Origin of the sequence: Microbacterium paulum (genome assembly GCF_015707995.1) — a bacterium.
Taxonomy (GTDB): Bacteria; Actinomycetota; Actinomycetes; order Actinomycetales; family Microbacteriaceae; genus Microbacterium; species Microbacterium paulum.
In genome coordinates, this window is sequence record NZ_JAAGRY010000002.1 from 1 (window position 1) to 57671 (window position 57671).

At 70.2% G+C, this 57671-nt stretch carries 48 protein-coding genes, 1 tRNA gene and 3 pseudogenes; 29 read left to right on the plus strand and 23 right to left on the minus strand.

The window, feature by feature from the left end; translation table 11 throughout:
* Both G3N18_RS00640 and G3N18_RS16405 read left to right on the plus strand, forming a co-directional pair.
* Window positions 1–754, plus strand: a 754-nt coding sequence (locus G3N18_RS00640) for a hypothetical protein (protein WP_196382404.1), incomplete at its 5' end; no start/stop codon positions are given.
* 641 nt (window positions 755–1395) lie between these two features.
* Window positions 1396–1590 carry a hypothetical protein gene (locus tag G3N18_RS16405; protein WP_338038090.1) on the plus strand — a complete coding sequence of 65 codons (195 nt, stop codon included), beginning with the start codon at window positions 1396–1398 and terminating at the stop codon, window positions 1588–1590.
* Between the two features lie 5 nt (window positions 1591–1595).
* Here G3N18_RS16405 and G3N18_RS00650 read toward each other — a convergent pair whose 3' ends face one another.
* Together G3N18_RS00650 and G3N18_RS00655 are read right to left on the minus strand one after the other, a co-directional pair.
* On the minus strand, window positions 1596–1895 hold the full coding sequence (locus tag G3N18_RS00650; RefSeq protein ID WP_196382496.1) for a chorismate mutase: 300 nt from the start codon (window positions 1893–1895) through the stop codon (window positions 1596–1598).
* A gap of 239 nt (window positions 1896–2134) precedes the next feature.
* Window positions 2135–2896 (minus strand): annotated as a pseudogene (locus G3N18_RS00655) (CBS domain-containing protein); the annotation flags it as partial.
* 320 nt (window positions 2897–3216) lie between these two features.
* Between G3N18_RS00655 and G3N18_RS00660 the strand changes: the two are divergent.
* The 4 genes from G3N18_RS00660 to G3N18_RS00675 all read left to right on the plus strand — a co-directional run bounded on the left by G3N18_RS00660 (window position 3217) and on the right by G3N18_RS00675 (window position 6409).
* Window positions 3217–3600 (plus strand): GntR family transcriptional regulator, encoded by a 384-nt coding sequence (locus G3N18_RS00660; RefSeq protein WP_141380790.1) that lies wholly within the window; start codon window positions 3217–3219, stop codon window positions 3598–3600.
* The gene (locus G3N18_RS00665; protein ID WP_196382405.1) at window positions 3597–4493 is read left to right on the plus strand and encodes an ABC transporter ATP-binding protein; all 897 of its coding nucleotides are present in this window, start codon (window positions 3597–3599) and stop codon (window positions 4491–4493) included. Before G3N18_RS00660 ends, G3N18_RS00665 begins: the two co-directional genes overlap by 4 nt.
* Window positions 4490–5185: a hypothetical protein gene (locus G3N18_RS00670; RefSeq protein WP_196382406.1), complete on the plus strand. Its 696-nt coding sequence runs from the start codon at window positions 4490–4492 to the stop codon at window positions 5183–5185. The genes G3N18_RS00665 and G3N18_RS00670 overlap by 4 nt, the downstream gene beginning before the upstream one ends.
* 75 nt (window positions 5186–5260) lie before the next feature.
* Window positions 5261–6409 carry an AI-2E family transporter gene (locus G3N18_RS00675; RefSeq protein ID WP_196382407.1) on the plus strand — a complete coding sequence of 383 codons (1149 nt, stop codon included), beginning with the start codon at window positions 5261–5263 and terminating at the stop codon, window positions 6407–6409.
* A 107-nt stretch (window positions 6410–6516) separates the two neighbouring features.
* Here G3N18_RS00675 and G3N18_RS00680 read toward each other — a convergent pair whose 3' ends face one another.
* Together G3N18_RS00680 and G3N18_RS00685 are read right to left on the minus strand one after the other, a co-directional pair.
* Window positions 6517–7749, minus strand: coding sequence for a lactonase family protein (locus tag G3N18_RS00680; protein WP_196382408.1), 1233 nt, complete (start codon window positions 7747–7749; stop codon window positions 6517–6519).
* Between the two features lie 8 nt (window positions 7750–7757).
* Window positions 7758–9044, minus strand: coding sequence for an adenylosuccinate synthase (locus G3N18_RS00685; RefSeq protein ID WP_196382409.1), 1287 nt, complete (start codon window positions 9042–9044; stop codon window positions 7758–7760).
* A gap of 155 nt (window positions 9045–9199) precedes the next feature.
* Between G3N18_RS00685 and G3N18_RS00690 the strand changes: the two genes are divergently transcribed.
* On the plus strand, window positions 9200–9655 hold the full coding sequence (locus G3N18_RS00690) for a DIP1984 family protein (protein ID WP_196323580.1): 456 nt from the start codon (window positions 9200–9202) through the stop codon (window positions 9653–9655).
* A gap of 377 nt (window positions 9656–10032) precedes the next feature.
* On the opposite strand, the pseudogene G3N18_RS00695 reads toward G3N18_RS00690, so the two are convergent.
* Window positions 10033–10302, minus strand: a pseudogene (locus tag G3N18_RS00695) (adenylosuccinate synthetase); the annotation flags it as partial.
* Between the two features lie 149 nt (window positions 10303–10451).
* On the minus strand, window positions 10452–17657 hold the full coding sequence (locus tag G3N18_RS00700; RefSeq protein ID WP_196382410.1) for a DUF5979 domain-containing protein: 7206 nt from the start codon (window positions 17655–17657) through the stop codon (window positions 10452–10454).
* A 213-nt stretch (window positions 17658–17870) separates the two neighbouring features.
* Here G3N18_RS00700 and argG point away from each other — a divergent pair, with 213 nt between their 5' ends.
* The 7 genes from argG to G3N18_RS00735 all read left to right on the plus strand — a co-directional run bounded on the left by argG (window position 17871) and on the right by G3N18_RS00735 (window position 30190).
* A complete protein-coding gene (gene argG / locus G3N18_RS00705; RefSeq protein ID WP_196382411.1) occupies window positions 17871–19313 on the plus strand; it encodes an argininosuccinate synthase in 1443 nt (480 codons plus the stop codon).
* 100 nt (window positions 19314–19413) lie between these two features.
* The gene (locus G3N18_RS00710; RefSeq protein ID WP_196382412.1) at window positions 19414–22308 is read left to right on the plus strand and encodes a YhgE/Pip family protein; all 2895 of its coding nucleotides are present in this window, start codon (window positions 19414–19416) and stop codon (window positions 22306–22308) included.
* On the plus strand, window positions 22305–24491 hold the full coding sequence (locus tag G3N18_RS00715) for a YhgE/Pip family protein (protein ID WP_196382413.1): 2187 nt from the start codon (window positions 22305–22307) through the stop codon (window positions 24489–24491). The genes G3N18_RS00710 and G3N18_RS00715 overlap by 4 nt, the downstream gene beginning before the upstream one ends.
* Window positions 24492–24523: 32 nt before the next feature.
* The gene (locus tag G3N18_RS00720; protein WP_196382414.1) at window positions 24524–25174 is read left to right on the plus strand and encodes a TetR family transcriptional regulator; all 651 of its coding nucleotides are present in this window, start codon (window positions 24524–24526) and stop codon (window positions 25172–25174) included.
* Between the two features lie 162 nt (window positions 25175–25336).
* Window positions 25337–28027, plus strand: coding sequence for a penicillin acylase family protein (locus tag G3N18_RS00725; protein ID WP_196382415.1), 2691 nt, complete (start codon window positions 25337–25339; stop codon window positions 28025–28027).
* A gap of 136 nt (window positions 28028–28163) precedes the next feature.
* On the plus strand, window positions 28164–28748 hold the full coding sequence (locus G3N18_RS00730; protein WP_196382416.1) for an SRPBCC family protein: 585 nt from the start codon (window positions 28164–28166) through the stop codon (window positions 28746–28748).
* Window positions 28745–30190: a phytoene desaturase family protein gene (locus G3N18_RS00735; RefSeq protein WP_196382417.1), complete on the plus strand. Its 1446-nt coding sequence runs from the start codon at window positions 28745–28747 to the stop codon at window positions 30188–30190. The genes G3N18_RS00730 and G3N18_RS00735 overlap by 4 nt, the downstream gene beginning before the upstream one ends.
* Window positions 30191–30362: 172 nt before the next feature.
* On the opposite strand, the gene mnhG is transcribed toward G3N18_RS00735, so the two are convergent.
* Genes mnhG through G3N18_RS00770 form a run of 7 tightly spaced genes read right to left on the minus strand, consistent with a single transcriptional unit; the run spans window position 30363 to window position 37842 of the window.
* Window positions 30363–30719: a monovalent cation/H(+) antiporter subunit G gene (gene mnhG, locus G3N18_RS00740; protein ID WP_196382418.1), complete on the minus strand. Its 357-nt coding sequence runs from the start codon at window positions 30717–30719 to the stop codon at window positions 30363–30365.
* The gene (locus G3N18_RS00745; protein ID WP_196382419.1) at window positions 30716–30985 is read right to left on the minus strand and encodes an MrpF/PhaF family protein; all 270 of its coding nucleotides are present in this window, start codon (window positions 30983–30985) and stop codon (window positions 30716–30718) included. The genes mnhG and G3N18_RS00745 overlap by 4 nt, the downstream gene beginning before the upstream one ends.
* Window positions 30982–31593, minus strand: coding sequence for a Na+/H+ antiporter subunit E (locus G3N18_RS00750; RefSeq protein WP_196382420.1), 612 nt, complete (start codon window positions 31591–31593; stop codon window positions 30982–30984). Before G3N18_RS00750 ends, G3N18_RS00745 begins: the two co-directional genes overlap by 4 nt.
* Entirely contained in the window at window positions 31590–33155 is a 1566-nt protein-coding gene (locus G3N18_RS00755; protein WP_196382421.1) for a Na+/H+ antiporter subunit D, read from the minus strand. The genes G3N18_RS00750 and G3N18_RS00755 overlap by 4 nt, the downstream gene beginning before the upstream one ends.
* Window positions 33152–33712 carry a Na(+)/H(+) antiporter subunit C gene (locus tag G3N18_RS00760; protein WP_196382422.1) on the minus strand — a complete coding sequence of 187 codons (561 nt, stop codon included), beginning with the start codon at window positions 33710–33712 and terminating at the stop codon, window positions 33152–33154. The genes G3N18_RS00755 and G3N18_RS00760 overlap by 4 nt, the downstream gene beginning before the upstream one ends.
* Window positions 33709–36750, minus strand: a complete 3042-nt coding sequence (locus G3N18_RS00765; RefSeq protein WP_196382423.1) for a Na+/H+ antiporter subunit A — start codon at window positions 36748–36750, stop codon at window positions 33709–33711. Before G3N18_RS00765 ends, G3N18_RS00760 begins: the two co-directional genes overlap by 4 nt.
* 39 nt (window positions 36751–36789) lie before the next feature.
* Window positions 36790–37842, minus strand: coding sequence for a substrate-binding domain-containing protein (locus G3N18_RS00770; RefSeq protein WP_196382424.1), 1053 nt, complete (start codon window positions 37840–37842; stop codon window positions 36790–36792).
* Between the two features lie 59 nt (window positions 37843–37901).
* Between G3N18_RS00770 and G3N18_RS00775 the strand changes: the two genes are divergently transcribed.
* Window positions 37902–39134 carry an MFS transporter gene (locus tag G3N18_RS00775; protein WP_196382425.1) on the plus strand — a complete coding sequence of 411 codons (1233 nt, stop codon included), beginning with the start codon at window positions 37902–37904 and terminating at the stop codon, window positions 39132–39134.
* Window positions 39135–39258: 124 nt separating this feature from the next.
* A pseudogene (locus G3N18_RS00780) lies at window positions 39259–39408 on the plus strand (endonuclease NucS); the annotation flags it as partial.
* A 27-nt stretch (window positions 39409–39435) separates the two neighbouring features.
* Here G3N18_RS00780 and G3N18_RS00785 read toward each other — a convergent pair.
* Window positions 39436–39708 (minus strand): hypothetical protein, encoded by a 273-nt coding sequence (locus G3N18_RS00785; protein WP_196382426.1) that lies wholly within the window; start codon window positions 39706–39708, stop codon window positions 39436–39438.
* 79 nt (window positions 39709–39787) lie between these two features.
* Between G3N18_RS00785 and nucS the strand changes: the two genes are divergently transcribed.
* Window positions 39788–40480, plus strand: a complete 693-nt coding sequence (gene nucS / locus G3N18_RS00790) for an endonuclease NucS (protein WP_196382427.1) — start codon at window positions 39788–39790, stop codon at window positions 40478–40480.
* Between the two features lie 34 nt (window positions 40481–40514).
* On the plus strand, window positions 40515–41189 hold the full coding sequence (locus tag G3N18_RS00795; RefSeq protein WP_196382428.1) for an HAD hydrolase-like protein: 675 nt from the start codon (window positions 40515–40517) through the stop codon (window positions 41187–41189).
* A gap of 98 nt (window positions 41190–41287) precedes the next feature.
* On the opposite strand, the gene G3N18_RS00800 is transcribed toward G3N18_RS00795, so the two are convergent.
* On the minus strand, window positions 41288–41494 hold the full coding sequence (locus G3N18_RS00800) for a cold-shock protein (protein ID WP_018173742.1): 207 nt from the start codon (window positions 41492–41494) through the stop codon (window positions 41288–41290).
* 352 nt (window positions 41495–41846) lie between these two features.
* Here G3N18_RS00800 and G3N18_RS00805 point away from each other — a divergent pair, with 352 nt between their 5' ends.
* The gene (locus G3N18_RS00805; RefSeq protein ID WP_196382429.1) at window positions 41847–42488 is read left to right on the plus strand and encodes a GntR family transcriptional regulator; all 642 of its coding nucleotides are present in this window, start codon (window positions 41847–41849) and stop codon (window positions 42486–42488) included.
* 512 nt (window positions 42489–43000) lie between these two features.
* Here G3N18_RS00805 and G3N18_RS00810 read toward each other — a convergent pair.
* A tRNA-Leu gene (locus tag G3N18_RS00810) sits at window positions 43001–43084 on the minus strand.
* Window positions 43085–43225: 141 nt separating this feature from the next.
* Between G3N18_RS00810 and G3N18_RS00815 the strand changes: the two genes are divergently transcribed.
* The 7 genes from G3N18_RS00815 (at window position 43226) to pknB (ending at window position 52103) form a co-directional block, all read left to right on the plus strand.
* Window positions 43226–43957: an FhaA domain-containing protein gene (locus G3N18_RS00815; RefSeq protein WP_196382430.1), complete on the plus strand. Its 732-nt coding sequence runs from the start codon at window positions 43226–43228 to the stop codon at window positions 43955–43957.
* Window positions 43954–44529, plus strand: a complete 576-nt coding sequence (locus G3N18_RS00820; RefSeq protein WP_196382431.1) for an FHA domain-containing protein FhaB/FipA — start codon at window positions 43954–43956, stop codon at window positions 44527–44529. The genes G3N18_RS00815 and G3N18_RS00820 overlap by 4 nt, the downstream gene beginning before the upstream one ends.
* Before the next feature lie 12 nt (window positions 44530–44541).
* A complete protein-coding gene (locus G3N18_RS00825; RefSeq protein WP_196382432.1) occupies window positions 44542–45780 on the plus strand; it encodes a PP2C family protein-serine/threonine phosphatase in 1239 nt (412 codons plus the stop codon).
* 62 nt (window positions 45781–45842) lie between these two features.
* Window positions 45843–47162, plus strand: coding sequence for an FtsW/RodA/SpoVE family cell cycle protein (locus G3N18_RS00830; protein ID WP_196382497.1), 1320 nt, complete (start codon window positions 45843–45845; stop codon window positions 47160–47162).
* A 12-nt stretch (window positions 47163–47174) separates the two neighbouring features.
* Window positions 47175–48632, plus strand: coding sequence for a peptidoglycan D,D-transpeptidase FtsI family protein (locus tag G3N18_RS00835; protein WP_196382433.1), 1458 nt, complete (start codon window positions 47175–47177; stop codon window positions 48630–48632).
* Complete coding sequence (locus G3N18_RS00840) at window positions 48629–50353, plus strand: serine/threonine-protein kinase (protein WP_196382434.1); 1725 nt, start codon at window positions 48629–48631, stop codon at window positions 50351–50353. The genes G3N18_RS00835 and G3N18_RS00840 overlap by 4 nt, the downstream gene beginning before the upstream one ends.
* A gap of 46 nt (window positions 50354–50399) precedes the next feature.
* Window positions 50400–52103, plus strand: coding sequence for a Stk1 family PASTA domain-containing Ser/Thr kinase (pknB, locus tag G3N18_RS00845; RefSeq protein WP_196382435.1), 1704 nt, complete (start codon window positions 50400–50402; stop codon window positions 52101–52103).
* 13 nt (window positions 52104–52116) lie between these two features.
* On the opposite strand, the gene G3N18_RS00850 is transcribed toward pknB, so the two are convergent.
* From G3N18_RS00850 to G3N18_RS00860, 3 genes are read right to left on the minus strand one after another with little or no spacing between them, the layout of a single operon-like run.
* Complete coding sequence (locus G3N18_RS00850) at window positions 52117–52758, minus strand: glutamine amidotransferase-related protein (RefSeq protein WP_196382436.1); 642 nt, start codon at window positions 52756–52758, stop codon at window positions 52117–52119.
* The gene (locus G3N18_RS00855) at window positions 52751–52909 is read right to left on the minus strand and encodes a hypothetical protein (RefSeq protein WP_196382437.1); all 159 of its coding nucleotides are present in this window, start codon (window positions 52907–52909) and stop codon (window positions 52751–52753) included. The genes G3N18_RS00850 and G3N18_RS00855 overlap by 8 nt, the downstream gene beginning before the upstream one ends.
* Window positions 52909–53730, minus strand: coding sequence for a class E sortase (locus G3N18_RS00860; RefSeq protein WP_196382438.1), 822 nt, complete (start codon window positions 53728–53730; stop codon window positions 52909–52911). The genes G3N18_RS00855 and G3N18_RS00860 overlap by 1 nt, the downstream gene beginning before the upstream one ends.
* A gap of 54 nt (window positions 53731–53784) precedes the next feature.
* Here G3N18_RS00860 and G3N18_RS00865 point away from each other — a divergent pair, with 54 nt between their 5' ends.
* A complete protein-coding gene (locus G3N18_RS00865; protein ID WP_196382439.1) occupies window positions 53785–54024 on the plus strand; it encodes a cell division protein CrgA in 240 nt (79 codons plus the stop codon).
* 80 nt (window positions 54025–54104) lie between these two features.
* On the opposite strand, the gene G3N18_RS16410 is transcribed toward G3N18_RS00865, so the two are convergent.
* The gene (locus G3N18_RS16410; RefSeq protein ID WP_196382440.1) at window positions 54105–54971 is read right to left on the minus strand and encodes a rhomboid family intramembrane serine protease; all 867 of its coding nucleotides are present in this window, start codon (window positions 54969–54971) and stop codon (window positions 54105–54107) included.
* Between the two features lie 18 nt (window positions 54972–54989).
* The gene (locus tag G3N18_RS00875; RefSeq protein ID WP_196382441.1) at window positions 54990–55547 is read right to left on the minus strand and encodes a peptidylprolyl isomerase; all 558 of its coding nucleotides are present in this window, start codon (window positions 55545–55547) and stop codon (window positions 54990–54992) included.
* An 88-nt stretch (window positions 55548–55635) separates the two neighbouring features.
* Between G3N18_RS00875 and G3N18_RS00880 the strand changes: the two genes are divergently transcribed.
* Both G3N18_RS00880 and G3N18_RS00885 read left to right on the plus strand, forming a co-directional pair.
* Window positions 55636–56211: a DNA helicase gene (locus tag G3N18_RS00880; RefSeq protein ID WP_196382442.1), complete on the plus strand. Its 576-nt coding sequence runs from the start codon at window positions 55636–55638 to the stop codon at window positions 56209–56211.
* A complete protein-coding gene (locus G3N18_RS00885) occupies window positions 56204–56683 on the plus strand; it encodes an aminoacyl-tRNA deacylase (protein ID WP_196382443.1) in 480 nt (159 codons plus the stop codon). Before G3N18_RS00880 ends, G3N18_RS00885 begins: the two co-directional genes overlap by 8 nt.
* 17 nt (window positions 56684–56700) lie before the next feature.
* Here G3N18_RS00885 and G3N18_RS00890 read toward each other — a convergent pair whose 3' ends face one another.
* Together G3N18_RS00890 and G3N18_RS00895 are read right to left on the minus strand one after the other, a co-directional pair.
* Entirely contained in the window at window positions 56701–57123 is a 423-nt protein-coding gene (locus tag G3N18_RS00890) for an NUDIX hydrolase (protein WP_196382444.1), read from the minus strand.
* Between the two features lie 158 nt (window positions 57124–57281).
* Entirely contained in the window at window positions 57282–57641 is a 360-nt protein-coding gene (locus G3N18_RS00895) for a hypothetical protein (protein ID WP_196382445.1), read from the minus strand.
* Window positions 57642–57671: the final 30 nt, after the last annotated feature.

Genomic DNA, 57671 nt, shown 5'->3' on the forward strand with positions numbered 1-57671 from the left:
CGCGCAGCGCAACACGCGGGCGGCGTCGGCGGGAGTCCGCGCACGACGGGCGAACCTGTCGGCCGACCGCGTCGCGCTGAGCGCGCAGAGCAGCCGCGGCGCCGACCCGGCCCAGCTGCCGCTCGCCCGGCTGATGGCCACCGACGACGCGATCACCGCGCGCTGGATGCAGTACGAGACGGATGCGGCACGCCAGCTCGCCTTCCCCGCCCTCGGCGATGCACGCGTACCGACCACGGCCGCCTTCCTCGCCGAGCTGAAGACGACCCGTGCCCTCCGACCGGCCGCCCCCGACGTGCGGATCACGCCCGCCCAGTTCACCGCCTACCGCGACGGCGTGGCCCGCCTCGGCCGCGCGTTCGACGCCGCCGAAGCCGAGGCCTGGCGCCTCGCGCGCAAGGACCGCTCGGCGCCCGCCGGCCCCGGCCCGGATGCCGCAGCACCCGCGGCGTGGGTCGTCTCGGCTCAGGAGATCGCACAGAACCTCACGCAGAGCGTGCTGGCGCGGGGTGCCGAGGCGCTCGCCCGCGCCACCGCCCCGCGCACGCAGCCCGCGCCGCCCGAGCACCCGGCAAAGTCCGAGCAACCCGCACGGCAGCGGCCGGATGCCACGACGCGCCCGACCCCGCCGAACGCCTCCCCGGGGGGCGACCAGACCACCGGCACGCCTCGCGCCGACCAGGCATCCGATGCCCCACCGGCTCCGCCGGTCTGGCCGATTCCGTCGCGGAGTGCCCGCCCGCCGCGCCCGTGAGGGCGCACGCACGTAAGGTGTGACGGTGGACTTCTGGCAGTTTCTGGCCGGCTATTGGTGGCTCGCGTTCCCGGTCCTCGGCGTGCTCGGCGGCCTCGGCCAGCGGTGGGAGCGCGGCGCGCGCTCGCGGCACAGGCGGCGTCTCGAGATCCTGCAGGCCAAGGCGGCGCTGAAGGCCGCCGAGCCGCCCAAGCAGGTCGCGCACGCGACCGAGCCGAAGCCCCTCACGAAGGCGTCGCCCACCCAGCCGCAGCTCGAGAAGCTCTTCGCCGAGCACGACGCGGTCACCGCGCGCTGGCTGGAGTACGAGCTGGACGTCGCGAAGCTCATCGCCTACCCGACGATCAGTGACGGGCGACAGCCGCTCACCGCCGCGTTCCTCCGCGCCAAGAAGACCGCCGACCGCCTGCGGCCGGGCTCACCCAAGGCCCACCTGACCGACGGGGAGCTCGCCGCCTACGCGAGCGCGGTCACCGACTACGAGGTCGCCTTCGACGTCGCCGAGCGCGAAGCGCGGGCGGCTCAAGGACTCGGACTTCTCCGAGACCGAGCGCAAGCGCCTGCAGACGGCGCAGCAGCTGCTGTCGGTCGCCGTCGACGGCGGCGCCACCGCGGCGGAGCGCCAGATCGCCTACAAGCGCGTGCGCGAAGAGCTGGAGGGGCTCATCGTCGTCTCCGACGAGGCGATCACCGTGCTCGAGGAGAAGGTCGCGCTACCCCTCGCCGCGCGGGCCCCGCAGATGCCCGCGCCGCCGCCGGCGGCCTCGCAGCCACCCGCGAACCCACAGCCCCGGCAGACCCCGCCCGCCGCGGCGTCCTCCGACGACGCGGTCTGATCCCGTCAGGCGCCTTTGGCGGCGGTGGTGTGGTGGCGGATGACCTCGGCGACCACGAAGTTGAACCACTTCTCGGCGAACTCGGGGTCGAGGTCGGCCTCGGCGGCGAGGCGGCGCAGGCGCGCGATCTGCTGCTCTTCGCGGGCGGGGTCGGAGGGAGGCATCCCGTGCTCGGCCTTCAGCACGCCGACCTGCTGCGTCGCCTTGAAGCGTTCGGCCAGCATGTGGATGAGCGCCGCGTCGATGTTGTCGATGCTCCCGCGCAGACGCACGAGAGTCGCGGACGGGTCGGGCTGCTCGCTCATGCCCTCGACTTTATCGCGAAGCGGGGGCGAGACCGGCCGAAGACCGGGCTCGCCCCCGCGGAGCGCCGCGAAGACGAGCACGATCACCCAGAACGGCGGCGTGCTCAGCACCGAGTCGAGGCCCTCGTAGACAGCGGCGAGGATCGTCGCGATCGCGTCGAAGAGGCCCCCCGGGGCGTCGCCGAGGAAGTCGACGACCGTCTCGGCCCACTCGCCGAGGGGAATGCGGAATCCGTCCATCATCGTGCTCCTTCCGTCGCGGGCTCGCCCGGGGTGGGGGCGCCTCCGGCGGCGGCGTCGACGAGCGGGGTGAACTCGGCGACCATGTCGATCGGGCTCTGGATGATCGCCATTTCGCGGGTCGTCGCCGGCACATTGCCGAGCGCGGCGAGCAGGGTGACGCGCGGGATGACGCCGTGCAGGCGTCGGTTCTCGTCGACGACCGCGAGGGGCACGGTCGCCTCGACGGCGGTCTCGACGATGTCGGTGAGCAGGTCGTCGGGTCCGACCGTCGGGAGTGCCCGCGGCGAGGCATCCACCACGCGGCGGAGGTCCGTCTCGCCCGCCTTCACGGCGCGGATGACGGCGCGATCGGTGACGACGCCCACGAGGCGCCGGTTCTCGACGGCGAACAGCGCCCCGGTCTGCTGCGCGCGCATGGTGCGCAGGGCGCCGCGCACGCCCGCGCTCAGCGGCATGGTGGCGTGCGGGGGCTCCATGACGGATGCCGCGGTGAGCACGCGTGCGCGGTCGACGTCTTGCACGAACTGGGCGACGTAGTCGTTGGCGGGATCGGCGAGGATCTCCTCGGGCGTGCCGTTCTGCACAATGCGGCCGTCGCGCATGACGGCGATGCGGTCGCCGAGGAACATCGCCTCGTTGAGGTCGTGCGTGATGAACACGATCGTGCGGCCGAGCTTGCGCTGGAGTTCGACGAGCTGCTCCTGCATCTCGCGGCGGATGAGCGGGTCGAGCGCCGAGAACGCCTCGTCCATCAGCAGGTTCCGCGCCTCGAGAAGCGGCGCGGTCTCGCCAGTCACCTCGCGAGGGGTGGTCTCAGGAGCAAGAGTCACAGAACACCTCGGCAGCCCGGTGCGCAGGCTGCATCGGTCACGCCCGGGTGCCGGCCACGGGCGCTCTGCAGGGCCGGCGTCGGGCCACCTCCCCAACGTTTCAGGCATCGACATGGGCCTGCAAATTGGACACTCGGCGCCTCAGTCGCTACGCGCGGGCGCGTGGCGATCGATCGGGGCTTGCGTCGCGCAAGGTTCTGTGGTTACTTAGTCAAGTAACTAACCCATCAACCAGGAACGGCGGCGGAGTGATCGAAGAAGGAAAGGCGCTGTTCCTGCAGATCGCCGAGAACGTCGAAGACTCCATCCTCGACGGCAGCCTCGCCGACGACGCGCGGGCGCCCTCGACGAACGAACTCGCCGCCTTTTACCGCATCAACCCCGCCACCGCCGCGAAAGGAGTGAACGTGCTCGTCGAAAGAGGCATCCTCGTCAAACGCCGCGGCATCGGCATGTTCGTCGCTCCCGGCGCCCGCGCGCAGCTGATCGCAGAGCGTCGCGGGGCCTTCGCCGACCGCTACATCGACCCGCTCCTGGCCGAGGCCTCCGCTCTCGGCCTCGACGCCGACGACCTGGCCCAGCTTCTGCGGGAGCGGGCCGCCGCACACCGTACCGAAGGGAACCGCCCATGACCGTCATCGAGGTGCAGCACCTCACCAAGCGCTACAAGGAGACCCTCGCCCTCGACGACGTGTCTCTCGCCTTCGAGGAGAACACGATCTACGGCCTTCTCGGCCGCAACGGCGCCGGCAAGACGACACTCATGTCGATCCTCACCGCGCAGAACTTCGCCACGTCGGGCACGGCGCGCGTGTTCGGCGCGGACCCGTATGAGAACGCCGGCGTGCTCCAGCGCATCTGCTTCGTGCGGGAGAGCCAGAAGTACCCCGAGGACGCCCTCCCGACGCACGCGTTCCGCATGGCGAGCCTGTTCTTCCCGAACTGGGATCAGGGCTTCGCCGACGAACTCGTCGCGGCGTTCGAGCTGCCGCTGAAGACCCGCGTCAAGAAGCTCTCCCGCGGGCAGCTCTCGGCGGTGGGCGTCATCATCGGGCTCGCCTCGCGGGCCGAGATCACGTTCTTCGACGAGCCGTACCTCGGGCTTGACGCCGTCGCGCGCCAGCTCTTCTACGACCGGCTGATCGAGGACTACGCGGAGCACCCGCGCACCGTCATCCTCTCCAGTCACCTGATCGACGAGGTGTCGAACCTCATCGAGCGGGTCGTCGTCATCGACGGCGGTCGCATCCTCCTCGACGAGGAGACCGACGCGGTGCGCTCGCGCGCCGCCACGATCGTCGGCGACGCGGCGGCCGTCGAGGCGTTCGCCGCCGGCCGCGAGGTCATCCACCGCGAGAGCCTCGGACACGTCACGAGCGTCACGGTGCTCGGCGAGCTCACCGCCGCGGATCGGGCCGCCCTCCAGGCATCCGGGCTCGACCTCGCGCCCGTGTCACTGCAACAGCTGATCGTCCGCCTCACCCAGCATGCCGCGCGGGGCGCGGCGGAAGGAGCACTCCGATGAGCCGCACCCTGAACGTCGTGCGCATGCAGCTGGCGAACCGCGAGACCTACCTGTGGGTGCCGCTGCTGATCCTCGGCAGCTCGTTCGTGATCTCGCTGATCATCTGGGCGACCCTGGCCGCCGGCGGTGTCACGACAAACATGTACGGCGGGGGCGCGCAGGCGCCGCTGTGGTACTTCGTCGCTGTCGGGGTGCAGGCGCTGACCCTGACCTTCCCGTTCTCTCAGGCGCTGAGCGTCACCCGCCGCGAGTTCTTCGTCGGCACCATGCTGACGGCGGCGCTGACGTCGGGTGTTCTCGCGCTGATCTTCGTCATCGGGGGTCTGATCGAACTCGCCACCGGCGGCTGGGGCATGGGCGGCTACTTCTTCGCGCTCGATTGGCTGTGGGCCGGCGGCGCGTTCATGGCGGGCGTGTTCTTCTTCACGCTGACGATGATGGTGTTCACCCTCGGCTTCTGGGCGGCGACGATCTACAAGCGGTGGGGTTCGTTCCGGCTCACGCTCGCCCTCGTTGCGATCGCGCTCGTGCTGCTCGGCGTGATCTGGACGATCACCGTGACGCGCTCGTGGGGTCCGGTGATGGGTGCCATCGTGCAGGCAGGGGTGTGGGGGCTGACCGGAGCCCTCGCCATCCTCGTGGTGGTCTTCGCCAGCACGGCGGGCCTGGTGCTGCGGCGCACGACCGTCTGAGACGCCCGGGCGCGGCCGACTCGAGCGGTCCGTGGTGCTCCAGCGCCGCGGGCCGCCTCCCCTAGAGTGTGAGCCATGAGCGAACCGCGTGACTCGACGTCTCCCGAGGCCTCCGCCGAACCGGCGCCCGACGCGACGACCGTCGCGCTCGAGAACGCCACACCGGGGCGCACGATTTGGGCGAACCTCAACCACCCGTTCGTGATCGGCTTCTTCTTGACCTTCGGCGGGCTGGTCGCGTTCGCGCTCGGCATGGCGATCACGAGCCTCGTCACCATCTGGATCTACATCGCGTTCGCGATGTTCGCCGCCCTCGGCCTCGACCCGCTCGTGCGGCGCCTGCAAGCGCGCGGCATGCAGCGGGCGTGGGCGATCACGATCGTCTACTTCGTGTTCGCCCTCGTGCTCATCGCCGTCGTCTGGCTGATCGTGCCGACGGTGATCTCGCAGATCGCCCAGTTCATCCGCGATGTGCCCGGGATGATCACCGCCTTCCAGCACTCCGACCTCTTTGCGTGGCTCGTCGTGCAGTTCGGCGACCAGATGCCCGACCTTCTGGCCGAGCTGCAGAAGTTCCTCACCAACCCGAACAACGTCGCCGCGATCGGCGGCGGGGTGCTCTCGATCGGCTTGAGCATCGGCACGACCATCTCGGGCATCATCATCATCATCGTGCTGAGCCTGTACTTCCTCGCGTCGCTGCCCGAGATCAAGCAGGCGTTCTACCGGCTGTGGCCCGCGCGTCTGCGGGCGACGACCACCGAGATCACCGAGCAGATCACGGCATCGGTCGGCGGATACCTGGGCGGCATGGTGATCCTGGCGTTCTTCAACGCGCTCGTCGCGTTCCTGCTGTATCTGTTCCTGGGCCTGCCGTTCCCCGCTCTGATGGCGGTTGTGGCGTTCTCGGTCACCCTCATCCCGCTCGTCGGTAGCGTGCTGTTCTGGGCGGTCGGCACGGTCGTCGCCCTCATCGCCAGCCCGATCGGCGGCCTGACCTTCGCCATCGCGTACCTCGTCTACATGCAGATCGAGGCATACGTTCTGACTCCGAAGGTCATGAACAAGGCGATCTCGGTTCCCGGATCGCTCGTGGTCATCGGAGCGCTCGTCGGCGGCACGCTGATGGGGCTGCTCGGTGCGCTCGTCGCGATTCCCGTGACGGCGTCGATCCTGCTCATCATCAAGAAGGTCTACATCCCGAAGCAGGATGCCCAGGTCTGAGCCCCACCCGGGCGCGGGGGCTCCCTCCCGCCCGTGAAACGCCATGCAGCGCGTCATACGGTCGCCCGTGTGACGCGCTGCATGCCGTTTCGGCGAGCGGCGGGGGGCTACGGCGCGGCGACGAGGCAGGTCGGGCTCGGCACCTCGACGCGGCGGCGCACGCGACCGACGGCGCCGGTGCGCTCGTCGAGGCTGAGCGCCGCGACCTCGTTCGACAGCTGCCCGGCGACGAGCACGGTGTCGCGCTCGACGACGTGGTGACGCGGCCAGTCGACGCCCGAGTCGGCGAGCGCGACGGGCACGACGGCGGCCCCACCGTCACGCACCCGCAGGCTCGCGATCGTGTTGCTGCCGCGGATGCCGACCAGCGCATACTCGGCATCGCGTGTGAGCGCGATCTCGGCGGCGAAGTCGGAACCGGGCGACGCCTCGTCCGCGAGCGGCGAGGCCGAGATCACCCGCCAGCCTTCACCCGGGCGTGATCCGGGTTCGGGAGCGAGCACGAACACCTCGAGCGAGAGCTCGGTGACGACGTAGAGGTGTCCGCTCGGATGCCACACGGTGTGGCGGGGCCCGCAGCCGGGCGGCAGGGTGACCCGCTGCGTCTCGTGCAGGTCGCCGCCGCGCACCGTCCAGAACCGCACGAGGTCGAACCCGAGGTCGGTGGTGGCGATGACCCCACCGGGCAGAAAGCACGACTGGTGCGACCGAGACACGCGGGTCGGCTCCTCGGTCGCAATCTCGGTGGCGGCCTCGGATGCCTGGGCGCCTGCCGCGGCCTGCGCGTCGGCCCCGAACAGCGGAAGGTTTCCGATCGCCGCCGCGCCGACCATGCCCGCCAACGACGACAGGTCGGCCAGCGACGACAGGTCGGCCAGCGACGCAACGTCCGCCGCCCGCGCCTGCCGCGCCGCGTCGCTGTAGGGATCTTCGGCCCCGTCCGCGATTCGGGGTGCACCGAGCGCCCCGCGCGCGTCGAGTGCGAAGCGCACGACGCGTCCGTCGCCGTAGCACGAGGCGATCACCGCGTCGCCGCTCGGGGCGACCGCGACGTGGCAGACGGAGTCACCGGCATCCACCGCACCCCCGAGCGGCGCGAAGGTCTCCTCACCCGTGCGGGTGAACGCCTGCACGGTGCCGGCGGCCTCTTGCGCGACGTACAGCACGTCGAGGGTCGGGTGCGCGGCGACCCACGAGGGCGAGTCGGTGCGGGCGGCGACGCCCGTGAAGGCGAGGTCGCCGCCGGCGAGCGCGCTGTCGGGCGCGCCCGCGTGCAGCACACCGATGCCCTCGGCCGACCCCCCGCCGTCGGCGGTGTAGCCGCCGACCCAGAAGCGCATGCCGGGCCTCAGTCGACGAGGTCGTGGCGCACGATCACGGCGTCGCGGGCGGGGCCCACGCCGATGACCGAGATGCGGGTGCCGCTCATCGCCTCGAGCGCGAGCACGTAGTCCTGCGCCTCGACGGGCAGGTCTTCGAACGTGCGGGCGGTCGAGATGTCGGCCGTCCAGCCCGGGAAGTACTCGAGAATCGGGGTCGCGTGGTGGAAGTCGCTCTGGTTGACCGGCACCTCGTCGAAGCGCTCCCCGTCGACGTCGTAGGCGACGCACACCGGAATCTGCTCGAGCCCGGTCAGGATGTCGAGCTTGGTCAGCACGAGGTCGGTGATGCCGTTCACGCGCGTGGCGTAGCGGGTGACCGGCGCGTCGTACCAGCCGACGCGGCGCGGGCGCCCCGTGGTCGTGCCGAACTCGAAGCCGCGCTTGCGCAGCCACTCGCCCTGCTCGTCGAACAGCTCGGTCGGGAAGGGGCCCGACCCGACGCGGGTCGTGTAGGCCTTCACGATGCCGACGATGCGGTCGAGCCGGTTCGGCCCCACACCCGAACCGGTCGAGGCGCCGCCCGCGGTCGCCGACGACGACGTGACGAACGGGTAGGTGCCGTGGTCGACATCGAGCATCGTGGCCTGGCCGCCCTCGAAGACGACCACGTCCCCGGCATCCAGCGCCTCGTTCAGCAGCAGTCCCGTGTCGCACACCATCGGGCGCAGCCGCTCGACGTACGACAGCAGGTCTTCCACGACCTCGTCGACGCTGATCGCGCGGCGGTTGAACACCTTCACCAGCAGGTGGTTCTTCTGGTCGAGCGAGCCCTCGACCTTCTGGCGCAGGATGTTCTCGTCGAACAGGTCCTGCACGCGGATGCCGAGCCGGTTGATCTTGTCCGCATAGGTCGGGCCGATGCCGCGGCCCGTGGTGCCGATCATGCGCTTGCCGAGGAAGCGCTCGGTCACCTTGTCGAGGGTGCGGTGGTACTGGGTGATGACGTGCGCGTTGGCGCTGACCTTCAGGCGCGACGTGTCGACACCGCGTGCCGCAAGCGCCTCGAGCTCGCCGAAGAGGACCTCGAGGTCGATGACGACGCCGTTGCCGATGACGGCGTTGACGCCGTCGGAGAGGATGCCGGAGGGCAGCAGGTGCAGGGCGTACTTCTCGTCGCCGATGACGACGGTGTGGCCGGCGTTGTTGCCGCCGTTGAACTTGACGACCCAGTCGGTGCGCTCCCCGAGGAGGTCGGTGGCCTTGCCCTTGCCCTCGTCTCCCCACTGGACGCCGACGATCACAATGCCTGGCATGGGCCTTCTCCCCCGCTTGTCGGACGGTTACACCCCATCCTACCGACCTGGGCTCCGCGACCCGCGAGCGGATAGTGTTCCGACGTGCGCACTCGGACATGGACGACGGCGTGGTCGGTTTGGATCGGTCGCCGCCGCCGTGCGAAGCTGGGGCGATGAAGCTCGCCGAAGCACTCGCGGAGCGCGCCGCCCTCGCCACCCGGCTCTCCCAGCTCGCCCAGCGCGCAGCGCAGCACGCGCGCGTGCAGGAGGGGGAGCCGCCCGTCGAAGACCCCACCGCGCTGCTGTCCGAGCACGACCGTGTCGCCGAACGCCTCGCCGACCTCATCACGCGGATCAACCGCACGAACCTCGAGGCGACCCTCGCCGACGGCGCGACGCTCACCGATGCATTGGCCCGCCGCGACGTTCTCCGCCTGCGGGTGCAGGCCTACACGCAGGCGGCGGATGCCGGGGCCGCCCGCGGCGACCGCTACAGCCAGTCCGAGATCCGCTACGTCGCGGCGATCGACGTCGCCGCCGTCCGCGCGCGCGCCGACGCCCTCGCGAAGGAATGGCGAGAGCTCGACATCCGCATCCAGGAGGCCAACTGGCAGAGCGAACTGATCTGACGCCGGCGTGCAGTCGGTAGTCCGAGAGTGCGAGCGCACACCCCACGCCGCCGGGGGCAATCGGCGGCTCTGCAGGACCGACGAGCCGGTCCACCGGAAGATCCCGGTCACGGCGCATGCTCGGCACGGCGCACACACGCACGCGGCATCCTGCACATCTCATCACCACGCGCTGGCTCACGGACGAGGGTGGGACAGGGGACCCGCCGGCGTCGGATCCGTCTCGCAGGCGGACCGTAGGCTGTCGGCATGCGCTCACGATTGCTCTCCGTCGCGGCTGCGGTCGGTCTTCTGCTCACCCTGACCGCCTGCGCGGGACAGCCGGCGTCCGAGGAGTCGGCGCCCGGAGCCCGAGGGTGCGAGTACACCGAAGCCCCACCGCGTGCCGCGAGCGCCTCGAGCTCGCCGAAGAGGACCTCGAGGTCGATGACGACGCCGTTGCCGATGACGGCGTTGACGCCGTCGGAGAGGATGCCGGAGGGCAGCAGGTGCAGGGCGTACTTCTCGTCGCCGATGACGACGGTGTGGCCGGCGTTGTTGCCGCCGTTGAACTTGACGACCCAGTCGGTGCGCTCCCCGAGGAGGTCGGTGGCCTTGCCCTTGCCCTCGTCTCCCCACTGGACGCCGACGATCACAATGCCTGGCATGGACTGCTCCGCCGTTTTCGGCCCTCTGGCGCATATCGGACGGTTGCACCGGAAATGCCGGTACACCCCATCCTATCGAGCGGTCCGTGCCGCGATCCGACGCGGTGGAGCGGACGGGCGCCGTGACGCCCGCCCGCTCCGACGCGTCATCAGACCTCGCGGCGGCGACGACGGGTCAGCAGCACGATGCCGACGATCAGGCCCGCGATTCCGAAGCCGGACACCGCCAGCACGAGGGCCGAGCTGCCACCGGTGGCCGGCAACGGCTTGTCGAAGCGGTTGTCGACGCCGATCGCGATCGTCGTGTCGGTGCCGATGACGACACTCGCCGGGTTGGCGGAGTGGCCGCCGTCGACGGTCATGGTGACCTGCTTCGCATCGCCGGTGCGCGTCTCGGTGAGCACGCACGCGGCGTCCGTCGGCAGGTCGGTGTAGACGACCGGCGTTCCCACGGTGAGATCACGCACGGCGCCGCCGGGGATCGGCAGATCCTCGCCGTACCAGGTGCACACGAGCGTCACGCCGAAGGTGTCGCCGGTGTGAGCGGATGCCGCGGTGCCGCTGACCGTCTTCGTCACCGAGATCTGACCGGCGGTGAAGGTGTTGGCGATGGTCATGAGCTGCGGCTCGTCGCCCCCCTGAAGGTCGATCGTGGCCGTGGTGCCCACGACCGGATCGGACGTGTCCACGGTGATGGTCGTGGAGGCCGCGTGTCCGGTGACCGTCTCCGTGACCTCGCACGTTGCGCCGACCGGAAGGTCGGTGTAGGCCGCCCGGTAGTCGTTCGCAGCGGTGAGCTGGCGCTCCGCGCCGCCGGGCACGGCGATGTCGGTGACGGTGCCGTCGACGACGTAGGTGCAGACCGCGCTGACGGTGAACGGTCCCGCCGCACCGGGGTTGAGCATGTTGCCCTCGCGCTCCTTGACGACGTCGAACGAGGCGAGGTCGAAGCGGTTGGTCGCCGTGACCTTCACGTCGCCGATGCCCGCCGGGTCGGTCGGCGCGACGATCGTGACGTTGCCGTCTGCGGGATCGAGAGTCGCGTCGGTGGCGCCTCCGGTCGTGAGCTCCTTCACGGCACACAGCGTGCCGGTGGGGTAGACGCCGAAGGTCTCGGTGTCGCCGTTGCGCAGCGAGAAGCGCTGGTCGAGCAGATTCTGGCCCTGGTAGGTGCAGACCGCGGAGAAGTCGAACGATCCGCCGCCGTACAGATCGGCGCCCGAACCGGTGACGACCTTGCCGACGGTCAGCCGGCCCGCGTCGTAGCCGTTGGTCACGGTGACCGCCGCGGCATCCACCCCGGGCGTGACCGTCGCCGAGCCGTCTCCGGCGTCCACGACGTTCGTGCCGGTGAAGACGATGTGGTTCGCGAAGAACGAGTCCGTCTCGGTCACCGTGCAGCTGGCTCGGGCGGGGATGCGGTCGGCCGGAGCGGTCCAGGTCTGGCCCGCCTCGAGCGTGAAGGTGAGCTCCTTGGTGCCCTGATCGTCGAACACCACCGGCGTTCCCGTCGCACTCGTGCAGGTCAGCGAGAACGTGAACGGACCGAACTGACCCGCCGTCGCATCCGTCTGCACCTGCTTGGTGACCGAGAGACCGGTGAACTGGTAGTCGTTCGTCAGCGTCGCGATCTGGGACGCCGGCACGTCGCCCGCGCCGCCTTCCTGCGGCGCGGCCTCGGTGACGGCGATCGTCGTCGGCGATCCGCTACGGGACGTCTCGCCGAACGTGCCGACGGCGCCCTGCTCGGTGACGGTGCAGACGGTGCCCGCCGAGCTCAGCGGGATGCCGTCGATACGCGCCGTGTAGTCGTTCGCCGCACTCAGGGTGACGGTGGACGCCGCCCCGAGGTCGAGCGCGGACCCGCCGGCGGTGCAGACCACGTCGGCGAGGAAGCTCGCCGGCGCGTACGTCGCCGCCGGACCGGTGATCTTCTTGGTCACCGCGATCGAGCCGAACCGCAGGTGGCTGCCGACCGCGGCCGGTGCGATCTTGCGGAAGGTGCTCTCGGTGGTGAGCTCGTACTTGACGCCGTACTGGTTCCAGGCGAACTGCTCGGCGGCCGGAACGGTGGCCGACGCGCCGTCGGGGCGGTCGGCGCCCGCCAGCCGGTTCACGGTGGAGAACGTCACGTCGGCGGCCTGACCCGGGGTGAGGGCCTTCGCCGGAGTCGTGCGGAAGTCGAGGTGCACGCGGATGCCGGTGACCTTCGACCAGTCGGTACTGTCGGACACGGCGGCCCAGCTCTCACCGTTCTGCTCGCAGACCGGTGCAGTCGTCAGCGTCGACCACGTGTTCACGCACACGCCGGTACTGGTCGTGACCTCCACGGTCTGGGTCGTGCCCGCCGGCGCCGCGACCTTGAGCGAGTCGGCGACGAGCTCGGGACGCAGGGTCGAACCGCGGCCCGAGCCGGAGATCAGCAGCGTGTCGCCCGACGTCGGCAGCTGGTCGAACACCGTCATCTCGGCGACCGGGACGGTGCCCGCGTTGACGTTGCGCAGCACCCAGTCGTCGGTGCCGTCGACCTCGGAGTTGGCGACGCACGGCGCGCGGAAGTAGCCCTTGCTGCCGACGACGAGGTTCTGCTGGCAGATGGCGTCGGACGAGCCCGGCTGGTAGGCGCCGGGCAACGAGCCCGCGACGCCCTTCACCGTGTACAGGTTCGAGCCCGCGACGACGCCGACGTAGTCGGTGGTGCCACAGGTCGTGGGGTCGTTCGCGAACGCGCTGGTCGTCGAGCCGCCCTGCACGGTGTTGCGGCAGTCGGTGAGCTGCTCCGCCGTCTTCACCGTCATCGTGTTGGTGGCACGGTCACCCTGCGACAGCCCGGGCTGAAGCTCGAGATACAGGCGCACCTTGAACACTTCGCCGGGCTTCATGCGGTTGCCGTCCGACGGCCACGTGAACGTGACGGTCCGGCCATCGGGGCTGAGACCGACGGTGATCTTGTCGGAGAGCAGCCCGTCGGCCTGCTTGGTGAACACGGGAGCCGGCGTCGCCAGGTAGTTCAGCTGGGCCGGGAGCGTGTCGGTCAGCTCCGAGACGGTGAGGAAGCCCGTGCCGGTGTTCTGGAACGTGAGGTCGAACGGCACGGGAGAGCCGACCGAGACGAGACGGTCGCCGTTGTTGCTCAGCTTGTTCACCGCGATCTGGTGCGTGCCCTGCGTGAGCACGATCTGCGCGGACGCCTGCTTCGGCGCGGAGTCGTTGCCGTCGACGCGCGTCGACTGCGACGACTGGGTGTTGGTCACCGTGTGGTCGAAGGTCACGGGACCGCTCGCGTCGCGGTAGGTGTCGCGCACCTTCACGGTGAACGCGGCCGAGGCCGACCAGTTGGCGGCGGGAAGCGTGTTCGAGAACAGCCCGTCGTCGGCGCGCGAGAAGGTGAAGCGGATGCCGTCGACGGCGCCGACGTCGGTTCCCGCCGGCAGGGCGGCCGTGGCCGCGGCCGTGCCGAGCGTCCAGCTCCCGCTCGCGCCGCCGGTGTGCACGTCGACGCGCACCCGGTCGGCACCCGCGGGAAGCGTGACCGCGCCGAGGCCGGTGAGATCGAACGTGTTCCAGAACGCGGTGGCGTCGGCCTGGTCCTCGATCACGACGACGTTCGGCGAGAGCGTGCTCCGCGGGTTGGAGCCCTGGTTGGCCCCGAGCGTCACCGTGACGGGCGTCGTCTTGGCAGGCTCCGCGATCGACGCGGGGTTCACCGACTTCGTCGGGGTGATGTTGACGACACCGCCCGTGAGCACGACCTTGGCGTCGGCGACGTCACCGGTCTTCGTGGTCGGCGAGAGCACCGGGTCGTACGACTGTGCGAAGACCCGGTTGGAGACGTCGGCCGTCTTGCCCGCCGGCAGCACCTGGGTCTTGCCGGTGGAGCGCAGCGTCGGGCGCAGTCGGCTGTCGATGGTGACCGTGAACACGTTGCTCTGATCGATCGTGCCGGTGTTCGCCGCGCTCACTCCGCGGAAGGTGACGCTCACGCCGACGACGTCGGCGAGCTCACCCGCGGTGAGCGCATTGACCTGCGCGATCGTGTGCGAGGTGGTCGCGTACGCGCCACCCGCGTAGTGCAGGAGCCAGACCACCGAGCCGGTGGCATCGATCTGCGCGGGGATGCTCGCGGCGATCGTGATCTTGGTGGCGTCGAAGCGATCGAAGGGCGTCGGAGTACCGGCATCCGTGAGGTAGTTCTTCGTCGTGTCGAAGGGGTCGCTGTACGCGGCCGAGACGTCGGACTGGCAGCCGGCGAGCGCCGTCTGGCTGCAGGTGGCCGGGTCGGTCATACGCAGCGCGCTCGCCTTGGCGGTCGCGTCGTTGTGCGCCGTCATCGTCCACTGCGCCGTCGGGTAGTTCTGCGCGGACGTACCGGCGACGGGCGTGAAGATCTGCGTGGTCGGCGTGGCCGACTTGGTGACCTTCACCCCCGGGGGCTGGTTGAGGATCTGGATGGTGTCGTGGTCGCCGTCGACGACGTCGGCACCGCCCGCGAGGGGACGCGAGCTGATCTGCACGGCGTTGTCGACGATGCCCTTGGTGGACGTGTTCAGCAACGAGTCGGCCGTGATCGGCGTTCCCGTGGAGCGCGTCATGTCGCGCAGCTGCCACGTGAGGTCGAACTCGCGCTGCACGCTGCCCGAGCCGACACCCGAGCCGGGCGCCGGAGCGAACGGATCGAAGGCGGGACCGGTCTGGCGGGCGGCCTGACGGGCGGCGGTGTCGGTCCCGGTCTCGTCGAGGACGAGACGGATGCCGGTGGTCTTCGCCGACTCGTCGGCCGTGAGCGTGTATCCGGCGAAGCCGCGGTTCGCCGTCATCCAGCTGCCGCCGGGCGCGGCGACAGTGTGCCAGGTGCCGTCGAAGAAGAGCTCGACCGCGGTCACGGTCTCGTACTTGAGGTACCAGCCGTTGCTGTACGGCTCGGAGCTGGGGGCGATCGGGGCGACCGAGACGAGATCGAACGCGTCGTAGGCCGTCGACTTCGGGGTGCCGGCGTCGGTGGCGGGGTCGGTGATGGTCACCGGCGCGAAGCCCGAGGAGACGTTCCAGCGCAGCGTCGTGTCCGCACGCTGTCCGGACTGGGCGTCGAGGAAGTCACGTGTCCAGCGCTTCTGGATGTCGGGGCCCGGTCCGGGCGGGTTCTGTTCGGACTGGATCGTGCCCGGCGCCGTGTCGGTCGCGTCGTCGACGAGGGTCTTGCCGCCGTCGCTCTTGCCCGTGACGCTCGACACGGCGGTGTTCGTGTAGGTCGTCGGCACGTCAAGTCCCGGCGTGGTCGCGCCGCCGGTGCGGCGGTCGGCCCGCGCGTCGAAGACGACGTTCGGGGTGACGTTCGTGGTGTCGGCGAAACCGGCGTCGCTGTGGAAGGTGAAACGGATGCCTTCCACGTCGGCGGGAGACAGCGGCGCGAGGGCGGCCGCGGTGGCCGCGGCATCCATCTGGAAGACGAATGCCTGCGACTGGGCGGGCGCGGTCGCCAGCGTCACCCACGTGCCGTCGTGCGTGCGGACCTGCGCGGTCAGCGTGGCGTTGGCCGGTACCTGCGTGGGCGCGACGGAGGTGAAGGTGAAGGCGTTCCAGAAGGCGCCTTGCGCGCCGTTCCACGCGTCCTCGACGACGATGTCGTTGATGCGGGCGCCGTCGCCGGTGGCCGACGCGACGGTCTGCAGCGATGCGATCACGCTGTCGCCGGGCGCCACCGGGGCGCCGGGCCGCACGGTCTTGTCGATCGTGACGGAGACGGACGGGTCGATGATCGCCAGCGTGGCGTCGTCCGTCGCCTTCGCGGTGAGCCCGTTGGGGGCGGTGACCGTGGAGACGACGGTGTTCGTGAGGGTGACGCTCGGCGTGCCGCCGGTCGCGTTCTCGGTGGTGTCGATGGAGAAGACGGCGTTCGCGGTGGCGTTGGCCTGGATCAGCGAGCCGGTGAAGACGAGCTCGAATCCGGTGACGGGTGCGCCGGGCGCCGCGGGCACGTCGCCATCCGCGAAGGGCACCTCGTGCGTCCCGCCGGCGGCGAGGTGGTAGACGACCTTCGCCGCGCCGGCGCCGGCCGGCCAGAGGGGAGCGCTGGTGAAGCCGCCGAAGGCGACGTCGGTCGTGAAGAAGTCCAGATCGGCGAGTCGCAGCTCGCTCACGGGAACCGCGCCGTTGGTGGCGGAGAGCGACGACGAGGCCTTCTGCCCGGCCGTGATCTGGCCGGGCTCGATGTTCTTGGCGGTCTGCACCGTCGGCATCGACGGCGCCACGGTGTAGCTGGCTGCGGCATCCTTCGTGGCCGTGCGGGAGCCCGCGGTCGCGGTGCCGTTGGCGACGTTGTCGACGCGGTGCTCGGCGGTGGAGAGGTCGGCGCCGGTGTCGCGCTGCGTGGAGCGCTGGGCGAGCCCGAGGCCGAAGCTCACGGTGTCGCCCGGCGTGATGGTGCCGACGCAGGTGAGCCGGATGCCGCCGACCTGCGCGTTCGTGACGCCGTTCGGCAGCGTCGGGGTCGCGGCGGGGGGTCCGGTCTTCCACGCCCACGAACCGCCCTCGAACACGTACGCGTCGACCTGCACGGAGGTGCAGCTCGACGGAAGCGAGACGTTCTGGAACCCGGTGAAGTCCGTGATGGTGAAGGGGTTGCTCGCGTCCAGCGCGGAGGAGCCGTCGACGGCGGTCTTCGGCTCCTGGATGACGAGCTTGTCGACGTTGACGTTGGAGGCGTTGGAGACGCCGAGCGCGATGGAGGACGCGGTGCCCGGCGCGTACGACTGACGGTTGGGCGACCACGCCTTCGTCACGCCGACGCCGATGTTCTCGGGGACGGTGATGTTGATCTTCGCGGAGCTGTCGACGGGGTTCGCGTTGGTCGCGGTGACCTTCGCCGTGTTGACGATGTCGCCGCTCTGACCGGGCGGGTAGTTGTCGGGCACCCGCAGGCTGACCAGCATCGAGAACGTGGTTCCGGCCGACATGCCGACGCCGACGGGGGTGTCGGTGGTCTCCTTGATGTCGACCGCCACCGCGGTGCCGGCGGCGATCTTCGCCGGCGGCGTGCTCGATCCTCCCGTCCACGTCACGGCGTAGGGCGTCGTGTCGGGGGTGAACCGCACGGACTCGACGTCGAAGCCGACCAGGCCCGCCGGGAACGCGTCGGTGAGCTGCGCGTCGAGACAGTCCTGCTCCGAGCAGGTGACCTTGACCTGGTAGGTGAAGGTCTCGCCCGGCTGCGGCGTCGGCTTGTCAACGCTCTTGTCGATCTGCAGATAGTCGCCCGGTCCTCCGGCGGCGAGGGCCGCGGGGGCCACCCCGACGACGCCTCCCAGCGCGAGAAGCACGACGAGAAGGCCCGCGACGATCGGACGCTTCGCGGACACGACGGAAAGGCGCGTAGCGCGCATGCCAGCTACCCCCAAGGTAGAGCACCCCTACAGCCGACCCTACGCCGGCGGCCCCGATCCACATCGGAGGGCGCACGTTGGCTCGACCTTAGGGCATACATGGGCATCTATACGAATCCTTCGACCTCCTGACGGACCGGACCCCGCCGCCGGCGGCCGCACCGCCGCCCCTCAGTAGACTGAGGTCCCATGTCGAAGGTCCTCCAGTCCCTGCCCGTCGGCGAGCGCGTCGGCATCGCCTTCTCCGGAGGTCTTGACACCTCGGTCGCCGTCGCGTGGATGCGCGAGAAGGGCGCGGTGCCCTTCACCTATACGGGCGACCTGGGACAGTACGACGAGGACGACATCGCCTCGATCCCGGGCCGTGCGCTGCAGTACGGCGCCGAGGGCTCGCGCCTGATCGACTGCAAGCCGCTCATGGTCGAAGAGGGACTGTCGGCGCTCGCGTGCGGCGCGTTCCACATCCGTTCGGCGGGGCGCACCTACTTCAACACGACACCGATCGGCCGCGCCGTCACGGGCACGCTGCTCGTGCGGGCGATGAAAGAAGACGGCGTCGACATCTGGGGCGACGGCTCGACCTACAAGGGCAACGACATCGAGCGGTTCTACCGCTACGGGCTGCTCGCGAATCCCGCGCTGCGCATCTATAAGCCGTGGCTCGACGCCGACTTCGTCACCGAGCTCGGTGGACGTAAAGAGATGAGCGAGTGGCTCGCCGCCCGCGACTTCCCGTACCGCGACTCGGTCGAGAAGGCGTATTCGACGGATGCCAACATCTGGGGCGCGACCCACGAGGCGAAGACGCTCGAGCACCTCGACGTGTCGCTCGAGACCGTCGAGCCGATCATGGGCGTGCGGTTCTGGGACCCGTCGGTGGAGATCGAGACCGAAGACGTCACGATCGCCTTCGAGCAGGGCCGCCCGGTCGCGATCAACGGGCGCGAGTTCGCCGATACCGTGGCGCTCGTGCACGAGGCGAACGCGATCGGCGGGCGCCACGGCCTGGGCATGAGCGACCAGATCGAGAACCGCATCATCGAGGCGAAGAGCCGCGGCATCTACGAGGCGCCGGGCATGGCCCTGCTGTTCATCGCGTACGAGCGGCTCGTGAACGCGATCCTCAACGAAGACACCCTGGCGACCTACCACGAGCAGGGCCGCCGGCTCGGCCGCCTGATGTACGAGGGCCGCTGGCTGGAGCCGCAGTCGCTCATGCTGCGCGAGTCGATCCAGAAGTGGGTGGGCTCCACGATCACCGGCACCGTCACGGTGCGCCTGCGCCGCGGCGAGGACTACACGATCCTCGACACCGTCGCCGCCCGGTCGTCGTACGCCCCAGAGAAGCTCTCGATGGAGCGGGTCGGCGACGCCGCCTTCGGACCCATCGACCGCATCGGCCAGCTCACCATGCGCAACCTCGACATCGCCGACTCGCGTTCGCGGCTCGAGCAGTACGCCGAGCTCGGGCTCATCGGCGGCGCGACCGCCGAGCTCGTCGGCGAGCTGCGCCAGGGCGAGGCGGCCGCGATCATCGGCAGCGCCCAGCCGTTGGATGCCGAGGGGGAAGAGCTCGCCGAGGCCGTCGACGAGGCATCCGAGTCGGCATCGTTCGACTTCGGCGCCGACTGACACCGCTCCGCGCCGCGCGACCTCGCCTCGCGCCGCCCGTGTCGCCCCGCCCAGACGCTAAGTTGCACACCGATGTGCAAACTAGATGTACGATGTACTGGTGCGAAAGAGTGTGCAGGTCTTCCGGCGAGACGTCACGCGGATCCTCCGCGCCCGCCGCACGTGGGTCATCGTCCTCGGCGTGCTGCTGACCCCGGCGCTCTACGCGTGGTTCAACATCACCGCGTTCTGGGACCCCTACGCGAACACCGGCAACATCCGCGTCGCCGTCGTCAACCTCGACGAGGGGGCGACGTCGGAGCTCACCGGCCCGATCGACGTCGGCTCCCAGGTCGTGGATCAACTGCACGACGACCATCAGCTCGGCTGGCAGTTCATGGGCGCCGACGAGGCGCAGGCTGCGGTGCGCTCCGGCGAGGTCTATGCCGCGATCGTCATCCCGAAGGACTTCAGCTCCGACCTCCTGAGCATCACGACCGGGACCTTCACCCAGCCCGCGCTGACCTACGACGTCAACGAGAAGGCGAGCGCGATCGCGCCGAAGATCACCGATGTGGGCGCCGCGGGCATCGACAGCAAGATCAGCAGCGCGTTCATCGAGCAGGTCGCCGAAGCCGCGACAGCCGAGCTGAAGGATGCCGGCGACTCGGTCGAGCTGAAGCTCCTGAACGCCAAGAACGACGGCCTGAACGCGTTCGACGAAGCATCCACCTCGGTCGCCTCGGCTCGGCAGGGCGTCGCCGACATGAAGGCCGGCATCGAACGCTCGCGCGGCTCGCTGAACGGGGCGCAGACGACCCTCGGCGACGTCGACCGCACCCTCGGCGACGTGCAGACGGCGCTCGGGCAGGCGCAGCAGATCGTCGCGCAGGCGCAGACCGACGTGCTGTCGTTCACCGACGCCGCGACGAACGCCTACGTGCAGGGCGCGACCCTGCTGGCGGATGCCTCGGCGCAGGCCCACGTGTCGATCACCCAGGTGACCCAGACGCTCGGCCAGGCCGGCACCCGCATCGACACCGCAATCGCCGACATCACCGCCGTCGCCGAGGCGAACGCCGCCGCCATCGCGCAGCTGCAGGCCCTGCTCGACCAGGGCGGGCTCGACCCCGCCGTCGCCGCGCAGCTGCAGCAGGTGCTCACCGCCCTCGAGCAGCAGAACCAGGCCGACCAGCAGCTGCTCGCCGATCTCGCGACCCTGAACACCGACACGACCGGTGCGGTGCAGGCCGTCCAAGCGACCGCCGACGCGCTCAACAACGCCGTGCAGGGCGCGCAGGCCTCGGCCGGAACCCTGCGCGACGCGCTCACCGGCTCGCTCCCCGCGCTCACGAGCGCCATGGCGACCCTGTCGACGAGCGCCGGCGGCTTCTCGGCGGCGATCGACGCGCAGCGCGCGCAGCTCACCCAGGCCGGCACGCTGCTCACGGGGCTCGACGCCCAGCTCGTGAGCACGTCGGCGGCGCTCGACAGCCTCGACGGCAACCTCGCCGGCATCGAGACCGGGCTCGGCAACGCGCGCACCGACGTGCTGGCCCTCGGTTCGGCCTCGTCGTGGAAGACGCTCGGCACCGTCACCGGGCTCGACCCGCAGCAGATCGCGCAGTTCATCGCGACGCCGGTCGACGTCGCCGAGCACGCCGTGTTCCCCGTCGACTCGTACGGCTCCGCGATGGCGGCGCTGTTCACGAACCTGTCGCTGTGGATCGGCGCGTTCGTCATGATGGTGATCTTCAAGGTCGAGGTCGACACCGAGGGGGTCGCGCCGATCCGCGTGCGCGAGGCGTACGTGGGCCGCTTCCTGCTGTTCGGCACGCTCGGCGTGCTGCAGGCGATCGTCGTCACGGTCGGCGACCTCATCATCGGGGTGCAGACGGCGAACGCCGTGGCGTTCGTGGGCACCGGCATCCTCATCTCGCTCGCCTACGTCAGCATCATCTACGCGCTCTGCGTCTCGTTCGGGCACGTCGGCCGGGGCTTGTGCGTGCTGCTCGTGATCATGCAGATCCCGGGAGCCTCGGGCCTGTACCCGATCGAGCTCATGCCGCAGTTCTTCCGCAACATCTACCCCTTCCTGCCGTTCACCTACGGCATCGACGCGATGCGCGAGACGATCGCCGGCTTCTACGGCGCGCACTGGTGGCGCTTCATGGGCGTGCTCGGCATCTTCGTCGTGCTCGCCTGGGTGCTCGGCCTCGTGCTGCGCCGGCGCCTCGCGAACCTCAACCGCCTCTTCAACCGCGAGATCGTCGCCACCGACCTGCTCATCGGCGAAGACGTGCAGGTCATCGGGCGCGGCTATCGCCTGAGCGACGTCATCCACGCGCTCTCCGATCGCAGCGACTTTCGCAGCCGTCTCGACCGGCGCTCGCGCCACTTCACCGAGCGCTACCCGACGCTGCTGCGGGTCGCCCTGCTCACGGGCCTCGGCGGCATGGTCGTGCTGGGTCTCATCGCCTGGCTCGTGCACGAGCAGAGCGCGACGCTGCTCTTCCTCTGGATGCTCTGGTGCCTCGTCGTCATCGCGTTCCTCGTCGTGCTCGAGTACGTCAACCACAGCTTCGAGGCGGCCGCCGAGCTCGCCGGCATGGGCGACGCCGACCTCCGCCGCGCGATGCACGGCGTCGACACGGTCTCCTCCGGCGGAGCCGCGGAGGCATCAGGCGGAGCCCAGCGCCTCGTCGGCGACGACCTGACCACCCCCGACCCCACCGAGTCGGGGCCCGGTGCCGCGACGGCGGCGGGTGAGCCGGATGCCGGGGCGGCGAGCGCACCGGATGCCTCCGACGCGGGCGCCGACCCGGACACCGTCGACAGCGACACCGACGAGCTCACGCGCCTGTTCGCCGACGACCCCGCGCCCGCTCCCGCTGCGGGATCCGCGGTTCCCCCCGAACCGGAACCCGAACCCGCCGGTGCGACCGAGGGTGAGCCCGACGCCGAGGCATCCGACGACGATCCCGACGCGCCCCGCGAAGGAGGTGAACGAGCGTGAGAGGCATCCTGCACCTCATCCGCCGCGACCTGCGGCACTCGGTCATGAACGTCATGGCGATCATCGTGATGTTCGGCCTCGTCGTCATCCCGTCGCTGTTCACCTGGTTCAACGTGCTCGCCAGCTGGAACCCGTTCGACAACACGAAGAACCTCACCGTCGCCGTCGCCTCAACCGACGAGGGCTACCAGAGCGACCTCGTTCCGATCCGGGTGAACGTGGGCGAGCAGGTGCTGTCGCAGTTGCGCGCGAACGACCAGCTCAACTGGGTGATCACCTCGGAAGACGACGCGATCGACGGCACGAAGGCCGGCCGCTACTATGCAGCGATCGTGTTGCCGAAGAGCTTCAGCGCCGACATGCTCACGTTCTACGCCGACGGGGCCGAGCGCACCGAGCTCGCCTATTACACGAACGAGAAGAAGAACGCCCTCGCCCCGAAGATCACCGGTCAGGGCGCCGAGGGTGTGTCGGCGCAGATCAGCGAGGTGTTCACCGAGACGCTGAGCGACGTCGCGCTGAGCCTCATCTCGTCGCTGTCCGACTATCTCACCGACGCCGATACGCAGGCCGCACTCGCGCGTGTCGAGAGCCGGGTCGGCTCGCTCGCCGCACAGCTACGCTCGGGCGCGCAGACCGCGGACATGTTCGGCGCCCTGGTGCAGGGCACGATCCCGCTCGCGCAGAGCGCGTCGGCTCTCGTCTCGGGAGCGGGCTCGGCGTTCGGCGACGCCGCGGACGCCGCCGGCGGCGGCGCCGGTGCGGTGCAGCAGCTCGCCGGCACGCTGCAGCAGGCGACCGGCGCGATCGCCGACGCGATCGCCCAGACGGCGGCCGGGTACGAGGCGGTCGGCACGAGCATCGACGACCAGTACGCGCAGGTCGGCACGGTGTCGGGCGACCAGTCCGCCGCGCTCACCACCCTCGCGGCACGCGTGCAGCAGCAGATCGACGGGGCGACGACTCTCCGCACCACCCTCGTCGACGACGTGCGCCCGCAGCTGCCGCCCGCCGGTCAGCAGGCGCTCGATGACGTCGTCGCGCAGCTCGACCGCGCGATCCTGCGCCAGCAGGCCGTCCACGATTCGCTCGTACAGGCAGGGCAGGACATCACCGCGGGAAACGCCGCCGCCGAGGCTACCCATCAGCAAGTGAAGGACCTCATCGCTCAGGCGAAGGACGCGATCGCGCAGGCGCAGAGCTCGTACTCCGGCACCCTGAAGCCGCAGTTGGATGCCCTGGGCTCGACCCTCGCCACGATCGACGACGACGTCTCGGCGGTGCGCGGCGACCTGTCGCAGGCGGCCGCGGGGCTGTCGGGGGCGTCCGACTCGGTCGTCGCAACCCTGCAGGGTGCGCAGGGCGTCACCGCCCGCCTCAGCACGGCGCTCACCGACGCGGCCGGCCGGTTCGACGGCGTGCAGCAGGCGATCGCCCGGGCTGTGCAGACCGGCGACCTCGCCGGACTGAGCGAGGTGATCGGATCCGACCCGAGCGTGCTCGCCACCTCGCTCGCCGAGCCCGTGCGGGTCGACCGTGTGGCGGTGTTCCCCGTCGTCAGCTTCGGTGCGGGCATGGCACCGCTGTACATCGTGCTCGCCCTGTGGGTCGGGGCGCTCCTCATGACCGTCGCGATCCGCGTCGACGTCGGCCGGGACACCCTGCCCGGCGACCCCGACCTGACGCCGACGCAGAAGTACCTCGGCCGCTACGGCATCTTCGCCCTGACGGGGCTCGCGCAGAGCACCCTCCTCATCGGCGGTCTCATCCTGTTCGTGCGCATCGCTCCGGCGCACCCCTTCCTGCTGCTCCTGGCCGGGTGGGTCACCTCGCTCGTCTTCACCCTGATCATCTACACGTTCGTCGTCGCGTTCGGCAACGCGGGCAAGGCGCTCGCTGTGCTCCTGCTCGTGATCCAGATCTCCGGGTCGGGCGGTGCCTACCCGCTGCAGCTGCTGCCCGCGTGGTTCCAGAACATCAGCCCGTTCCTCCCCGCCACGCACGCGATCTCAGCGATCCGCTCGGCGATCGCGGGCACCTACGGGGCGGACTTCTGGGTGTCGCTGGGGCTCCTGCTCGCCTTCACGCTGCCGACGCTGCTGCTGGGTCTCGTGCTGCGCCGCCCGCTGATCTCGTTCAACCGAGGGCTCGTCGACGCCATGGCCTCGACGAAGCTCATGTGACCGGTATCCCACTCGCCCGAACGACCACTCCCGTGACCCGCACCGCCGCCTCCCCCGCCTCAGCCGCCCCCGCGCGCGCGGCCGGTCGTCGCCGCGACGCCACGGCGAACCGCGCGGCTCTTCTCGCGGCGGCGCAACGCGTGCTCGCGCGCGACCCGCACGCCTCTCTCGACGCGATCGCCCAGTCCGCGGGCCTATCGCGCCGCGCGCTGTACGGTCACTTCTCCGACCGCGAAGAGCTGCTGCGCGAGGTCATCGCCATCGGGGCCGGCCGGTTCAACGCCATCGCCGAAGAGACGTCCGACCCCGACCCGCGCGTCGCGCTCGCCCATATGGCGGCGCGGCTGTGGCGCGAGGCATCCGCCGTGCGCGCGTCGGCGAACATCGCCCTCGACGACGCGCACGTCGCGGGTACCGTGCGCTCGCTCGCGCCGCTGCGCCGCCGCGTGCGCGAACTGACCCGGCAGGGCGTCGAGTCGGGGGCCTTCCGCGGCGACGTCGCCCCCGACCTGCTCGCGTTCCTGATCGAAGAGACGGCGCGGGCGACGCTTCGCGAACTGCGGCTGTCGACGAGAGACGCCGACGCGGCGGTCGTGCGGGTCGTGCTCAGCATCGCGGGACTGTCGTGGCGCGAGCAGGTCGAACTGCTCGACGAGCACCCCGAAATCCTCGCCGCCGGCTGAGCGGCGCGGCATCGGCACTCGCCCCGTGTCGCGGGCGGCGCATAGGATGCCAGGACGGCTCGCTCCTCTGGGGGCGCGGGCCGAGACGCCGCGGGCCCCGAAACCTGCGCGGCGCGACGCCCTGCCGCCCCCGGATCCCAGCTGGAAAGCGCTCTGACGACGATGTCCGACCTCCCCTCCCTGACCGGTGCGAACCGCACGGTCGCCCACTCCGCAGACCCCGAGCCCGCCCGCACGCGGAGCATCGGCCGACGCATCGGCATCATCGCCTATTCGGTGGTCGCCGGGCTCACGGTCATCGCCCTGATCGCGGCGGGGTTCGTCGTCTGGACGATCCAGCGCTCGTTCCCGCAGCTCGACGGCACCGTTTCGGCCGCGGGCCTCGAGGCCGACGTCTCGGTGTACCGCGACGACCTCGGCATCCCCACGATCGTCGCCGACTCGACGCACGACCTCTTCTACGCGCAGGGGTACGTGCAGGCGCAAGACCGGTTCTGGGAGATGGACTTCCGCCGGCACGTCACGAGCGGGCGCCTCGCCGAGCTCTTCGGCGCGTCGCAGCTGCCGACCGACGAGTTCTTGCGCACGCTCGGCTGGCGGCGCGTCGCCGAGCAAGAGGTGCAGGCGCTGGATGCCACGACCCGCGGCTACTACGAGGCCTACGCCGACGGGGTCAACGCCTACCTCGCCGACCATCAGGGCGCCGATGCGTCGCTCGAATACGCGGTGCTCGGTCTGCAGAACGCCGACTACGAGATCGAACCGTGGACCCCGGCCGACTCGGTCGCGTGGCTCAAGGCGATGGCGTGGGACCTGCGCAGCAACATCGAAGAAGAGACCGATCGCGCGCTGCTCGCCGCGGACTTCACCCCCGCCCAGATCGCCGACCTCTACCCCGCGTACCCCTACGCCGACCACCCCGTGATCGTGCCGACGATCACGACCGACGCGCCGGCGGCGGCGGGGTCGGATGCCTCGGCGAGCGCCGCGGCGGCGGGCACCCGCGTCGGCAGCGGCGTCAGCACCGGGAGCGCCGGCGCGGCGACGGGCGTGTCGTGGCGTGAGGTCGGCTCGGTCGTCGAGGCGGCGTCGGCTCTGCTCGGCGGCGCCGGCGAGGGCGTCGGGTCGAACTCGTGGGTCGTGTCGGGTGCGCTCACCGCGAGCGGCATGCCGCTGCTCAGCAACGACCCGCACCTGGGCGCGTCGCTGCCGAGCGTGTGGCACCAGATCGGCCTGCGCTGCCGCACGGTCAGCGACGCGTGCGCGTTCGACGTGGCCGGCTTCGGGTTCTCGGGCGTTCCGGGCGTCGTCATCGGACACAACGCCGACATCGCGTGGGGCTTCACGAACCTGACCGCCGACGTCACCGACCTCTACCTCGAACGCGTCGAGGGCGACTCGTACTGGCGCGACGGCGCGCTCGTGCCGCTCGAGACCCGCACCGAGACCTTCCGGGTGGCGGGCGGCGACGACGTCACGATCGACGTGCGCTCGACGGTGCACGGGCCGATCGTGTCGGGCCTGACCGACGACTTCACCGCGATCGCCGATGATCCGGCGACCGGGTCGACCGACGCCGTCGTGCCGCTCGGCACGGGCGACGGCGCGAGCATTCCGCGCGGGGAATATGCCGTCTCGCTGCGCTGGACCGCGCTCGATGTCGGCACGACCGCGAGCGCGATCTTCGCGCTGAACACGGCGACCGACTTCGCGGGGTTCCGAGCCGCGGCATCCCTCTTCGATGTTCCCGCGCAGAACCTCATCTACGCCGACCGCGCGGGCAACATCGGCTACCAGTCGCCGGGCAAGCTGCCGATCCGCGGCGCCGGCGACGGCACCATGCCCCAACCCGGCTGGGACTCGGCGTACGACTGGCAGGGCTTCATCCCGTTCGCCGAACTGCCCGTCGTCTACAACCCCGAGTCGGGCTACATCGTCACCGCCAACAACCCCGTGATCCCCGAGAGCTACCCCTACTTCCTCGGCTCGGACTGGAATTACGGCTGGCGGGCGGCCCGCATCGTCGACCTGATCGAGCGCGCCGCGGCGCGCGGCCCACTGACGGCCGACGACATGAGCGCCATTCAGGCCGACCAGCAGTTCGCGATGGGCAAACGCCTGATCGGCGCCTACGCCGACATCACGCTCGACGATGCGAAGGCGCAGCGCGGCCTCGACCTGCTCGCCGGGTGGGATGCCCAGAACGCCCCCGACTCGTCGGCCGCCGCCTTCGCGAACGTGCTGTGGGACGAACTCGCGCAAGACCTCTTCTCGCGCCGCGCGCACCCCGCGAGCCTGTCGGGTCAGGGTCGCCTGTTCGTCGTGGTCGACCGGCTGCTCGACGACCCCGACTCGGCGTGGTGGACCAACGACACCCTCGGCGTCGACGGGCAGCGCGCCCTGCTCGAACGCGCCGCGACCGACGCGTATGCGCGGCTCGTGTCCCTGCAGGGCGACGACCCGGATGCCTGGAACTGGGGCTCGCTGCACGCGATCACGCTGACGAGCGGCACGTTCGGCGAGAGCGGCATCGCGCCGATCGAGGCCCTCTTCAACCGAGGCCCGTTCCCCGTCGGCGGCGGATCGTCGGTCGTCGATGCGACCGGCTGGACGCTCGGCAGCGGTTCGTTCGCGACCACGACGGTGCCCTCGATGCGCATGACGATCGACCTGGCCGATCTCGACGCCTCGCGGTGGAACCACCTCACCGGCACGAGCGGGCACGCCTTCCACCCGAATTACTACGACCAGTTCGACGCGTGGCAGCACCAGCGCCAGACGCCGTGGCTGTTCACGCGCGAGCGCCTCGAGGCATCCGCCTCCGACACCCTCGTGCTCACCCCCGCCGGGTGAGGGTTCCGGGCTGAGGCAGTGGGTGCGGACCCGCCCGCGCCCGCCGGTCGAGGCCGCGCGCACGCCGCGTCAAGCCCCCGCGGGGGTGCTGCGGCGGCCCGTAGCATCGAGAAGGACCCCGCCCGAGGAGGCCCCGATGGCGACCGCCAGTGTGAGAGTGTTCGACTGCACCCCCGATGACGTGTTCGCCGTGCTCGGCGACGGCTGGCTGTACCCGGTGTGGGTCGTGGGGGCCGCGCGCATGCGCGATGTCGATCCCGAGTGGCCCGCCGAGGGCGCGCACTTGCACCACTCGCTCGGGGCGTGGCCGATCCTGCTCGACGACGACACCCAGATCGTCGAGTGGTCGCCGCCGCACCGCCTGAAACTGCGGGCCAAGGCGGGCCCGCTCGGCAGGGCCGTCGTGGTGATCGAGGTCAAGCCGCGCGGCGCCGGGTGCGTCGTGCGCATCGGTGAAGAGCCCGTGTCGGGCCTCGCCGCGCGGCTCCCCCGCCTCACGTGGGCGCCGCTGCTGCATCTGCGCAATGAAGAGGCGATCCGCCGCCTCGCCTTTCTCAGCGAGGGCCGCCGGCGCGAGCGCGAGGCCGGTGTGGACACGGCTCGCACGGCGGTGCCCGATCCTGCGTCGTCGTCGGCGCCTCGGAGTGGCCCCGACCCGCAAGCCGAGGCCGACGTCGCCGAGGCGACGGATGCCGCGGCTGCCGCAGCGGGAGAGCGATGACCGACATCGAGATCGTCGGGTCGGGGCCGAACGGCCTCGCCGCCGCGGTGACCCTGGCGCGCGCCGGACTCTCGGTGCGCGTGTACGAGCGCATGGCGGGGATCGGCGGCGGTGCGAGCACGCGCGAGAGCGTGGCATCCGGCTACTGGCACGACTCGTGCTCGGCGGTGCATCCCCTCGCGGTGGCCTCACCGTTCTTCCGCGCGTTCGGGCTCGCCGCACGCGTCTCGTTCGTCACGCCCGAGATCTCGTTCGCCCACCCGCTGCCCGCCGCCGACGGCGGATCGGGCATCGCCTACCGCGACCTCGAGCGCACGGTCGACGCGCTCGGCGCCGACGGCCCCGCATACCGCCGGCTGCTGCAACCCCTCGCCGCCCACGCGCGCGAGGTCGCGCGGTTCACCGGGTCTTCGCTGCTGCGCGTGCCGCCGCACCCCATCGTCGAGGCGCGGTTCGGCGCTCGCGCGCTGGCGCAGGGCAGCGCCCTCTGGAACGCCGGATTCTCGGGCCGCGTGGCCCCCGCCATGATCACGGGCGTGGCGGCGCACGCGATCGTGCCGCAGCCGAGCCTGGTCGCCGCCGCTGCGGGGCTCGCCCTGCAGACCCACGCGCACGCGGGCGGGTGGCCGATCCCCGTCGGCGGATCGCAGGCGATCTCGAACGCCCTCGCCGACGACCTGCGCGCGCACGGTGGCGAGATCGTCACGGACCACGAGATCGGTTCGCTCGACGAGCTCACCGCGCGGGCCGTCGTGCTCGACGTGACCCCGCGGGCGCTCGTCAGGCTGGCGGGCGAACGGATGCCGGGGCGCTATCGGCAGCGCCTCGCACGCTTTCACTACGGCAGCGGTGCGGCCACGGTGCAGTTCGCCCTGTCGGGACCGGTGCCGTGGAGCGACGAGCGCATCGCGCGCGCCGGCACGGTGCACATCGGCGGCAGGCGTGAGCAGATCGCCGCCGGCGAGCGCGACGTGCTCGCCGGCCGGCACGCGTCGTCGCCCTACGTGCTCGTCTCGCAGCCCTCGATGTTCGACCCGAGCCGCGCCCCGGCCGGGGGCCACGCACTGTGGACCTACACGCACGTGCCGACGGGGTCGACCCTCGACCAGACCGAGGCCGTGATCGCGGCGATCGAGCAGCACGCGCCCGGATTCCGCGACCTGATCGTGGCGAGCAGCGCGCGCACCGCCGCCCAGCTCGCCGAGCACAACCCGAACTACATCGGCGGCGACATCGCCGCCGGGGCCGCAACCCTGCCGCAACTGCTCGCACGGCCCGTGCTGAGCCTCGACCCCTGGCGCACTCCGATGCCGGGGGTGTACCTCACGGGCGCCTCGACCGTGCCCGGCCCCGGCGTGCACGGCCAGTCGGGCTGGTTCGCCGCGCGCAGCGTGCTGCGGCACGAGTTCGGCGTGCGCCGCATGCCCTCCCTCGCTCCCTGACCCTCGCCCGCCCCGAGTCCCCGCGCCGCCCCCGTCCTTATCGAGACGGCATGCAGCGCGGGAGACGGCGGCGCGTATGCCGCGCTGCATGCCGTCTCGCGGGATAGGACGGGCGTAGCCGGGCCAGCCGAAACCGGGCCGGGCGTGCGCGCGACCGGACGCGCGCGGGCGCTCAGCCGCCGGCGGCGGGCGGGGTGGCGCGCGCTTCGGCGAGCTCGTCGGCGTAGAGCGAGCGCTCGTCGATCGTGCCGTTGCGATACGCCTGGCGGCCGACCATGTGCGCCGACAGGGGGGCGGATGCCAGTTGGATCAGCACGATCGGCACGAGAAAGGCCACCACGGGCCACGACCGCAGCGCGAGGGCGATCGCGACGCAGATGAGGATCAGCCCGAGCACCTGCGGCTTGGTCGCCGCGTGCAGGCGGGTGGGCACGTCGTGAAAGCGCAGCAGCCCGATCGCGGCCGTGACGCACAGCAGCCCGCCGATCAGCACGAGAACCAGTGCGACGGTGTCGAGAATCTCGTTCATCGGTCGGTGTTGTCCCTTCTCGCGACGAAGCGCGCGATCGCGATCGAACCGAAGACGCCCACGGCGGCGATGATCAGCAGCGCGGGCAGTGACCTCGTGTGATGGTTCATCACCATGTCGGCGCCGAGCGTGCACATGACGAGGGTCAGCAGCACGTCGGACGCGACCGCCCGGTCGAGGATCGACGGGCCGACGATGATGCGCCACAGGGTCAGCAGCGCAGCGACGGCGAAGGCGACGTAGATGACGACGACCAGCGGGTTCATCGGCCCTCTCCCCTCCGCCGCGAGCCGGCGCTGCGCCCCGCAGCCACAGCCGCACGCTCCGCCTCGTCGGCGCGGATCGCCCGCAGTTGCGCACGCGAGCCGACGGCCCGCACGATCCGCGCTTCCCACAGCTGCACCGCGCGGCGTTGCTTCTCGACGTCGGCGTCGGACGACACCCCCAGCACGTGCAGGTACAGGATGCGCCGGTCCCGATCGATGTCGATGATGAGCGACCCGGGGATGAGCGACGCGGTCACGCCCACGTGCGCGAGGATCAGGTCGTCGTCGGTGCGCAGGGGAACGGCGACGATCGCAGTGCCCGGGTATCGGCGCGGGTCGAGGGTCTGCCACGCCACGATCAGCGAGCCGCGCACGAGCGCGAAGACGAACGTCACCACGAACACGAGGCTGTACCAGAGGTTCACGCGGCCCGAGAGCTCCACCGGGGGCAGCCGGAAGATGCGCGTGACGAACACGGCGACGATGAGCCCCGTAAGGGCGGCGAGCACCGTGAACTGGCCCCACAGCAGCATCCACAGCGCGATCAACCACACGAAGAACGGCAGCTGGCGCCAGACGGCGACGGCGAAAGAGGTGGCGGGGCTCATTGCTGGGCCTCCTGCTCGAGCTGCACGAGGGTGACGGGGGTCAGCAGCGCGTCGCCGATCGATGCGCACAGTTGGTAGAGCGGGCCGGCGAACACCGTCAGGGCGATCGTGACGGCGACCATGCCGGCGGTCGTTGCCGTCATGATGCGCGGGATGACCCGGCGGTCGCCCTGCTCGTCGGCGGCGGGGGCGTCGCCGAGGTACTCGATCCGCTCGACGACGGCCGGCTCGTCGGCGTGGTCGTCGTCTTCGCGCCAGAACGCCAGGTTCCACGCGCGCATGAGCGTGTAAAGGGTGAGGAGCGAGGTGACCACGCCGCCCACGATCAGCACGTACATGAGCGGGGTGCCCACGGTCGCCGCGGCGTTGAAGAGCGCGAACTTGCCGATGAAGCCCGAGAACGGCGGGATGCCTCCCAGGTTGATCGCCGGGATGAAGTAGAGCACCGCGATCACCGGCGCCGCGCGCATGAGCCCCTTGACCTTGAGGATCGACGTCGATCCGGCGCGGCGCTCGATGAGCCCCACCGCGAGGAAGAGGGTCGTCTGCACGATGATGTGGTGCACCATGTAGTAGATCGTGGCGCCGAGGGCGAGCGGGGTCGCGATCGCGAGACCGAACACCAGGTAGCCGACATGGCTGACGAGCGTGAACGACAGGATGCGTTTGAGCTCGGCCTGTGCGAGCGCGCCGAGCACGCCGACGATCATCGTCGCGAGCGCCACGATCAGCAGCAGCGTGTTGACGTCGTTGTCGCGGAAGATCTGCGTCTCGGTGCGGATCATCGCGTACACGCCGACCTTTGTCAGCAGGCCCGCGAAGACCGCCGTGACCGGGGCGGGAGCGGTCGGGTACGAGTCGGGCAGCCAGAACGACAGCGGGAAGACGGCGGCCTTGATGCTGAAGGCGAGCAGCAGCATGAGGTGCAGCACCAGCTGGATGGACTGCGGCAGCTCGGTCATCCGCTCGGCCAACTGCGCGATGTTCACGGTGCCGAGCGCGCCGTAGATCGCGGCGATCGCGGCGAGGAAGAGGATCGACGACACGAGCGACACGACGATGTAGACGACGCCCGTGCGGATGCGCGACTCGGTCGAGCCGAGCGTGATGAGCACGTACGAGGCGACCAGCAGGATCTCGAACCCGACGTACAGGTTGAACAGGTCGCCCGCGATGAACGCGTTGAAGATGCCCGCCGCGAGGATCAGGTAGGTCGGGTGGAAGATCGTCACCGGGGTGTCGTCGTCGCCGTCGGCGGCGCCCTGGCCGACCGAGAAGAGCAGCACCGCGAGAAGCACGATCGCCGAGATCACGACGAGCAGCGCCGCCAGCCGGTCGACGTAGAGCACGATGCCGAACGGCACCGGCCACCCACCCACCGACACGGCGAGCGCCTGCCCCGACGAGTCGACGGCATAGAGCAGCACCGCCGCGATCACCATCACAAGGGTGAGGGTCACGATCGAGACGCCCACCTGCACCCGGCGGCGGCGCCCGAAGATCAGGGCGACGCCCGCGCCGAGCAGCGGGAGCGTGACGAGCAGGGGAACGAGCGCGCTCATCGGGCCTCACCCCCGTCGCGGTCGCGTGACTCGCCGGCGCTCGCGCCCGGGCGGTCGGTGGGGGCGTCGTCGCGGATGCCCTCGAGGTCGCGGTGGTGCAGCACGGTGATGGGGGCGGTGTCCGTTCCGATGAAGTCGGTCGTGGCGTCGTCGTCTTCGTCTTCGATCGACGTCTCGTCATCCATCTGCTCTTCGTCGACCTCGGTGCGCGCGCGCACGGCGAGGTCGGCCTCGTCGTCGTGCACCGTATCGGCCTGGCCGAGCTGCCAGGAGCGGTAGATGAGGGCGAGCAGGAACGCCGAGACGGCGAACGTGATGACAATCGCCGTGAGGGTGAGCGCCTGCGGCAGCGGGTCGCTCATCTCGGAGGGATCGGCGGCGCCGTAGAACGGCGCGACGCCCGGGCGGCCCATCACGATCAGGAGGAACAGGTTGGCCGCGTTGCCAAGCAGCAAGAATCCGATGAGCACGCGGGTGAGGCTGCGCTCGAGCATGGCGTAGACGCCTGCGGCGAAGAGCACGCCCATGATGATGACGAGCACGAGAGAGACCGTCACGATGCGCTCACCCCCGGCATGCCGTGGGCGCCCTGCACCGCTTCGGGTGCCTGACCGGCGGCCGGCGGCTGGGCCTGGCGGAGCGCCTGCGTCTGCCGGTCGACCTCGCCGCCGAGCGAGCGCAGCACGTCGAGCACGAGCCCGATGACCACGAGGTACACACCGATGTCGAACAGGGTCGACGTGACGAACTCGACGTGCCCGATGACGGGCAGGTCGGCCTCCCAGAACCAGCTCGTGAGCGGCGCCGCACCGAACAGCAGCGGCACGACGGCGCACGCGATGGCGAGCGTCATTCCGGCGCCGAGCAAGCGCCCGGCATCCGTCGGCGCCGCGGCGCCCAGCTCGTAGCGCCCGCCGGCGATGTAACGCATGACGAGGGCCATGCCGGCGACGAGGCCGCCCGCGAAACCGCCGCCGGGCAGGTTGTGGCCCGCGAAGAGCAGGTAGATCGACACGACGATGATCGTGTGGAAGAGCACGCGCACGATCACCTCGAGCATGATCGAGCGGTTCTCGGGTCGCATGCGCTGACCGCCGACGAGCCATGCCTGCCTCGTGCTGCTCGACCCGGCGGTGCGTGCGCGCAGGCCTTCGGAGGTCTCGACGAGGGGGCGGCGGGTGCGGGTCGCCCCGGTGGGGAGCGCCGAGATCGACTGCGAGATCAGATCGGAGCGGTGCGTCACGAACACGAGTGAGGCGACACCAGTGGCGGCGAGGATGAGCACCGACAGCTCGCCCATCGTGTCCCACCCGCGCAGGTCGACGAGGGCGACATTCACGACGTTCTTGCCGTGGCCGAGGTTATAGGCGAGGTCGGGGAAGGCGGTCGAGATGGGTTCGGCCACGCGTGCGCCGGTCGCCACGAGCGCCACCATCGCCATCGTCGCGCCGACCGCGACGGCGAGCACCATGCGGGCCACCGGCCACACCGACGCGTTGTGCTCGCCCATACGCGCCGGAATGCGCCGCAGCACGAGCGCGAACGTCACGAGCGTCACCGTCTCGACGAGAATCTGCGTGAGCGCCAGGTCGGGCGCGCCGCTCGTCGCGAACAGGGCCACCATGCCGAGCCCCGTGACCGAGACGAGCACGACCCCTGTGTACCGCTTCTGCGCGCGCACGGCGACGAGGCCCGCGATGATCATGATGGGCGCCGCCATGAGCTGCATGGGCGTCTGCCACAGGTCGAACGACACGCGCCACTCCGGGCTGGCGAGCAGCGCCGTGCCCTCGGCCGCGACGAACACGACGAAGATCGTGCCGACATAGACGGGCAGCGATCCGCGCTGCGTGAGCGTCGTCGTCCAGACGGCGACGCGCGCGATGCCGCGCAGCGTGCCGTTGTAGACGTCGGCCGCGGTGAACGGCAGAAGGCGGCGCGGCACGCGGCGCGTGCGCTGCGCGACCCAGAACAGGCCCGCGCCGAGAGCGATGCTCGCGAGCGAGAGGAAGAGCGCCGGCTCCCACCCGTGCCAGAGCGCGAGGTGGTACGGATGCCCCTCACCGCCCGCGCTCGGCAGCGTGTCGGCGTAGCCCGAGAAGGCCACATCGAGCAGCGGGGCGGCGAAGCCCGCGATGAGCGTGAGGGCCGCGAGGACGACCGGCGAGGCCAAGAAGCCGATCGGCGGGTCGGGCCACACCGTGGTCGGCAGCTTCTCGCCCGACGCGTCGCGCTTCGTCCAGAACGCGCCCCAGATGAAGCGCAGACCGTAGGCGGTGGTCAGCACAGACCCGAGCACGATGCCGACGAGCGGGATCACGGCATCCGGTCGCGAACCCCCCTCGAGCAGCGACGTCAGCACCGCCTCTTTCGCGACGAAGCCGACGGTGGGAGCGAGGCCGACCATCGACCCGACGGCCACCATCGACGCGATCGCGAGGGTCGGCGCCTGGCGCCCGACGCCCGAGAGCTCGCCGATGTCGCGGGTCGAGAGCTGACGGTCGATCACGCCGACGACGAGGAACAGCGCCGACTTGAAGAGGGCGTGCCCGAGCAGCAGCGCGAGCCCCGCGAGAGCGGAGTTGCGTTCGCCGTAGCCGAGCACGACGGTGAGCATGCCGAGCTGGCTGACCGTGCCGAAGGCGAGGATGCGCTTGAGGTCGGATTCGCGCAGCGCCTGCAGCCCGCCGAGGAGCATCGTGAACAGGCCGAGGCCGATCACGATCGGTCGCCACGGCTCGCTGTGCGCGAAGGCGGGCGCGAGGCGCGCGATGAGGTAGATGCCCGCCTTCACCATCGCGGCGGCGTGCAGGTAGGCGCTCACCGGGGTGGGCGCGGCCATCGCGCCGGGCAGCCAGAAGTGGAAGGGGAAGATCGCCGACTTGCTGAGGGCACCGACCAGCAGCAGCACGATGGCGGTGTTGATGAGCGCGTTGCCGGCGAGCGCCGACCCGGCGGCGGTGTAGGCGGCGAGAATCGCCGACAGGCTCGTGGTGCCGGCCTGCACGACGAGGATCACGGCGCCGACGAACATGACGAGCCCGCCGAGCGTGGTCACCAGCAGCGCCTGCAGGGCGGCACGACGGCTCGCGCCGCGCGCGTGATAGAAGCCGATGAGCAGGTACGAGAGGATGCTCGTGATCTCCCAGAACATCACGAGCACGATCAGGTCGTCGGTGAGCACGAGACCGTACATGGCGCCGGCGAAGGCGAGCAGGCTCGCGCTGAACATGCCGACGCCGGGCTTGACCTTCTTGCCGGGCTTGCGATCCGTGGTTCCCGCGTTCGCTGACGGACCGGCGAAGTACCAGCGGCAGTAGATCATCACGAGCGCGCCGACGCCGGTGACGATGAGCGCCATCAGCCAGCCGAGCGTGTCCATGCGCATCGACAGCGACAGTCCGAGCGACGGAATCCAGTCGTACGACTCGGTCAGCACCTCACCCGCGACGATGCGCGGCGTCTGCAGCGCGGTGTGCACGAACGCGATGATCGGCACGAGCGCGGCGACGAAGAAACCGCGGGGTCCGAGCCTGCCCATGAGCCACGGCAGCGCCAGCGGCAGAACCGCGAACGCAACCAGAAGCACCAGCAAGCGGGCCTCCTGACTGTCGCGGGGGGTCGGGCTCTCAGTCTACCGGCGCTCGGGTACCGCTGCGGTCGTGTTCCCCTCGCGGAAGGTGCAGGTGAGCAGGACGGATGCCGGGGGCACCCCCTCGAGCATCGCCGCCACGGCCGCACCGGCGGCCCGACCCTTGTCGGTCGCCTGCTGCACGAGCGTCGTCAGCTCGTAGGGCGAGAGGCCGTCGACGGGAACGCCGTCGAAGCCCGTCACGCTGACGTCGCCCGGCACCGACAGTCCCGCCTCTTCGGCGGCGCGGATGACCCCCGCGGCGAGCAGGTCGCTCTGCGCGATCACGGCGGTGGGTCGGCGCGCGGGGTCGGCGAACAGCACGCGGCCGGCCGAGAGCCCCTCGTCGATCGAGCTGCCCGCCGTGGTGATCGCGGGCACGTCGGGGTACACGTCGCGGGCGCCCGCGAGGCGCTCGCGCGTGACGTCGATCGAGATGTCCGCCTCCGCGTCGAGCCAGCCGGCCGCCCCGTCGGCCGCGGTGCGCAGGGTCACGATCGCGACGTCGGTGTGCCCGAGGGCCCGCAGGTGTTCGGCCGCGGTGCGCTGGGCTTCGCGGTTGTCGAGCAGGATCCGCGGAACATCGTCGCCCGCGTCGCCCTCGATCACGACGATGGGCAGGCCCCGCAGATGCGCGGTCTCGAGCGATGCCCGCAGCGGCGCGTCGCAGCCGATCAGCACGGCTGCGTCGACGGGTGCGGTGAGAAGGGTGGGCGCGTTCTCGATGTCGGTCGCGGTGCGCAAGAGCAGCAGGCCCGCACCGAACGGCGCGACCTCTTCGGCGAGCCCGTCCATCATGAGCCGCTGCACGGGATCGAGGAACATGTAGTTCAGGCTCGACCCCACGACGACGCCGACGATGCCGCTGCGTCCGCGGCGCAGCGACGCGGCGCGCGGGTCCGGACCGGTGTAGCCGAGGGATGCCGCGGCGTCGAGCACCCGCTGACGGGTGGCATCCGACACCGGCGTCTTGCCGCTGAAGACGACGGACGCGGTCGACGGCGACACCGCTGCTTCGCGGGCGACGTCGGAGATGGTGGCGCGTCGGCTCGTCACCCTTGAATGGTAGCCCGCGGGGACCGCGGCGGGTCGAATCGATTCGGTAGACTGCTCTGGTGACCGCCCCCTCCGCTCTCGATCGCGCCCGCCTCGTCCACTGGCGCACGGCGGTGTTCACCCTGTTCCTGCTGTGCGGCGTGACCTTCGCGTCGTGGGCGTCGCGGCTGCCGGCCGTGAAGCAGAACCTCGCGATCGACGACTTCGAGGTCGGCGTGCTGCTGTTCGCCATGGGCGCCGGTTCGCTCGCGGGCGTGATGTCGGCGAACGTGATCGTGGCGCGCTGGGGCGCGAAGCGCGGCCTGTCGGTCACGGTGGTCGGCGTGGGGGCGGGACTGTTCATCGCCGCGCTCGGCGTCGACGCACTCGGCTCGTATCCCGTGGCGGTGGTGGGCCTCGCGCTGATGGGGCTGTGCTTCGGCGCGACCGACGTCATGATCAACGTCGAAGCGGCCTCGGTCGAGCAGGCGTTCGGCCGCACGCTCATGCCGCTCTTCCACGCCTTCTTCAGCCTGGGCACGGTCGCGGGCGCCGGCATCGGCGTCGCGGTCGTGGGGTGGGGCGTCGGGGTCACGTGGCACCTCGGGGTCGTTGCGCTCGTCTGGTTCGTCATCACCGGTTTCGCGCTGCAGTACCTGCCGACGAGCGAACGCGTCGCCGCAGAGGCGACGGGGACGGTGCCCTCGCGGCGCGAACGGATGCACGCCGCTCTCGCGGTGTGGCGCGATCCGCGCACCTACGCGATCGGCGCGATCATCCTCGGCATGGCGTTCGCCGAGGGCAGCGCCAACGACTGGCTCACGATCGCCGTCGTCGACGGACACGGCGAGTCCGAGGCGACCGGCGCGATCTTCCTCACCGTCTTCTCGGTGTCGATGACGGTGTTCCGCGCGCTCGGCGGCCCGCTCGTCGACCGGATCGGGCGCGTGTGGACGCTCCGGGCGCTGTCGATCGCCGCGGCGCTCGGGCTCGTGGTCTTCATCCTCGCGCCGAACCTGCCGATCGCCTTCCTGGGCGTCGCGCTCTGGGGCGCGGGCGCCTCGCTCGGCTTCCCGCTCGGCATGTCGGCCGCGGCCGACGACCCGACCAAAGCCGCGGCATCCGTCTCGGCGGCCGCCACGATCGGTTACGTCGCCTTCTTGTGCGGCCCGCCCGTGCTCGGCTGGATCAGCCACCAGATCGGCATCCTGAACACCCTCTGGATCATCGTCGGCCTCATCGTCATGAGCGGGCTCGCCTCGGGCGCCGCGAAGCCGATCGCCGGCTCGAAGGTCGGCGCCGGCCACCACTGAGGCACGCCCGGCCACCACTGCGGCACGCCCCGGCCTTCGCCGGCGCCGATGTGCGGGTCACCCGGATGCGCACCCGCCATTCGGCGCCGCCGAACCGCGCGCCGGACCCACGTACACTCGACGGGTGCGCCTCATCATCGCCCGCTGTTCCGTCGACTATTCCGGGCGGTTGAACACCCACCTCCCCTTGGCGACGCGCCTGATCATGATCAAGGCCGACGGCACGGTGGCCTTCCACCGCGACGTGCAGCACGCGCCGCTCAACTGGATGAGCTGACTGCACACAGCCGTGCTTGCCCGATTATTCGGCGAGGTACCCCGTCAAGGGGTCGATACCGGCCAAGAAACCTCGGATTGCGGTGACGTGACGTTCCTGCGGGACAGGCTCGAAGCCGCCGAACACGCTGAACCCGTAGCCATCGTTCGGCCCGGACACCCAGTCATAGTGAGTCGAACCGTCGTCGACCACCCGTCGCCGCAGGACGAACGACTCGCCGTCGACGGTCAGCTCCCCGACGACGATCATCGGGTCGGCGTCGGGAGGCAGCGGGACGTACCGCCATACTTCGTCCACCGGTTACTGCTGCTCCACACACTCCAACGTACATCCGACGGTTTCCCGATCACCCTCGATCACACGGGAAGATAGACATGTGCGTCTCATCATTGCCCGTTGCTCCGTTGACTACTCCGGTCGACTGAACACGCATCTTCCCCTCGCGACGCGTCTCATCATGATCAAGGCGGACGGCACGGTCGCGTTCCACCGAGACATACAACACGCACCGCTCAACTGGATGAGCCCGCCCTGCACCCTCACGGTCGAGCAGCCCGACGACGAGTCCGCGTCTGCGGGAGTGGTCGAGCACTGGCGCGTGACGCACGCGAAGACGGGGGACGCCCTGCTCGTGCGCATCTACGAGGTGTTGCACGACTCGGCGCACGAGCTCGGGATGGACCCCGGCCTGCAGAAGGACGGCGTCGAAGCCGACCTGCAGCGCCTGCTCGCCGAGCAGGTCGACGTCATCGACCCGCGCGCGACACTCGTGCGGCGCGAGTTCCCGACCGCCATCGGCCCGGTCGACCTGCTGCTTCGCAACCCCGCGGGCGGCACGATCGCCGTCGAGGTGAAGCGTCGCGGCGACATCGACGGCGTGGAACAGCTGACGCGCTACCTCGAACTCCTCAACCGCGACCCGCACCTGGCGCCGGTCGCGGGCGTGTTCGCCGCCCAAGAGATCAAGCCGCAGGCGAAGGTGCTCGCCGGCGACCGTGGCATCCGGTGCGTCACCCTCGACTACGAGGGCATGAAGGGCACCGAGTCGGGTGCCCCGCGCCTGTTCTGATCCGGGCACCGCGGGGCTGGATAGGCTGGATGCCATGACGTTGCGATCGCCCTGGACCTGTGTGCTGTGGGATGTCGACGGCACGGTGGTGGATGCCTCGGAGGGAATCCTGCGCCGCCTCGCGATCGCGCTCGAGCACTTCGGCAAGCCGGCCGCGACCCGTGAGGAGCTCGTGCACTGGATCGGGCCGCCGATGTTCGAGTCGTTTCAGACGAACGTCGGCATGACCCCCGACGAGGCCTCGGAGGCGGTGGCCTACTACCGGATGATCGGCAAGGCCGACGGATACACGACCGGCGCGAAGCTGTACCCGGGCATCGGCGAGCTGATCTCCGATCTCGATGCGGCCGGCGTCGCGCAGGCGACGGCGAGCTCGAAGCCCGAGAACCAGGTGTCGGCGCTCGTCGATCACTTCGACCTCGCGCCGCATCTGCAGGCCGTGGTCGGGGCGACGCCCGACGAGAAGACGTTGGCCTCGAAGTCCGACATCGTGGCCGAGGCGCTGCGGCGGCTGCAGGCCGCCGGCGCCGACACCTCGCGCCCGGTCCTGATCGGTGATCGCCACCACGATGTCGAGGGCGGGGCGACGCAGGGCGTTCCGGTGATCTTCGTGCGCTGGGGATTCAGCTGGCCGCACGAGAGCGAGGGCGCCGCGGCGGCCGTCGACACGATCGACGAGTTGCGGGCGCTGCTGCTCATCGACGACTGATCCGACCGCGCGGACGCAGAAGGCGCCGTGGTCCCGGGGACCACGGCGCCTTCTGCGATCCAGAACGATGCTCCGCGCTCGCGCGGAGCATCGCAAGATCAGAGGGGTCGGATGTTCTCCGCCTGCAGGCCCTTGGGGCCCTGGGCGATCTCGAACTCGACGCGCTGGTTTTCCTCGAGGGAGCGGTAGCCGCTCGACTCGATGGCGGAGTAGTGAGCGAAGACGTCTGCGCCGCCCTCATCGGGAGCGATGAACCCGAAGCCCTTCTCCGAGTTGAACCACTTGACGGTGCCCTGCGTTGCCATGAACTGCCTTACTGACGTGCGATGACGACGCGAGTGCGCCGACACCGACAAACCTACCCGTGACGAGCACTTTCCGCGTCATCCTTTTGTCGACAGTGACACAAACGTTGCAACACGCGGTCACACAGCGGTCGACGGCCGCGCCCGAAACCATTCGACGCCCGGGCGCATCGCGCTCAGCGCGTCGCCCGGGCGTCGACGGATCCCCCCGGATAGGTCACGCTCAGCGTGACAGGGCCCACACTACTGATATATCGGCTCTCTCGGCAGATCCTGTGGATGAGAATCCACCCAGAGACCGCCGTGCATCCGGCTCGGCGTGTCGCACCCCGCCCTCGTAAACTGGGCGGTGATGTCCGCCACCCTCCCCCCAATCCGCCTCGAGGGCGGAACGATCCTCAGCGACGAGGTCCACGCCCGGATCGGCGCCGCGATCCTCGACGGCAGCCTGCCCGCCGGTGCCCGCCTGCGCGATGTCCAACTGGCGGAGCAGCTCGGTGTGTCGCGCACGCCCGTGCGAGAGGCCCTGCAGCGGCTCGAGCGCTTCGGCCTCGTCGAGGTCGCCGTCGGTCGGTACACGCGCGTCTCCGAGCCGACCGAGCAGCTGCGCGCCGACACGGGGGAGTTCACCGCCTACTTCATGGGCAACGCGTTGCGCATCGCCCTGCGGCGCGCCAGCGACGCTGAGCTCGCACGCGTCGTCGAGGCGGCGGATGCCGTGGTCGCGGCGGTCCGGAGCGGGGACGGGCTGTCGGTGTTCGAGGCATCCACCGTCATGTTCGAGCGGGTGACGAAGTCGACCGGGAACGTCGTGTTCATCAGCTTCATCCGCGAGGCGGCGCTGGCCATCCAAAGGAACCTGCGGGGATGGCGACCCTTCATGGCGCGCCCCGTGACGCGCGCCGAGGGATATCAGAACCTCCGCGACCGCATCGCGGCGCGCGACGCCGACGAGGCGGAGCGGCTGATCCGGAGGCTGTACGGCGTGGACTGAGCAGCGCCCTCCGCGCCGACGCCGCCGGCGAAGCGCGGGGCCGTCGCGGCCGTGCGCTCAGGGCGCGTACACCGGCGAGCAGGGCGTCGAGCGCAGCGTGCGACCGCACACGAGCGGTCTGCGCGTCGTCCTGCCGAGAGATCCAGAGGGCGGCCTCGTTCATCGCGCCGGAGCGTTGCGCGGTCGTGGGGCGAGCAGCTCCTCCGCCACACCGACCTCGCGGATAACCGGTTTCCTGTCGAATCCTCACCCGATTCGCGCGAATCGCGAGGTGATTCGCGCGCGGAGTGGTGATTCGGAGGAAGAGCGGCCGTCCGCGCACCCGATATCGCCCCAGACGGCGGATGCCTCGGTCGAACTCGTCGAGATCGACCGGCCCGAACCGCAGTTATGCGAGGGCCGCACTCAGCGCGGCTCACGGCGGCCGGCACGTGGGCGCGCCTGCTGCGCCCGCACCCGGAAAACACAACCCCCGACCCGGAAAACCCAGGTCGGGGGTTGAAAATTCGCTGTGCGCGAGGGGGGACTTGAACCCCCACGCCCTTGCGGGCACTGGCACCTGAAGCCAGCGCGTCTACCTATTCCGCCACTCGCGCGGATCGGTGCGAACACCGAGCCAACTTCCCGAGAATATCACGTCGTCACGGGGCCGCCGAACCCGTCACCCGGGCGCTTGCCGCGTGCGCTCAGACTCTGCAACTAGCATGTACGCACCGGTCGTCAGCCTGAGGAGCCCCGTGGGACTACTTGACAGCTTCGAGAAGGGACTCGAGCGCGCTGTGAACAGCGCGTTCGCCAAGTCCTTCCGCAGCGGCATCCAACCGGTCGAGATCGCTGCGGCGCTGCGCACCGAACTGGATGCCAAAGCCGCCGTCGTCAGCCGCGACCGCATCCTCGTGCCGAACGCGTTCGAGGTGCGCATGTCACCCGCCGACGCTGAGCGCATGCGCTCCCTCGGCAGCACCCTCGAGGGCGAGCTGCACAACCTCGTCGAGAAGCACGCGAAAACGCAGGGCTTCAGCTTCGCCGGTCCCGTGACGATCGCCCTCTCGGCCGACGAGCAACTCCCCACCGGCACGCTGCGGGTCGCGTCGCAGACTGCGGCCGGAACCGTGTCGTGGCGCGGCGTCGTCGAGATCGAAGGCAAGAGGCATCCGCTCACCAAGGGCCGCACCGTCATCGGTCGCGGCACCGATGCCGACATCACCATCTCCGACGCGGGCACGAGCCGCCGGCACGTCGAGATCCTGTGGGACGGCGAGCGCGCGATGGTCCGCGACCTGAACTCGACCAACGGCACACAGCTCGACGGACGCAAGATCTCCGAGGCGCCACTCCCGCAAGACAGTGTGGTGACGATCGGCCGCACCGACATCGTCTTCCGCGTGATCGCGCAGGCGACCCCGCCGCGGCCGACGACCTCGGCATCCGACGCCACTCGCGCGTTCGGGATCGGCGGGCTGTCGTGAGCGAACTGACCCTGCTGCTCTTGCAGGTGGGCTTTCTGATCCTGCTCTGGTTCTTCGTGTTCGCGCTCGTCTATTCGCTGCGGGCCGATCTGTTCGGCGTGAAGGTGCGAAAGCTCCCCGAGCCGGCGGCCGCAGCAGCGCCCGTCGCCTCCGCAGCGGCGGCCAGCGATCTGACGGCGCCCGTGGTCGCACGGCCGCCTCGCGCGCCCGAGCCTGCGCCGCGCGACTCGGCGCAGCGCAGCAGCGCACAGCAGAGCGGACCGCAGCAGGCGACGCGCGACAGTGTGACCCGCATCGTCATCACGAGCGGACCCAAAGCCGGCCTCGAACTGCCCCTCACGGGCGAGCCGCTCACGATCGGCCGCTCGAGCGAATCGGGCCTCGTCATCCGCGACGACTACACCTCGAGCCATCACGCCCGGCTGCTGCTGTGGGGCGAGCAGTGGATGCTGCAAGACCTCGACTCGACCAACGGCACGTGGCACGACGGTTCGCGCGTCGCGACGCCCGTTCCGGTGCGGGTCGGAGCGCCGATCAAAGTCGGCGCGACGACGTTCGAGCTGCGGAAGTAAGCGAGCGCCGCCATGGTCTTCGAGGGGTCGAGCGCCGCCATCTCCCATACGGGCAAGGTGCGCTCCAACAACCAGGATTCGGGGTACGCCGGCTCGAACCTGTTCGTCGTGGCCGACGGTATGGGTGGTCACGCGGGCGGTGACGTCGCCTCGAGCATCGCCGTCCACCGCCTCAAAGAGCTCGACACCGCTTTCGCGACCCCCACCGAGGCCGAGGTCGCGCTGCAGCAGGCGATCTCGGCGACGGCGACCGTGCTGATCGACACGGTCTCGGAGCGCCCCGAGCTGGCCGGCATGGGCACCACCGTCAGCGCGCTCGATTTCGTCGACGACTACGCCGTGATCGCGCACATCGGCGACTCGCGTATCTACCTCTACCGCGACGACGCGCTCACCCAGATCACCACCGACCACACCTTCGTGCAGCGCTTGGTCGACTCGGGCCGCATCACCCCCGAAGAGGCGCGCTACCACCCGCGCCGCTCGGTGCTCATGCGCGTGCTCGGCGACATGGACCCCGATCCCGAGATCGACACGTTCATCATGCCCACCCAGCCGGGCGACCGATGGCTGCTGTGCTCCGACGGCCTGTGCGGCGTCGTCGACGACGCGCACACCTCGAAGGCGCTGGGTCAGGGCCTGCCCCCCGGGCGCACCGCCGACGTGCTGCTCAAGCAGGCGCTCGATGCCGGCGCCCCCGACAACGTCACCGTCGTCATCGTCGACGTGGGCGGCAGCCACCCCATGTTCAGCGGCACCGGCACCATCGTCGGCTCGGCGTCGAACCCGCGCGGCGTCGAAGTGCCCGCCGCGCGCACCGGCCGCACCAGCTGGCTGCACCCGGCCCGTCAAGCCGCCAACGAGCCCACCCACTTCGAGCCGGCGGCCGAGTTCCTCGAAGAGCTCATCGAAGAAGACCGCCGCCGCTCGCGCCGCCGCCGCATCTGGTGGATCGTCGGCCTCGTGGTGTTCCTCGCGATCCTCACGGCGGCGACCGTGGGCGCCTACACCTGGACGCAGTCGCGCTACTTCGTGGGCGGCGACCAAGACACCGTCGTGATCTTCCGAGGCATCCAGCAAGACCTCGGGCCCATCTCGCTCTCGTCGCCCTACGAAGACACCGGCATCGAGCTCGCCGACCTGCCGTTCTATCAGCGCCTCGCGGTGCAGCAGACGATCTCGGCGCGCTCGCTCGCCGACGCCGAGGCGATTGTCGAGACGATACGCAAATCGCTGGAGAGTGCCCCGTGACCGGGGTCGTCGGCGAGGTGACGACCGACACGACGGTCGTCAAGGCACTGCGCAAGATCCGGATGCCGCAGACGCAGCGCAACCGCGAGCTCGGCCTGCTGGTGTTCGCGTTCCTCATCAACGGCGCGGCGGTCGCGCTCGTGCAGCTGGGCGCCACCGGGCAGATCGACTGGACGTTCCTGTACTACTGCGGCGGCCTGACGGTGCTCGTGCTGGGCCTGCACATCGTGCTGCGCTACCGCGCCCCGCAGGCCGACCCGTTCGTCGTGCCGATCGCGACGGTGCTCTCGGGCCTCGGCCTCGCGATGATCTACCGCATCGACATCGAAGACGGAGACAGCGGCTGGGCGGCACTGTCGACCCGGCAGCTCGCCTGGCTGGTGATCGCGATCGCCGCGGCCGTCGCGATCGTCGTGATGCTCCGCAACTACCGGGTGCTGCTGCGCTACACCTACGTCTTCGGCCTGGCCGGCATCGTGCTGCTGCTGCTGCCGTTCATCCCGGGCCTCGGCACCGACGCGGGCGCGGACGTCTGGATCTCCATCGGCGGCATCTTCTCGTTCCAGCCGGGCGAGCTCGCCAAGATCTGCCTCGCGATCTTCTTCGCCGGCTACCTCGTGCGCACCCGCGAGTCGCTGACCTCGGTCGGCACCCGGTTCCTCGGCATCACGTGGCCGCGCGCCCGCGAGCTCGGCCCGCTGCTGCTGCTGTGGGCCGGCGCCATGGCGATCATCGTGCTGCAGCGCGACCTCGGCACCGGAATGCTCATCTTCGGCATGTTCGTCGCGATGCTCTACGTCGCCACGGGCAAGACCAGCTGGGTCGTGATCGGCCTGTCGCTCGTCGCCGTCGGTGTCGCGCTCGCCACCCTGGTGCTGCCCTACGTGCAGGCGCGCTTCACGAACTGGCTGCACCCGTTCGACCCCGACACGATCAACGACTCGAGCTACCAGCTCGCCAGCGGCATCTTCGGGCTCGCCCACGGCGGCCTCATCGGCACCGGTCTCGGCCGCGGCCGCCCCGGTCTCACCCCGCTCGCGCAGAGCGACTACATCTTCCCGAGTCTCGGCGAAGAGCTGGGGCTCGTCGGGGTGTTCGCGATCCTGTGCCTCTACATGGTGTTCACGAGCCGTGGCATCCGGATCGGCATGGCAGGCCAAGACGATTTCGGCAAGCTGCTCGCCACGGGCCTGTCGTTCACCCTGGCGCTGCAGGTGTTCATCATGGTCGGCGGTGTGACGGGCCTCATTCCACTCACCGGACTCACGACCCCCTTCCTCGCCGCGGGTGGTTCGTCGCTGATCGCGAACTGGATCATCGTCGCGCTGCTGCTGCGCATCTCCGACGCCGTGCGCTCCCGACCCCGCGTGGTGATCGGATGAGGTGGTGATCGCATGACCAAAGAGCTCAAACGCCTCAGCCTCATCATGGTGCTGATGTTCTTCGGCCTGTTCGCCGCGAACAGCTGGATCCAGGTGGTGCAGGCGCAGAGCCTCGCCGAGAACCCCGAGAACCGCCGCACGCTGTACGACTCGTTCGAGGTGCAGCGCGGCTCGATCATCGCGGGCGACGAGGTCATCGCCTCGTCGGTGCCCACCGACGACATCTACAGCTGGCAGCGGCAGTACGCGGATGCCCCGATGTGGGCCCCCGTCACCGGCTACATCAACCCGGTGCTGCAGTCGGCCACCGGCATCGAGCAGGCGATGAACCGGGAGCTGTCCGGCACGGCGAGCTCGCAGTTCCTCTCCCGCGTCGACCAGATCATCACGGGCCAGCCCCAGCGCGGATCGAACGTGCTGCTCACCCTCGATCCCGACCTGCAGCGCGTCGCGGCCGAAGCCCTCGGGTCGTACCAGGGCGCCGTCGTCGCTATCGAACCCTCGACCGGGCGCGTGCTCGCGATGGCGACGAGCCCGAGCTTCGACACCAACGCCCTCGCCGTGCACGACTCGGTCGCGGTGAACAACACCTACGACGAGCTGCTGAACGCGGCGGTCGACCCGCTCACCAACCGCGCGATCGACGAGCTCAACCCCCCGGGGTCGACGTTCAAACTCGTGGTCGCCTCGGCCGCCCTCTCGTCTGGCCAGTTCACCCCCGATTCGACGTTTGCGAACCCCTCGAGCTACGTGCTGCCGGGCACCTCCACGACGATCCACAACTTCGACGGCAACGCCTGCGGCTCGGGCGACCAGGTCACGCTCGCGACGGCGCTGCGCCTCAGCTGCAACATTCCGATGGCCCAGCTGGCCGTGGCGCTCGGCGACGACGCGATCCGCGCCGAGGCGAAGAAGTACGGGTTCGAGACGCGGTTTGACATTCCGCTCGCCGTCACCGCGTCGAACTACCCCGACGGCCCGCTCTCCGACGACCAGACCGCGCAGACCGGTTACGGCCAGCTCGATGTGACCGCGACGCCCCTGCAGATCGCGATGGTCTCGGCAGGCATCGCCAACAAGGGGATCGTCATGAACCCGCGCATGGTCGATCGAGTCGTCGCGCCCGACCTGACCGTGCAGCAGACCTTCGAGAACACCCAGTTCGGCCGCGCCCTCTCCGAGCAGGACGCCGCCACCATGACGAGCCTCATGATCGCCAATGTCAGCAACGGCGCAGCGAGCGGTGCAAGAATAGAGGGCGTCGACGTGGCCGGAAAGACCGGCACGGCCGAGCACGGTCCCGGTGATCCGTACACCCTCTGGTTCACCGGCTTCGCTCCGGCCGACGACCCCACAGTGGCCGTCGCGGTGATGATCGAGGACGGCGGAGGGCTCGGGCAGTCCGGGACGAGCAACGGGATCGCGGCCCCCATCGCGAAGAAAGTCATAGAGGCGGTGCTGAGCAGATGAGACCGACGCAGGGTGTGAGCTTCGGCGGGCGCTACGAGCTGGTTTCGCGGATCGCGATCGGCGGCATGGGCGAGGTCTGGGAGGCGACCGACCACGTCATCGGACGTACGGTCGCGATCAAGATCCTCAAAGACGAGTACATGGGCGACCCCGGGTTCCTCGAGCGCTTCCGCGCCGAGGCGCGTCACGCCGCGCTCGTCAACCACGAGGGCATCGCGAGCGTGTTCGACTACGGCGAGGAGAACGGCTCCGCCTTCCTCGTGATGGAGCTCGTGCCCGGTGAGGCGCTGTCGACCATCCTCGAGCGCGAGGGGTCGCTGTCGACCGACAAGACCCTCGACATCGTCGCCCAGACCGCCTCGGCCCTGCAGGCTGCGCACGCGGCGGGCCTCGTGCACCGCGACATCAAGCCCGGGAATCTCCTGATCACCCCCGACGGCCGGGTGAAGATCACCGACTTCGGCATCGCCCGCATCGCCGACCAGGTTCCGCTGACCGCGACCGGTCAGGTGATGGGCACCGTGCAGTACCTCTCGCCCGAGCAGGCGTCGGGCCACCCGGCATCCCCGGCGACCGACATCTACTCGCTCGGCATCGTCGCCTACGAGTGCCTCGCCGGAAAGCGTCCCTTCACCGGCGAGTCGCAGGTGGCGATCGCGATGGCGCAGATCAACGACGCGCCGCCGCCGCTGCCGGCGACGATCGCCGAGCCGGTGCGCAACTTCGTGATGTCGATGATCGCCAAGAAGCCCGAGGACCGTCCCGCGACGGCATCGGCGGTCGCCCGTGCGGCCACGGCGCTTCGCCGCGGCGACGTCGCCGGCGCGGTGGCGATCGTGCCCGCGATCGCCGGGTCGGGATCGGACGACGCGACGCGTCTGCTCACCTCGACGGGCGACGACGGCACGACCCGGATCATGGAGACCACGACGGCCGTCGGCCCCGCCGACGAGGTCGAGGCGCTCGTGGGCGACAAGCCGAAGAAGAAGCAGAGCCCGTGGACGTGGCCGCTGATCGCGCTGATCGTGCTGCTGCTGCTCGTGCTCGGCGGCACGCTGTTCGCCCTGTTCGCGAACCAGGGCGCGAGCCCCGCGCCGACCTCGAGCAGCGCGACCGCGGCCCCCACGCGCACGACCGCGCCGCCCTCCCCGACGCCGTCGGCCACGACGGTCGCACTCGCCGACCTCGGCTTCGTCGGCAAGACGTGCGACGAGGCGCTGCAGATCGCGAACGACCACGAGCTGACCGGCGTGACCTGCGAACGCGGCACGGCCGCCCCGTCGGCCGACCAGGTGGGCCTGATCTACCAGACCAACCCGACCGCCGGAAACGTGCGACTCGACCAGCAGATCGTGCTGACGTTCTACGACGAGCAGACGCCTTTGGAGACGCCTGCCGCGCCGACCGTCACGAACGACCCGGCCGGTTCGCAGAGCTTCACGGTCACGTGGGAGGCGTTCTCGTGCCCCGCCGGATCGTCGGTGTCGGCCTACAACTTCACCGTGATCAACGGCACGTTCGACGCGAACCACTCGACGACCTACCAGTCGCCGACGAGCCCGCGCAGCCTCAAGGTCACCGCCGACTCCACCGCACAGCCGGGGTCGCTCATCCTCGTCAAGTACACCGCCCAGTGCGGCGACCGCGAGAGCGGAGCGTCGAACGAGGGACAGGCGGCGATCCCCAGCCAGAGCACGCCCACGCCTGCCACCACGCCCTAACACGACCGTCGGTTAGGCTGGCTGTCGAGTCGGTCCAGGGAGAGAAGTGTCTGCAGAGCGCCGTGTGCTGTCCGATCGCTACGAGGTCGGCGAGCTGATCGGGCGCGGGGGCATGGCATCCGTCTACCGCGGCCGCGACCTGACGCTCGGGCGCGAGGTCGCGATCAAGATCCTCGAGAGCGACCTGGCCGCCGACGCGACGTTCCGCACCCGGTTCCGCCTCGAGGCGCAGGCCGCCTCGCGCATGTCGCACCCGACGATCGTGCGCGTGTACGATGCGGGCGAAGACACCGAGACCGACGCCGACGGCAACACGCGCGCCGTGCCGTACATCGTCATGGAGCTCGTCTCGGGCCAGACGCTGAAAGACATCATCGCGGCGGGCCCCGTGACGATCGACGACGCGATCCGCTACACCGATGGCATCCTCGAAGCCCTCGAATACTCGCACCGCGCGGGCGTCGTGCACCGCGACATCAAGCCCGGCAACGTCATGGTCACCTCGGCGGGGCAGGTGAAGGTGATGGATTTCGGCATCGCGCGCGCGGTGTCGGACTCGTCGTCGACGGTCGCCGAGACGACCGCGATCCTCGGCACCGCCGCCTACTTCTCGCCCGAGCAGGCGAAGGGCGAACCGGTCGACTCGCGCGCCGACGTCTACTCGGCCGGCGTCGTGCTGTACGAGCTGCTCACCGGGCGGCCGCCGTTCCGCGGTGAGTCGCCCGTCGCGGTCGCCTACCAGCACGTGAGCGAGACGCCGCTCGCGCCGTCGGAGCTCGTCGAGACCGTGCCGCGGTCATTGGATGCCGTGGCCCTGCGCGCTCTCGCCAAAGACCCGTTCCAGCGGTATCAAGACGCCGCGTCGTTCCGTGCCGCGCTCGATGCCACCCGCGACGGGCGCGACCCGTCCCGCAAGCAGGTCGGCGCCCTCACGAGCGAGCTGTACGGCGCCAACCCGCGCCAGGCCGCCGAGACGGCCCGGTCGCTGCGTCAGCTCTCGACCGACACGACGATGCGCCGCACCCAGGCCGGCCCACCCGCCGCGTGGATCTGGGCCGGCATCGCCGTGATCGCCGTCGTGCTCATCTCGGTGCTCTTCTGGGTGCTCACGAACCGGCCCGGCACCACGGTGCCCGACAACGCCCGTGTCGTGCCCGACGTCGTGACGATGACGTGGGACCGCGCGAACGAGCTGATGGCCGCTCAAGACCTCGAGACCAAGCGCTTCGACGAGAGCAACGATCAGATCGCCGAGGGCAACGTGATCCGCACCGAGCCGGCCGCGGGGACGACGGTCGCGCCCGGTCAACTGGTGAAGGTATACGTCTCGACAGGGCAGGAGATGAGCACCGTGCCCACGCTGACGGGCCTCGGGTTGGAGGCGGCTACGAACGCGCTGACGAGCGCCGGTCTTGCGCTCGGATCGGTCACGACGCGCAACGACCCCGATCTGAGCGCCGGAACGGTGATCTCGGCCGACCAGGCCGAGGGGTCGAAGGTGCCGGTCGGCACGGCTGTGAACCTCGTCGTCGCCAGCGGCAAGGTCACGCTCGTCGACGTGGTCGGCTACACCACCGAGGCTGCGGAGCGCGCCCTGTCGGCCGACACGCTGAAGCTCACCCCGACGATCGTCGAAGACCCCGGATGCCCCGCGAACCCGGGCGGTCCCACCGTCGCCGCCCAGTCACTCGCCCCGGGCGACGTGCCGATCCACTCGACCGTCGAGCTCAAGGTCTGCACCGGGCGCTGACCCTCCGGCGCGGTCAGCCGCGATGCGGTGAGAGCTCGGCGCCGCGCGCGGCGGCACCGCGGCATCCGACCTGCTCGAGCCAGTTGCCGAGCAGACGGTAGCCGCCCTCGGTGAGCACCGCTTCGGGGTGGAACTGCACGCCCGCGAGCGGCAGGCTGCGGTGCGCGAGCCCCATGACGACGCCCGACGCGGTCCACGCTGTGGCGACGAGGGGAGAGCCGGGCACGGCCTCGAGAGAGGCGGGCTCTACCGCGAGCGAGTGGTAGCGAGTCGCCGTGAACGGCGAGGGGAGACCCGCGAACAGCGGGTCGCCGGTGTGGTGCACCTCGCTCGTGAGCCCGTGCATCAGCTCAGGAGCCTGCGTCACCCGTGCGCCGAAGGCGGCGGCGAGGGCCTGGTGGCCGAGACACACACCCAGCAGAGGCGTCTGCGTGCGCGCGGCCGCGCGTACGACGTCGATCGACGCGCCCGCGTCTTCGGGGGTACCCGGGCCGGGCGAGACGAGCACGCCCGAGAAGCCGGCGATCGCGGCGGGGGCATCGTCGATGGCATCCGCTTCGATCATCGACGCCGTAGCGCCGAGCTCGTGCAGATACCCCACGAGGGTGTGCACGAAGCTGTCGTGGTTGTCGACGACGAGGATCCGGTCAGCCACCGACGGTGGACTGCTGCGGGTTGACGAACTGAGACACCCACGGGAAGACGTACCAGAACAGCCCGTAGAGGATCGCGGCGACGAGAGCGACGAGGATCAGCACGCGCAGCCACGCGGGGCCGGGCAGAACGCGCCAGAGAGCGGCGTACATCAGGAAGAGGCTCCTTGCGTGGGCGCCGCGAGCGAGGCGGGGGGTGCGGATGCCGCGGGCGTGAAACTCTCGAACACGGCATAGGCGATGATCCGCTCGAGCATGTTGAGCTTCGGCGCGCAGCTGGTGAGCGTCAGATAGCGCCCGTTCGCGGCGACCCCGACCTGCTGCGGCACCGGCAGCAGCACCTCGACCTGGGTGTCTTGCACGTATTCGAGCGTGCGGAACCGGTAGGTGTACCAGCCGTCCTGGGTCTGGATGACGATCGCGTCGCCGATGACGAGCTTGTCGATCGGGTCGAACGGCGCGCCCGACGTCCACCGGTGCGCGGCGTAGACCGTGTTGCCCACACCGCCCGGCATGGCCGTGTCGGTGTAGTGGCCGATCTCTCCCTGATCGAGGATGTCGGTGCGTGAGGTGCCCGACGCGATCGTGAACTGCCACTGCGGCCCGAAGCGCGGAACGAACATCACCCCGAACTGCGTGCCGTGGTCATGCTGATCCTGCACGGGCACGACGGCTTCGGCCGACGCGGTGGGCGTCGGCGACGGGGTGGCGTCGGGGGAGTCGGAGGCGCTGGGGGAGGGCGCGGGCGTCATCCAGCTCTGCGAGAGGGCGCTGGCCTCTTTGCGCTTCTCGGCCCCGATGATCCAGTCACCGATCCACATCTGCCACGCGACGTAAAGGAGCGCGACGACGCCGATGGTGATGAGGATCTCGCCGAACACGCCGACGATCGAGACGCGGCGGCGCGGCGCGGTCGCCTCGCTACCGCGGGCCTCGCGGTGCGCGCGTCGAGTGCTCGGCTCGCTGTCCCCCATAGTCGGATTCTCGCACAGCACGGCTGGGGCGCGGCTGGCAGGTAGAATCGCCGCATGGCACGTTCTGGCAACGACGACGAGCAGCTCACCGAGCGCAGCGAGGGCGATGCGACCCCCAACCCGGTGTGGTTCAAGCCCATCATGCTGGGCCTCATGGTTCTGGGGCTGGTCTGGGTCATCGTCTTCTACCTCAGCGGCCAGGCGCTGCCCATTCCGGGCATCGGCGGCTGGAACCTCGTGATCGGCTTCGGCATCGCGTTCGTCGGGTTCCTCATGACCACGCGCTGGCGCTGACGACTGTCCACAACCCCCTCCAGAGGGTGTGAATTACACCGGTGTGATTCATCCCCATCTGTGGATGGGCCTGTGGATAACTAGCGGTACAGGAACAGCGGCACCGCCAGCAGGCCGAAAAGCCCCACGGCCACGGCGATGAGCAACCACACCTGCGTGCGGCGCTGTCGCACGGCGCGGGTGCGGGCGAAGATGAACCCGATGAGCGCGCCGACGAGGCCGCCGCCGATGTGCGCCTGCCACGCGATGTTCGAGCCGGGCAGGAACGTGATCACGAGGTTCAGACCGAGGATCACCGCGATCGCGGTGACGTTCGCCCCCAGGTGCCGCCCGATCACGAACATCGCACCCAGCAGGCCCCACACCGCGCCCGATGCGCCGGCGACGACCGCCGTCGGCGCGATCAGTGCGGTGAGCACCGACCCGCCGAGCGCGCTGAGCAGATACAGCGAGAGGAAGCGCCACCGCCCGAGCAAGGGCTCGAGGCTGCGGCCGAGCGCCCACAGCGCCAGCATGTTCAGCGCGACATGCCAGATGCCCTGGTGCACGAGCGTCACCGTCACGAGCCGCCACGGCTGCGTGTAGGTCAGGGGCAGATAGAAGACCAACATGCTGCGCAGCATGTCGCCGAACCCCGGAATGAGGCCCAGCAGGTAGAAGAAGATCGTCACGCCCATGATCGAGTAGGTGACGACCGGCGTGCTGCTGCTGACCCGCGCCGCCGCGCCGCCGCGCGAGAACGCGTGGCGGCGAGGCATCCGCGTGACCGTCGCCTGCTGCTTCTGCTGCTCGGCGAGACACTCGGGGCAGATCACCCCGACCGGCATCTGCGTCTGGCACTCAGGGCAGATGGTGCGCAGGCACCGCTGGCAGAGCACGAAGCTCTGACGAGTCGGATGCCGGTAGCAGTAGTTGTCGGGGTTCGCCTGGAACGCGGTGTCGGTCACGGGGCGCGGTGGCGTGCGTCAGGCCTGCGCGATGTCGATCGAGCTGATGACGACGGGCTCGACGGGACGGTCGCCCGCGCCCGTGCGAACGGCGGCGATCTCGTCGACGACGGCCTTCGAGGCGTCGTCGGCGACGGCGCCGAAGATCGTGTGCTTGCCCTGCAGCCACGGGGTCGGGTCGGTCGTGATGAAGAACTGCGACCCGTTCGTACCCTCGGCCTTGCCGGTGATGGCGTTGCGGCGCAGACCCGCGTTGGCCATCGCGAGGATGTAGGGCTCGTTGAAGTTCAGCTCGGGGCTGATCTCGTCGTCGAAGTTGTAACCGGGGCCGCCGACGCCCTGACCGAGCGGGTCGCCGCCCTGGATCATGAAGTTCGGGATGATCCGGTGGAAGATGACGTCGGTGTAAAGGGGGCCCTCGCCGGGCTTTCCGGTGGCCGGGTCGGTCCACGCCTGCGAGCCGTCGGCGAGACCGGTGAAGTTCGCGACGGTGCGGGGGGCCTGGTCTCCGAAGAGGTTGACGACGATGTCGCCGTGGTTCGTGTGGATGGTCGCTACGGCGGTGTGGATCGTCATGCTGAACATTCTCCCACCTGTCAAGGCCTTTCGTGCCCTGCGTGGTCTGGCAAGATGGTGACAAACGACCCGGATCAGGGAGGGCCCCGTGAGCCTCAGCCGCAAGCGCAAGAAGGAACTCCGCAAGCTTCAGGACCAGGCGACCACGCTGTGGGAGTCTCAGCAGGTTCTGCTCGGTCAGGCGGGTAACGTCGCCCGCGAGGCCGGACGCCAGCTCGGCAACTACAACCGCGAGCAGGTCGTGCCGACCGTGCAGCACACGTATGAGAAGTACGCGGCGCCGTATGTCGACGAGGGGGTCAAGACCTCGAAGAAGGTCTACAACGACAAGATCGTCCCCGCCGCCGGCGCTGTCATCGGCTCCGCGCTCTCGGTGTGGGATGCCGCCAACGAGAAGCGCAAAGACCTCGCCGCAGGCCGCGGGTTCACCTCGCTCGACGTGGGCAAATACCAGAAGAAGGCCGAGAAGTACGGCAAGAAGGCGGCTCGCCAGCTGACCGTGAGCAACACGCCGAAGAAGAAGAGCATGGGCGCGGGTGGCGTGATCGCCATCCTCCTCGGTGTCGCCGCCGCGGCGGGCGTCCTCTATGCCGCCTGGCAGACCCTGCGTGCCGACGACGAGCTGTGGGTGGCCGACGACCCGCTGCGCGCGCCGGATGCCTGATCCGCTCGATCGCGTTCGCACCGCCGCGGCCGCCCGTGGGCTCGACATCGAGCTGCGCGAGCGGCCGCAGGCGTCGAACCTGGCGGAGGCCGCGGCGTTGCTCGGCCTGCAACCGGCCGATATCGTCAAGACGCTCGTGGTCAAACGCGCCGACGACTCCTACCTGTTCGCCCTGATCCCGGGCGATCTGGCCATCTCATGGCCGAAGCTGCGCGCCGTCGTCGGGGTGAACAAGCTGCGCCTGCCCGAGCCCGAACTGGCACTCGCCGCGACCGGCTACGAGCGCGGCACGATCACCGCCATCGGCAGTTCGACCGACTGGCCGGTCTATGCCGACGCGTCGATCACGGGTCGGCGCATCGCGATGGGCGCGGGCGCCCACGGGTACAGCTTGTTCGTCGACGCCGATGATCTCATCGCCGCGTACGGTGCAACGGTCGCCGACATCTCGCAGCCCGCCACACCCCGCTGACGCGTGCGCCTGGGGGCTCAGAGCCCCGCCATCTCGATCCCGACGTCGACGAGCTGGGTGTGCTGGACCGCCGGCAGCTCGCCGAGCGCGAACCAGTCCGCTTCGTCGGTCGATCCGCCGACCTCGTTGCGCAGTCGACCGCCCGTGATGTGCGCGCGGTACACGATGCGCAGGGTGTGCAGCGGGGCATCCGCACCGGGTGTGATGCGCTGACGAGCGGGGATCACGCGCGAATGGATGCCGAGGAGCTCGTCGATCTCGATGCGGAACCCGGTCTCTTCGCGCAGCTCTCGCCGCACCGCGTCGGCCGGGTCTTCACCGTCTTCGAGCCCACCACCGGGGAGGGTCCACGCCGCTCGACGGCCTTCGTGCCAGTGGGCGAGCAAAATACCCCGCTCCTCATCGAAGACGACGGCGTAGGCCGCGACACGCAGATCCATTTCCCGAGCCTACCGAACCGTGCCGACACGGCGACGTCTGCGCGTGTACCCCGAACTACATATAGGGAAACAAGAAGCCCGTCGATACGCTCGATCGGGTGGCAGATCTGCGCGTGGATGGGGACCATGGCTCGTGGCCGCAGGGATACGCCCTGGCGTCAGCGGTAATCGTCGGGCTCGCCGGGCACGCAAAGGGAGGTGCCAGAAACGTCGTACATCCCTGGGCCCGTGGAGAAGCTGATGCTCTGAATGGGGCCGCCGCTTCCGAAGACGACCGGGTCATTCTCGGAGTTGACCCGAGTTTCCATGCCGAGTGACCGCCAGTACTCCGCAACCTTCCGTGCCTCGGCGAGGCGGACGGAATCAGCGGGCGGGGCAGCGTAGGTATAGCCGAACTCCACACCGGCGCTGCAGCCCTGAGCCAACGAGACTTCGTCCTTCCACCCGTCGATATCGAGCAACGCGGCCGTGTCTTCGGCGATCTTGATCAGCGAGTCGCGTACTTGCTCCGGGGTCATCTGGCTCTCCCTTGCTCCACATCCCGTCAA

What these genes read in the sequence shown, in the direction of transcription:
- G3N18_RS00650 (WP_196382496.1), bottom strand. Translation starts at nt 1,895, where the DNA reads ATGAGCGAGCAGCCCGACCCGTCCGCGACTCTCGTGCGTCTGCGCGGG.
- G3N18_RS00665 (WP_196382405.1), top strand. Translation starts at nt 3,597, where the DNA reads ATGACCGTCATCGAGGTGCAGCACCTCACCAAGCGCTACAAGGAGACC.
- G3N18_RS00670 (WP_196382406.1), top strand. Translation starts at nt 4,490, where the DNA reads ATGAGCCGCACCCTGAACGTCGTGCGCATGCAGCTGGCGAACCGCGAG.
- G3N18_RS00675 (WP_196382407.1), top strand. Translation starts at nt 5,261, where the DNA reads ATGAGCGAACCGCGTGACTCGACGTCTCCCGAGGCCTCCGCCGAACCG.
- G3N18_RS00680 (WP_196382408.1), bottom strand. Translation starts at nt 7,749, where the DNA reads ATGCGCTTCTGGGTCGGCGGCTACACCGCCGACGGCGGGGGGTCGGCC.
- G3N18_RS00685 (WP_196382409.1), bottom strand. Translation starts at nt 9,044, where the DNA reads ATGCCAGGCATTGTGATCGTCGGCGTCCAGTGGGGAGACGAGGGCAAG.
- G3N18_RS00690 (WP_196323580.1), top strand. Translation starts at nt 9,200, where the DNA reads ATGAAGCTCGCCGAAGCACTCGCGGAGCGCGCCGCCCTCGCCACCCGG.
- argG (WP_196382411.1), top strand. Translation starts at nt 17,871, where the DNA reads ATGTCGAAGGTCCTCCAGTCCCTGCCCGTCGGCGAGCGCGTCGGCATC.
- G3N18_RS00725 (WP_196382415.1), top strand. Translation starts at nt 25,337, where the DNA reads ATGTCCGACCTCCCCTCCCTGACCGGTGCGAACCGCACGGTCGCCCAC.
- G3N18_RS00730 (WP_196382416.1), top strand. Translation starts at nt 28,164, where the DNA reads ATGGCGACCGCCAGTGTGAGAGTGTTCGACTGCACCCCCGATGACGTG.
- G3N18_RS00735 (WP_196382417.1), top strand. Translation starts at nt 28,745, where the DNA reads ATGACCGACATCGAGATCGTCGGGTCGGGGCCGAACGGCCTCGCCGCC.
- mnhG (WP_196382418.1), bottom strand. Translation starts at nt 30,719, where the DNA reads ATGAACGAGATTCTCGACACCGTCGCACTGGTTCTCGTGCTGATCGGC.
- G3N18_RS00745 (WP_196382419.1), bottom strand. Translation starts at nt 30,985, where the DNA reads ATGAACCCGCTGGTCGTCGTCATCTACGTCGCCTTCGCCGTCGCTGCG.
- G3N18_RS00750 (WP_196382420.1), bottom strand. Translation starts at nt 31,593, where the DNA reads ATGAGCCCCGCCACCTCTTTCGCCGTCGCCGTCTGGCGCCAGCTGCCG.
- G3N18_RS00755 (WP_196382421.1), bottom strand. Translation starts at nt 33,155, where the DNA reads ATGAGCGCGCTCGTTCCCCTGCTCGTCACGCTCCCGCTGCTCGGCGCG.
- G3N18_RS00795 (WP_196382428.1), top strand. Translation starts at nt 40,515, where the DNA reads ATGACGTTGCGATCGCCCTGGACCTGTGTGCTGTGGGATGTCGACGGC.
- G3N18_RS00800 (WP_018173742.1), bottom strand. Translation starts at nt 41,494, where the DNA reads ATGGCAACGCAGGGCACCGTCAAGTGGTTCAACTCGGAGAAGGGCTTC.
- G3N18_RS00805 (WP_196382429.1), top strand. Translation starts at nt 41,847, where the DNA reads ATGTCCGCCACCCTCCCCCCAATCCGCCTCGAGGGCGGAACGATCCTC.
- G3N18_RS00825 (WP_196382432.1), top strand. Translation starts at nt 44,542, where the DNA reads ATGGTCTTCGAGGGGTCGAGCGCCGCCATCTCCCATACGGGCAAGGTG.
- G3N18_RS00830 (WP_196382497.1), top strand. Translation starts at nt 45,843, where the DNA reads ATGCCGCAGACGCAGCGCAACCGCGAGCTCGGCCTGCTGGTGTTCGCG.
- G3N18_RS00835 (WP_196382433.1), top strand. Translation starts at nt 47,175, where the DNA reads ATGACCAAAGAGCTCAAACGCCTCAGCCTCATCATGGTGCTGATGTTC.
- G3N18_RS00840 (WP_196382434.1), top strand. Translation starts at nt 48,629, where the DNA reads ATGAGACCGACGCAGGGTGTGAGCTTCGGCGGGCGCTACGAGCTGGTT.
- G3N18_RS00855 (WP_196382437.1), bottom strand. Translation starts at nt 52,909, where the DNA reads ATGTACGCCGCTCTCTGGCGCGTTCTGCCCGGCCCCGCGTGGCTGCGC.
- G3N18_RS00860 (WP_196382438.1), bottom strand. Translation starts at nt 53,730, where the DNA reads ATGGGGGACAGCGAGCCGAGCACTCGACGCGCGCACCGCGAGGCCCGC.
- G3N18_RS00865 (WP_196382439.1), top strand. Translation starts at nt 53,785, where the DNA reads ATGGCACGTTCTGGCAACGACGACGAGCAGCTCACCGAGCGCAGCGAG.
- G3N18_RS00875 (WP_196382441.1), bottom strand. Translation starts at nt 55,547, where the DNA reads ATGACGATCCACACCGCCGTAGCGACCATCCACACGAACCACGGCGAC.
- G3N18_RS00885 (WP_196382443.1), top strand. Translation starts at nt 56,204, where the DNA reads ATGCCTGATCCGCTCGATCGCGTTCGCACCGCCGCGGCCGCCCGTGGG.
- G3N18_RS00890 (WP_196382444.1), bottom strand. Translation starts at nt 57,123, where the DNA reads ATGGATCTGCGTGTCGCGGCCTACGCCGTCGTCTTCGATGAGGAGCGG.
- G3N18_RS00895 (WP_196382445.1), bottom strand. Translation starts at nt 57,641, where the DNA reads ATGACCCCGGAGCAAGTACGCGACTCGCTGATCAAGATCGCCGAAGAC.